This window comes from Paenibacillus sp. cl123 (genome assembly GCF_900101595.1).
GTDB lineage: Bacteria > Bacillota > Bacilli > Paenibacillales > NBRC-103111 > Paenibacillus_G.
Genome location: NZ_FMYY01000022.1, coordinates 1 through 57,671 on the forward strand (window position 1 = coordinate 1; position 57,671 = coordinate 57,671).

The 57,671-nt window shown below is 52.9% G+C and carries 49 protein-coding genes (1 of these 49 running past the window's edge); 35 read left to right on the forward strand and 14 right to left on the reverse strand.

Translation table 11 applies throughout. The features are described from left to right. The coding region (locus BLR08_RS24495) for an RNA-guided endonuclease InsQ/TnpB family protein (protein WP_143014447.1) at positions 1-721 on the forward strand (721 nt) is incomplete at its 5' end. A 186-nt stretch (positions 722-907) separates the two neighbouring features. Beyond that, the gene (locus BLR08_RS24500; RefSeq protein ID WP_072331119.1) at positions 908-1,483 is read left to right on the forward strand and encodes a GbsR/MarR family transcriptional regulator; all 576 of its coding nucleotides are present in this window, start codon (positions 908-910) and stop codon (positions 1,481-1,483) included. A 120-nt stretch (positions 1,484-1,603) separates the two neighbouring features. On the opposite strand, the gene BLR08_RS24505 is transcribed toward BLR08_RS24500, so the two are convergent. Beyond that, the gene (locus tag BLR08_RS24505) at positions 1,604-2,725 is read right to left on the reverse strand and encodes an RluA family pseudouridine synthase (RefSeq protein ID WP_072331117.1); all 1,122 of its coding nucleotides are present in this window, start codon (positions 2,723-2,725) and stop codon (positions 1,604-1,606) included. Between the two features lie 335 nt (positions 2,726-3,060). Between BLR08_RS24505 and BLR08_RS24510 the strand changes: the two genes are divergently transcribed. Both BLR08_RS24510 and BLR08_RS24515 read left to right on the forward strand, forming a co-directional pair. Continuing rightward, complete coding sequence (locus tag BLR08_RS24510; RefSeq protein WP_072331115.1) at positions 3,061-3,288, forward strand: hypothetical protein; 228 nt, start codon at positions 3,061-3,063, stop codon at positions 3,286-3,288. 130 nt (positions 3,289-3,418) lie between these two features. Further along, positions 3,419-5,185, forward strand: a complete 1,767-nt coding sequence (locus BLR08_RS24515; RefSeq protein WP_072331113.1) for a B12-binding domain-containing radical SAM protein — start codon at positions 3,419-3,421, stop codon at positions 5,183-5,185. Between the two features lie 176 nt (positions 5,186-5,361). Here the strand turns inward: BLR08_RS24515 and BLR08_RS24520 are convergent, their stop codons facing one another. The 4 genes from BLR08_RS24520 to BLR08_RS24540 all read right to left on the reverse strand — a co-directional run bounded on the left by BLR08_RS24520 (position 5,362) and on the right by BLR08_RS24540 (position 9,222). Next, positions 5,362-6,330 (reverse strand): type I phosphomannose isomerase catalytic subunit, encoded by a 969-nt coding sequence (locus BLR08_RS24520; protein ID WP_072331111.1) that lies wholly within the window; start codon positions 6,328-6,330, stop codon positions 5,362-5,364. 149 nt (positions 6,331-6,479) lie between these two features. After that, positions 6,480-7,052: a tRNA 5-(aminomethyl)-2-thiouridylate-methyltransferase MnmM gene (locus BLR08_RS24525; protein ID WP_072331109.1), complete on the reverse strand. Its 573-nt coding sequence runs from the start codon at positions 7,050-7,052 to the stop codon at positions 6,480-6,482. Between the two features lie 367 nt (positions 7,053-7,419). After that, positions 7,420-8,073 carry a hypothetical protein gene (locus tag BLR08_RS31290; RefSeq protein ID WP_072331107.1) on the reverse strand — a complete coding sequence of 218 codons (654 nt, stop codon included), beginning with the start codon at positions 8,071-8,073 and terminating at the stop codon, positions 7,420-7,422. A gap of 192 nt (positions 8,074-8,265) precedes the next feature. Then, positions 8,266-9,222 carry a tRNA modification radical SAM protein MnmL/YtqA gene (locus BLR08_RS24540; RefSeq protein ID WP_072331105.1) on the reverse strand — a complete coding sequence of 319 codons (957 nt, stop codon included), beginning with the start codon at positions 9,220-9,222 and terminating at the stop codon, positions 8,266-8,268. Positions 9,223-9,441: 219 nt separating this feature from the next. Here BLR08_RS24540 and BLR08_RS24545 point away from each other — a divergent pair, with 219 nt between their 5' ends. Both BLR08_RS24545 and trmB read left to right on the forward strand, forming a co-directional pair. Continuing rightward, positions 9,442-10,023 (forward strand): WGxxGxxG-CTERM domain-containing protein, encoded by a 582-nt coding sequence (locus BLR08_RS24545; RefSeq protein WP_072331103.1) that lies wholly within the window; start codon positions 9,442-9,444, stop codon positions 10,021-10,023. Between the two features lie 241 nt (positions 10,024-10,264). Beyond that, entirely contained in the window at positions 10,265-11,026 is a 762-nt protein-coding gene (gene trmB, locus BLR08_RS24550; protein WP_072331324.1) for a tRNA (guanosine(46)-N7)-methyltransferase TrmB, read from the forward strand. Positions 11,027-11,065: 39 nt separating this feature from the next. Here trmB and BLR08_RS24555 read toward each other — a convergent pair whose 3' ends face one another. Next, positions 11,066-12,244, reverse strand: coding sequence for an MGDG synthase family glycosyltransferase (locus BLR08_RS24555; protein WP_072331101.1), 1,179 nt, complete (start codon positions 12,242-12,244; stop codon positions 11,066-11,068). 35 nt (positions 12,245-12,279) lie between these two features. Continuing rightward, the gene (locus tag BLR08_RS24560) at positions 12,280-12,807 is read right to left on the reverse strand and encodes a phosphatase PAP2 family protein (RefSeq protein WP_072331099.1); all 528 of its coding nucleotides are present in this window, start codon (positions 12,805-12,807) and stop codon (positions 12,280-12,282) included. Positions 12,808-14,252: 1,445 nt separating this feature from the next. Between BLR08_RS24560 and BLR08_RS24565 the strand changes: the two genes are divergently transcribed. The 4 genes from BLR08_RS24565 to rplT all read left to right on the forward strand — a co-directional run bounded on the left by BLR08_RS24565 (position 14,253) and on the right by rplT (position 17,044). After that, positions 14,253-15,488: a glycosyltransferase family 2 protein gene (locus BLR08_RS24565; protein WP_072331097.1), complete on the forward strand. Its 1,236-nt coding sequence runs from the start codon at positions 14,253-14,255 to the stop codon at positions 15,486-15,488. A gap of 399 nt (positions 15,489-15,887) precedes the next feature. Next, positions 15,888-16,388 (forward strand): translation initiation factor IF-3, encoded by a 501-nt coding sequence (infC, locus tag BLR08_RS24570; RefSeq protein WP_083537153.1) that lies wholly within the window; start codon positions 15,888-15,890, stop codon positions 16,386-16,388. Between the two features lie 26 nt (positions 16,389-16,414). Next, positions 16,415-16,618, forward strand: a complete 204-nt coding sequence (gene rpmI / locus BLR08_RS24575; protein WP_072331093.1) for a 50S ribosomal protein L35 — start codon at positions 16,415-16,417, stop codon at positions 16,616-16,618. Between the two features lie 66 nt (positions 16,619-16,684). Then, positions 16,685-17,044 (forward strand): 50S ribosomal protein L20, encoded by a 360-nt coding sequence (rplT, locus tag BLR08_RS24580; RefSeq protein ID WP_072331091.1) that lies wholly within the window; start codon positions 16,685-16,687, stop codon positions 17,042-17,044. Between the two features lie 93 nt (positions 17,045-17,137). Here the strand turns inward: rplT and BLR08_RS24585 are convergent, their stop codons facing one another. Next, complete coding sequence (locus BLR08_RS24585; RefSeq protein ID WP_072331089.1) at positions 17,138-18,256, reverse strand: metallophosphoesterase family protein; 1,119 nt, start codon at positions 18,254-18,256, stop codon at positions 17,138-17,140. A 649-nt stretch (positions 18,257-18,905) separates the two neighbouring features. Here BLR08_RS24585 and ilvB point away from each other — a divergent pair. From ilvB to BLR08_RS24610, 5 genes are all read left to right on the forward strand, one after another. Then, positions 18,906-20,648 carry a biosynthetic-type acetolactate synthase large subunit gene (gene ilvB, locus BLR08_RS24590; RefSeq protein ID WP_072331087.1) on the forward strand — a complete coding sequence of 581 codons (1,743 nt, stop codon included), beginning with the start codon at positions 18,906-18,908 and terminating at the stop codon, positions 20,646-20,648. Further along, positions 20,645-21,127: an acetolactate synthase small subunit gene (ilvN, locus tag BLR08_RS24595; protein ID WP_072331085.1), complete on the forward strand. Its 483-nt coding sequence runs from the start codon at positions 20,645-20,647 to the stop codon at positions 21,125-21,127. Before ilvB ends, ilvN begins: the two co-directional genes overlap by 4 nt. Positions 21,128-21,398: 271 nt before the next feature. Continuing rightward, positions 21,399-22,391 carry a ketol-acid reductoisomerase gene (gene ilvC / locus BLR08_RS24600; RefSeq protein WP_072331083.1) on the forward strand — a complete coding sequence of 331 codons (993 nt, stop codon included), beginning with the start codon at positions 21,399-21,401 and terminating at the stop codon, positions 22,389-22,391. Positions 22,392-22,559: 168 nt separating this feature from the next. Then, positions 22,560-24,107: a 2-isopropylmalate synthase gene (locus tag BLR08_RS24605; RefSeq protein ID WP_072331081.1), complete on the forward strand. Its 1,548-nt coding sequence runs from the start codon at positions 22,560-22,562 to the stop codon at positions 24,105-24,107. Between the two features lie 432 nt (positions 24,108-24,539). Next, positions 24,540-27,083 (forward strand): alpha-amylase family glycosyl hydrolase, encoded by a 2,544-nt coding sequence (locus tag BLR08_RS24610; protein ID WP_218131600.1) that lies wholly within the window; start codon positions 24,540-24,542, stop codon positions 27,081-27,083. A gap of 93 nt (positions 27,084-27,176) precedes the next feature. On the opposite strand, the gene BLR08_RS24615 is transcribed toward BLR08_RS24610, so the two are convergent. Together BLR08_RS24615 and BLR08_RS24620 are read right to left on the reverse strand one after the other, a co-directional pair. Further along, complete coding sequence (locus BLR08_RS24615) at positions 27,177-28,217, reverse strand: LacI family DNA-binding transcriptional regulator (RefSeq protein ID WP_072331079.1); 1,041 nt, start codon at positions 28,215-28,217, stop codon at positions 27,177-27,179. Between the two features lie 267 nt (positions 28,218-28,484). Next, positions 28,485-29,690 (reverse strand): aminotransferase-like domain-containing protein, encoded by a 1,206-nt coding sequence (locus BLR08_RS24620; protein WP_072331077.1) that lies wholly within the window; start codon positions 29,688-29,690, stop codon positions 28,485-28,487. A gap of 236 nt (positions 29,691-29,926) precedes the next feature. Here BLR08_RS24620 and leuB point away from each other — a divergent pair, with 236 nt between their 5' ends. Then, positions 29,927-31,006 carry a 3-isopropylmalate dehydrogenase gene (gene leuB / locus BLR08_RS24625; protein ID WP_072331075.1) on the forward strand — a complete coding sequence of 360 codons (1,080 nt, stop codon included), beginning with the start codon at positions 29,927-29,929 and terminating at the stop codon, positions 31,004-31,006. A gap of 133 nt (positions 31,007-31,139) precedes the next feature. Continuing rightward, positions 31,140-32,255, forward strand: coding sequence for an SGNH/GDSL hydrolase family protein (locus BLR08_RS24630; protein ID WP_072331073.1), 1,116 nt, complete (start codon positions 31,140-31,142; stop codon positions 32,253-32,255). 47 nt (positions 32,256-32,302) lie between these two features. Here BLR08_RS24630 and BLR08_RS24635 read toward each other — a convergent pair whose 3' ends face one another. Further along, complete coding sequence (locus BLR08_RS24635; RefSeq protein ID WP_072331071.1) at positions 32,303-33,691, reverse strand: aldehyde dehydrogenase; 1,389 nt, start codon at positions 33,689-33,691, stop codon at positions 32,303-32,305. 226 nt (positions 33,692-33,917) lie between these two features. Between BLR08_RS24635 and BLR08_RS24640 the strand changes: the two genes are divergently transcribed. The 13 genes from BLR08_RS24640 (at position 33,918) to BLR08_RS24705 (ending at position 51,458) form a co-directional block, all read left to right on the forward strand. Next, positions 33,918-34,466: a peroxiredoxin gene (locus BLR08_RS24640; protein ID WP_072331069.1), complete on the forward strand. Its 549-nt coding sequence runs from the start codon at positions 33,918-33,920 to the stop codon at positions 34,464-34,466. Positions 34,467-34,579: 113 nt separating this feature from the next. Beyond that, entirely contained in the window at positions 34,580-34,963 is a 384-nt protein-coding gene (gene gcvH, locus BLR08_RS24645) for a glycine cleavage system protein GcvH (RefSeq protein ID WP_072331067.1), read from the forward strand. Positions 34,964-35,131: 168 nt separating this feature from the next. Next, complete coding sequence (locus BLR08_RS24650; protein ID WP_072331065.1) at positions 35,132-37,384, forward strand: AraC family transcriptional regulator; 2,253 nt, start codon at positions 35,132-35,134, stop codon at positions 37,382-37,384. A gap of 141 nt (positions 37,385-37,525) precedes the next feature. Then, a complete protein-coding gene (locus tag BLR08_RS24655) occupies positions 37,526-38,461 on the forward strand; it encodes an ABC transporter permease (RefSeq protein WP_072331063.1) in 936 nt (311 codons plus the stop codon). 10 nt (positions 38,462-38,471) lie between these two features. Next, positions 38,472-39,332 carry a carbohydrate ABC transporter permease gene (locus BLR08_RS24660; RefSeq protein ID WP_072331062.1) on the forward strand — a complete coding sequence of 287 codons (861 nt, stop codon included), beginning with the start codon at positions 38,472-38,474 and terminating at the stop codon, positions 39,330-39,332. Positions 39,333-39,551: 219 nt separating this feature from the next. Then, positions 39,552-40,898, forward strand: a complete 1,347-nt coding sequence (locus tag BLR08_RS24665; protein ID WP_176835599.1) for an extracellular solute-binding protein — start codon at positions 39,552-39,554, stop codon at positions 40,896-40,898. Between the two features lie 24 nt (positions 40,899-40,922). Next, positions 40,923-41,711, forward strand: coding sequence for a sugar phosphate isomerase/epimerase family protein (locus BLR08_RS24670; RefSeq protein WP_176835600.1), 789 nt, complete (start codon positions 40,923-40,925; stop codon positions 41,709-41,711). A 126-nt stretch (positions 41,712-41,837) separates the two neighbouring features. Next, positions 41,838-47,252: a DUF6528 family protein gene (locus BLR08_RS31880; protein ID WP_072331059.1), complete on the forward strand. Its 5,415-nt coding sequence runs from the start codon at positions 41,838-41,840 to the stop codon at positions 47,250-47,252. Positions 47,253-47,446: 194 nt separating this feature from the next. Next, positions 47,447-48,286 carry an alpha/beta fold hydrolase gene (locus tag BLR08_RS24680; RefSeq protein ID WP_072331058.1) on the forward strand — a complete coding sequence of 280 codons (840 nt, stop codon included), beginning with the start codon at positions 47,447-47,449 and terminating at the stop codon, positions 48,284-48,286. A gap of 1 nt (position 48,287) precedes the next feature. Then, a complete protein-coding gene (locus BLR08_RS24685) occupies positions 48,288-48,761 on the forward strand; it encodes a PAS domain S-box protein (RefSeq protein ID WP_072331057.1) in 474 nt (157 codons plus the stop codon). Between the two features lie 156 nt (positions 48,762-48,917). Further along, positions 48,918-49,370: a DUF5946 family protein gene (locus BLR08_RS24690; protein ID WP_072331055.1), complete on the forward strand. Its 453-nt coding sequence runs from the start codon at positions 48,918-48,920 to the stop codon at positions 49,368-49,370. A gap of 587 nt (positions 49,371-49,957) precedes the next feature. After that, on the forward strand, positions 49,958-50,527 hold the full coding sequence (locus BLR08_RS24700) for a cupin domain-containing protein (RefSeq protein WP_371117703.1): 570 nt from the start codon (positions 49,958-49,960) through the stop codon (positions 50,525-50,527). Between the two features lie 88 nt (positions 50,528-50,615). Further along, positions 50,616-51,458 (forward strand): hypothetical protein, encoded by an 843-nt coding sequence (locus BLR08_RS24705; RefSeq protein WP_072331045.1) that lies wholly within the window; start codon positions 50,616-50,618, stop codon positions 51,456-51,458. A 101-nt stretch (positions 51,459-51,559) separates the two neighbouring features. On the opposite strand, the gene BLR08_RS24710 is transcribed toward BLR08_RS24705, so the two are convergent. After that, a complete protein-coding gene (locus BLR08_RS24710; RefSeq protein WP_072331043.1) occupies positions 51,560-52,990 on the reverse strand; it encodes a MocR-like pyridoxine biosynthesis transcription factor PdxR in 1,431 nt (476 codons plus the stop codon). Positions 52,991-53,211: 221 nt separating this feature from the next. Between BLR08_RS24710 and BLR08_RS24715 the strand changes: the two genes are divergently transcribed. From BLR08_RS24715 to BLR08_RS24735, 5 genes are all read left to right on the forward strand, one after another. Beyond that, a complete protein-coding gene (locus tag BLR08_RS24715; RefSeq protein WP_072331041.1) occupies positions 53,212-53,754 on the forward strand; it encodes a pyridoxamine 5'-phosphate oxidase family protein in 543 nt (180 codons plus the stop codon). A gap of 101 nt (positions 53,755-53,855) precedes the next feature. Further along, a complete protein-coding gene (locus tag BLR08_RS24720; RefSeq protein WP_072331039.1) occupies positions 53,856-55,019 on the forward strand; it encodes a DUF4317 domain-containing protein in 1,164 nt (387 codons plus the stop codon). A 374-nt stretch (positions 55,020-55,393) separates the two neighbouring features. Further along, positions 55,394-55,981: a TetR/AcrR family transcriptional regulator gene (locus tag BLR08_RS24725; RefSeq protein WP_072331037.1), complete on the forward strand. Its 588-nt coding sequence runs from the start codon at positions 55,394-55,396 to the stop codon at positions 55,979-55,981. A 60-nt stretch (positions 55,982-56,041) separates the two neighbouring features. After that, complete coding sequence (locus BLR08_RS24730; protein ID WP_072331035.1) at positions 56,042-56,494, forward strand: SRPBCC domain-containing protein; 453 nt, start codon at positions 56,042-56,044, stop codon at positions 56,492-56,494. Next, positions 56,484-56,867 carry a VOC family protein gene (locus BLR08_RS24735; protein WP_072331033.1) on the forward strand — a complete coding sequence of 128 codons (384 nt, stop codon included), beginning with the start codon at positions 56,484-56,486 and terminating at the stop codon, positions 56,865-56,867. The genes BLR08_RS24730 and BLR08_RS24735 overlap by 11 nt, the downstream gene beginning before the upstream one ends. 7 nt (positions 56,868-56,874) lie before the next feature. Here BLR08_RS24735 and BLR08_RS24740 read toward each other — a convergent pair whose 3' ends face one another. Together BLR08_RS24740 and BLR08_RS24745 are read right to left on the reverse strand one after the other, a co-directional pair. Further along, positions 56,875-57,567 carry a YetF domain-containing protein gene (locus BLR08_RS24740; RefSeq protein WP_072331031.1) on the reverse strand — a complete coding sequence of 231 codons (693 nt, stop codon included), beginning with the start codon at positions 57,565-57,567 and terminating at the stop codon, positions 56,875-56,877. Between the two features lie 77 nt (positions 57,568-57,644). Then, a protein-coding gene (locus BLR08_RS24745; protein WP_072331029.1) for a GNAT family N-acetyltransferase crosses the window boundary here: on the reverse strand, positions 57,645-57,671 show its 3' portion. Its footprint extends 420 nt past the window's final position; 27 of the gene's 447 nt are visible here — the last part of the coding sequence; the start codon falls outside the window, past its right edge — the gene reads right to left on this strand; it ends in the stop codon at positions 57,645-57,647.

A 57,671-nucleotide genomic window follows, 5' to 3' on the forward strand; every position in this document is an offset into this window, starting at 1 on the left:
TGAGAGAAATATGCTTGCTAACAGCAAACAAGGACTTCTTCGAGTTGTTCAGAAGTCGAACAAGTGGTTCGTTCAGGTGTCCGTTGAAAAACCGACCGGGCAAGCGACAGGAACGGTAGAAATGGGTATCGATCTTGGCTTGAAAGTTCCCGCAGTTGTCGTGACATCAAACGGAAAGACGAAGTTCTTCGGCAATGGACGCAAAAATAAATTCATTCGCCGTAAGTACAATTCCAGACGGCGTAAACTTGGAAAACTAAAGAAGCTCTCTGCCATCCGAAAACAACGTGACAAGGAGAGCAGGTATATCAAAGACCAAAACCACAAAATCAGTCGCCAGATCGTTACTATGGCGCAGCGAGAGAACGTATCGGTCATAAAACTGGAAAAGCTCTCTGATATTCGCAAAACGACAAGAACAAGTCGTAAAAACGCCAAGAATCTGCAAAGCTGGTCGTTCTATCAATTGCAACAGTTCATTGCCTACAAATCGGCATTAGTTGGGATCAAAGTCATGGAAGTTAATCCAGCGTACACGTCTCAAACATGCCCATCCTGCGGTGATCGTAATAAGGCAAAAGATCGAATGTACCAGTGTTTTTGCGGATATGCAGCGCATCGAGATCGTGTCGGTGCAATCAACATCATGCGTCAACCTGTGGCAGATGGCGTTCGCCCCAGGCTTTCAGCGAAAGCTGTGGGGAATAGTCTGTCAGCCTGAATAGCTATATGCTCTGATTCAGGACGGGCTATTGAACTAGCCCTTAACTTAGCAGCGGAAGCAGCGGAAACGTATGCGACCAGTAAACTAGCTAAGAATCCCGCGCCTTCAGGCGTGAGGAGGTTCAAATTACCGGCATTGTTTCTTACAATAGAGGGTACACATAAAGGCAGGGTGAGAGAAACGATGGAATCCATACAAGGTATAAGCTCCGAACAGGAAGTCATCATTCAGAAAGCACGCAAACGCGTCATCGAATCCATCGGCAAAAACATGGAGCTCTATGGCATCACGCAGTCCATCGGCCATTTGTACGGGCTTTTGTTTTTCCAGAACCACCCTATGACCTTGGATAAGATGGGCGAAGCGATGGAGATGAGCAAAACCAGCATGAGCACAGGGGTGCGGACGCTGGTTGATTTGAAGATGGTGAACAAGGTATGGGAGAAGGGATCGCGGAAGGATCTGTACGAGGTCGAGCTGGACTGGTTCCAAACCTTCGCCGACTATTTTTCGCTGAAATGGCGCAAGGCGCTGGAAATCAATCTGAGCGCTCTGCGCAAGTCAAAGACCGAGCTGTGCAAGCTGTGCGAGCAAAGTCCGGACGATACCGCTCTGCAGGCCGTGCTTAAACCGGATCTTGATAAAATAGATGAAGCGATTCGCTATTACATGTGGCTTGACCGGCTGATCGATGCGTTAGAATCGGGCGAAATATACAACCTTGTGCCTAAGGATGCCTCGCCGCCGCCGGGGCAGTAGGGACCTATAACGGCAAACAGCCTTGTCTGGTGACGGACAAGGCTGTTTCGCAATCTCAGAAAGTCATACAGCGAGCGGAAACTCCGATCGGCCGCAAGCCGCGCGTTGGTCGCCGGACTTCTAGGCTTCCGTCTCCTGGGCCGGGCGGAACTGGGACAAGAACGACTTCGGGATATCCGTGTCGAAGCGCATCAGCTCGCCGGTGACCGGATGCGTGAAGGCCAGCACCCGGGCATGCAGTCCGATCCGGTTGATCGGCTTGACGCGCGAGCCGTATTTTTTGTCGCCGACGATCGGGTGGCCGATGTCCTCCATATGAACGCGAATCTGATTTTTGCGTCCGGTCTCCAGATTCACTTCCAGCAGGGAGTACTGGGAGCTGGACTGCAGCACTTTGTAATGGGTGACCGCATGCTGGCCGTCGCCCGGATACGAGCTGGAGTACATCTTCAGCGTTTTGCTTTCCTTCAGCCAAGAGCTGATCGTGCCTTCGGGCTTCTTGACCTTGCCTTCGACGAGGGCGACATACGTGCGTTCCTGAACCATGTCCTGCCAGGCGTTCTGCAATGTTTGCTGCACCTGCTCGCTTTTGGCGAACATCATCACCCCGGACGTATCCCGGTCCAGCCGATGGACGACGAATATTCTCGCTGCGGGCTGGCTCTTGCGCACATGGGCCGTCAGCTGCCGATACGCGGTCAGCTCGTCCTCCTGAGCCTGGGCGGAGGCGATGGACAGCAGTCCGGCATCTTTGCGGACGACGATCAGATGCTCGTCCTCGTAGAGGATGGACAGTCCGATAAGCGGCTGTTCCTCGACGATCTTCTCTTTGCTTACGGTAACCGTCTGTCCGGGCTGAAGCGGAAAATTGTAAGCGGTGGTCGCCTTGCCGTCCACGGCTACTTGCCCCCGCGCGAGCATGGCCTTCAGCGAGTTGCGGCCGGTCTTGGACATGCGGCTGATGAGGAACGCAAGGAGCTCGCCAGGCTCACGGACGGCGAAGACGCTGGCTTTGGCCGGAGCTTCCTTGGGCTGGGCGTTTGCCGGGATGGCCGCCCGCCCGGAGCGTCGAGCGGCAGCGTCCCGCGGCCCGTCGGCGCGCTTCGAAAGCTGCGGCTTTCCGCCGCCGTGCTGAGAATTCCGCCGTTCGTCTGGACCGCCGCTGCGGCGGGAAGAGCCGGATTGGCCGGAGCGCGCGGCGGAGCCGTTGTTTCCCTTGTTATTGTTCTTGCCTATAGACATAACATATAGCCTCCTGAAACTGCTGCTTGATTAGGTTGAGTATAGCATGAGCCGGATAAGAAGCGAAACAGGAGCCCGCTTGTCGTTGATGGAAGGCGGAGCCGCCGATTGTCGCTTCATGTATAGGTTTGCCGATAAATGGGGACTACTAACGGCATAAGGCGGCATACGATAGATATACGAAACATATTTTAATCTTACGTTGATCTTCCCGTAATCTTGTTTTAATGTTCGCACGGTACAATACAAGTAACAGAGACAGGTTGGACGAGGGAGAGACGGAGCAGAAGCAGAAAAGCGGCAGACTACCGGAAGAGAGAAGAGGTGAAATCAGGATGATTTTATACCAGATGGCAAAGCGGCTTGACGAGCGGAACCGGCTGCAGCGCACCATTCATGCCAGCACAGGGGATGTGAACGCGCTCACGACCCAGAAGGAGCAGGTGGAAGAGCAGCTCTTGACCCAGGCCAGCGCCTGGAGCGAGGACCGGCAGGATGAATTTTTGCTGGAGGCCGTAGCCCCGGATATGACCGGGATGCAGCAGGCGGATTCGTATTATTAGCCCCAAAACATGGACCATTAGGCTCCATGTTTTTTTGTTGCCCGGGCTTCGGACCGTTTTGTGTTCCAATCCGATTGCGTGTAGAATAGGGGTACGCCAAAATGCCACAATAAAGAGGTTTTGATATCAAATGAACACGATCGTGTTATCCACGTTGAACGCCAAATATATTCATACGTCGCTGGCGCTCCGCTACCTGAAGTCATTCAGCGAAAAAGATTTTCCGGATATTCAGATTGCCGAATATACGATCAAAGACCCGGCGATGAATATCGTCTCCGATCTGTACGGCCGCAGCCCGGATGTGATCGGCTTCTCCTGTTATATCTGGAATATAGAGGAGACGATCGTCGTCATCGGGATGCTGAAGAAAATTATGCCTGAGGTTGTCATCGTGCTGGGCGGGCCGGAGGTGTCCTATGACACTGAGTATTGGATGAACCGGCTGCCGGATGTCGATTATATCGTGATGGGCGAAGGCGAGGAAACCCTCCATCATCTGCTGACCGAGCTGGGCGGCGACCGGGCGCTGTACAGTGTATTCGGTCTTGCCTACCGCAAGGAAGACCGGGTCATTCTGAACCCGCCCCGTCCGAAGCTGGCGCTCGACGATATCCCCACGCCGCACCGGTTCCCGGAGGATGTGCCGAGCCTCGCGAATCGCGTCGTATACTTCGAGACGAGCCGGGGGTGTCCGTTCAGCTGCCAGTTTTGTCTGTCGTCTATCGAGGTAGGAGTGAGGTACTTCGACATCGAGCGGACAAAAAGCGATTTGCTGTACTTGATCGCATCAGGGGCGAAGCTGATCAAGTTCGTCGACCGGACTTTCAATATCAAGCGCGAGTATGCGCTGGAGATGTTCGATTTCCTGATCCGCAATCATCAGGGCTGCGTTTTCCAATTCGAGATAACGGCCGATATCATGCGCCCTGAAGTGCTTGATTTTCTGGCTGAGCATGCGCCTGCGGGCATCTTCCGTTTCGAGATCGGCGTGCAGTCCACCAATGATCTGACCAACAGTCTGGTGAAGCGGCGTCAAAACTTCAGCAAGCTGACCCGCACGGTTACGAAGGTGAAGGAAAGCGGGAAGATCGATCAGCATCTCGATCTGATCGCAGGTCTTCCTGAGGAGGACTACAGCTCGTTTCGCAAGACGTTCAATGATGTGTTCGAGCTCGGGCCCGAGGAGCTTCAGCTCGGCTTCCTGAAGATGCTGAGGGGCACGGGCATGCGTCTGGATGCCGATAAATACGGCTACAAGTACATGGACCATGCTCCCTATGAGATACTGGGCAATGACATTTTGCCATTCTCCGATCTGATTCGGATCAAGCGGGTGGAGGATGTGCTGGAGAAGTATTGGAACGCTCACCGGACCGATCATACCGTCACTTATCTGATTAAGCGGGAGTTTGCATCGGCCTTCGATTTTTTCCAGGAGTTCGGCGATTATTGGGAGGAACGGGGCTGGCAGCGAATCGGCCACCAGCTGGAGGATTTATTTACCCGGCTGCATGCTTTCCTGGAGCATCGGGGAACGAAGGACATGCCGGTCATCCTCGGACTGATGAAGCTGGATTATTTCTTGAATCACAAATACAAGCCCCGCAAGATCTGGTGGGAGTTCTCCCTGAGCCGGGGCGAGCAGAACGATCTGCTGCGCCGGCTGGCCGAGCATCCGGAGGCGGTATCAAGCCGCTTCGCAGCGCTTGGCATCGCGGAGAAGGACATCCATAAGCATGTGATGCTGGAGAGGCTGCCGTTCCTGCTGGATCGCTACCTCGAGACCGGCGAGATCGACAGCTCCTCCGATCAGCTGCTGATCGTTTATTTCCCGCCAGACCTGTCGGTGAAGCCGCAGGCTTATATGATGGCGCTGGCCGGGGCGGGGGCTTAAGCAGGCTTGCGTTTGATTTGATGAGGCGCAGCTCAAAAAAAGGTCGAGCTCAGGGCATGGCAGCCTTGGTTCGACCTTTTTTCGTGATGTTTCGTAATGCAAGGGAAGGGATGTTTCTTTTGTGGCAGTGAGGAATCAGCTGGACGATAGCTCTCTTGGTCAAAGAGCCGCGCTGTCTATGGCAAATAGCTGCGCAGCACGGTCATGCCGCCGGTAAGCGTGTAATCGCCGAGATTGGCTGGAAGCAGGAAGCATTCGCCGCTGCGCACCTGCAGCTCGCCGTCGGCCCAGCGTATCGTACCTTCACCGTCGCAGATGATATGGATCACGAAGCTGTCCGGCACGGTTTGCAGCTGCCACTCGCCTTCGACGCGGCCTTTCTCCGTAATGAAGAAGTCGGAGTGAGCCAGGGTCAGCCATGTGCCGGGATTGTCCAGATCCGTCTTCATGTAGGTGGCGCCTGATCCTTCATAGGCGATTACGTTCAGCGAATCCTCAATGTGCAGCTCGCGGGGCTGGCCGTCCAGTCCGAGCCGGCCGTAGTCGTACAGCCGGTAGGTGCTGTCGGAGTTTTGCTGGATCTCGGCGACGAGCACGCCTGCTCCAAGCGCATGCACGGTGCCTGCCGGAATATAGAAGCTGTCTCCGGCCTGCACGGTGATTTCATTCATGCAGTCCATGATGCGGTTCTCCGCGATGGCGGCTGCCAACTGCTCACGGGTTACTCCTTCGGCGAGTCCGTATATGATTTTGGCTCCGGCCTTGGCGTCCAGGATATACCACATCTCGGTTTTGCCGAGCTCCCCTTGCGGCAATCGGTCGTAGTGGTCATTCGGATGAACCTGGACGGACAAATCATCCTGACAATCCAGCAGCTTGATGAGGAGCGGGAAGCGGCCGGTTTTCTTGGAAAAGCCTTTGCTTCCGAACAGTTCGCTGCCGTATTGCTCGCGGACCTGGTCCAGTCCGAGTCCGGCCAGCTCGCCGTTCTCAACGGTTGTGGTGCCGTTAGGATGATCGCCGATCATCCAGCCTTCGCCGATCGTCCCTTCCGGCAGCTCCAGGCCGAATTGCTCCAGGGCGCGTCCTCCCCAGACGCGTTCTTTGAACTCAGGTTTGCATTTTAATGGATAAGGCTTGATCATGGCTATGGTTTCCCCGCTTTCCGAATGTGGCTGCTTGTCTCCTATGTAAATCCCTCAAAATTATACCAAATGGTTGCCAAGCTAGGCTATAGCGCAAAGGACTGGAAAATAAATACCCCGTATCGCTGTAAAAAGCTACGGGGTGAAGTCTAGCGCTTCTCGACGGCGATGACGTAGGGCGGGTGATTGCGCTGGTTGACGAAGCGGTAAGTCATCGCCTGGTAGCCGTCCTGAGGCAAGCCCGCGGCCCAGCGGTCAACGGCCGCCGCTTCTGTCTCGCCCCCGGGATGACCGGAGTAAACGACGATCGTGATAACGCCGCCGCGGCGAAGCAGCTTGGCTGCTGAATCCAGCGCTTGCAGCGTCGAATCCGGCAAGGTGATCGTGCTGTGATCATGCCCCGGCAAATAGCCGAGGTTGAAGGTGACGGCCGCGATCCGGCCGTGCCAATGCTCGGGAATGGCAGCGGCCATCTCGGCGTGACTGCGGTGCAGCAGCTCCACTTGCCGGTCGGGGACCTCCCGGGCACACCGGGCTGCCGTACTGGCGAGCGCGCTCTCTTGGATGTCGAACGCATACACACAGCCTTCCGCCCCGACCTGCCGGGCTAGAAATACGGTATCCACCCCATTGCCAGCCGTCGCATCAATAGCCGCCTCTCCCGGCTTCAGCCGGGCTTCTATGAGTTGATGGGCAAAGCCCAATATGGATACAAAACCCATGGTATGACGTCCTTTCAATTTGTATAAAATAATGAAATTGCTCTGCTTTTCCTCTCGGTTTCCTCGAAAGGGGCATCGGTCATCATACCCAGTAACCGAAAAATCGTTAAAGTGCGTCCGAGTGGCGGCCAAAAGTACAGGGTTTGTACGAAAAACCGAATAAGTGCGTCCGACTGGTGGTCAAAAGTACAGGGTTTGTACGGAAAATCGTATAAATGCGTCCGACTGGAGGTCAAAAGTACAGGTTTTGTACGAAAAACCGAATAAGTGCGTCCGAGGTGGCTAAAAGTATAAGGTTTGTGCGGAAAATCGTATAAATGGGTCCGACTGGAGGTCAAATAGTAACGGCGCCCGCAGCGCTAATGGCCTATTGGTCCGCTTTAGTTTTTGGCGATGACGGCGAGCCGACCGCTCCGTTATCCGCCTGCAGCGGGGCCGAAGGGCCGAGCGGCGCAGCGGGCTTCGCCGGCTCGGCGGCTCCGGCTGAGGGAGCGGCCGGCTCGGCGACCGCTTGCAGCGGGTCGGCGACCTTGCCGGCCGCGGCCCCGGCCGGCGTTTTGACGCCCGGCGCCTGAGGCGCGCTCGCTACCGGCTCCGTCGGCGCCTGCGGCTTGGCCGTCTTCGCGGGCGGAGCCGCCGCCTGGCCCGAGGCCGCCCCCGAAAGCGCGCCGGGCGCCTCGTTTGCCTTGGCTGCGCCGGGCGAAGGCGCGACGCTGCCGCCGGCAGCGTCAGCGCTCCCGCCAAAGCCTGCGCTCCCGCCAGAGCCGATGCTCCCGCTAGCGCCTGCCTCCCCGCTGCCCGACGAAGGCCTGCTGCCAGCGGCGGCGCTTTGGCCTGCGCTGTCGGCGTCCGCCGGGGTCGCGCCGGGCTGCGCAGCCTGGTCAGGCGTCGTCCGTCCGGCGGACGGCCAGGCGCCCGCAGGCTCCATGGGGGGTGCCGGCTTGGCCGCGCAGCCTGCGGCTAACAGTGCCGCCATTAGCAGGGCGGCGGCGGCCTTTCGCGATATATTTCTTCTTATCATAAGATCAGTTTCCTCCTAACCGTTTCACGGCAGAGCTGCTTTACGCTGAATCTGACACGTGAACCGATTGCAGACTGCTTTTCCGATGCCCGCCTGCATGTTTATTCTTATCTTTATTTTGCTCTTGGTCATCATTAGGTTATCCCTAATCTTCATCCTTGCTATATATACGGTTCGTACCGCTTATGCTGCTTATGACTCAGGCGTCCACAGCTTCCCCTGCCACGTATTGCGCTCCTTCAGCTGCTGATCGAAAGCGTTCAGCACTTCCCATTTCTTCAGGCTCCACATCGGTCCGATCAGCAGGTCGCGCGGCGCATCGCCCGTCAATCGGTGCACGATCATGTCGGGCGGGAGAATTTCCAGCGTATCGACCACTAGCTTGACGTATTCGTCCTTCTCCAGAAATTTCAGCAGGCCGGCTTCGTACTGCTTGACCATGGGCGTTTTGCGCATCAGATGGAGCAGGTGAATTTTGATGCCCTGCACATCCATACGAGCTACGGCTCTGCCCGTGTTCAGCATCATCTCATGCGTTTCCTGCGGAAGCCCGTATATAATATGGGCGCATACCCGGATTCCGCGCGCGCGCAGCTTGGCTACGGCGTCGGTGTAGCACTTCGTATCATGGGCGCGATTGATGAGCTCGGAGGTACTTTCATGAACAGTTTGCAGCCCCATCTCGATCCACAGATAGGTCCGTTCGTTCAGCTCCGCCAAATAATCGATCACATCGTCCGGGAGGCAGTCGGGTCTTGTGGCGATAGAAAGTCCGACAACTCCGGGTTGCTGCAGAATCGCTTCATAATATTCACGCAGCTCCTCGACGGGAGCGTAGGTGTTGGTATAAGCCTGGAAATAACCGATATATTGGGCTTCAGGCCATTTTAGATGCTGCAGGTCGCGGATCTTGTTGAATTGGGTGACCAGGTCGTCCCGGCGGCTCCCTGCAAAATCGCCGGACCCTCTCGCGCTGCAGAACGTGCAGCCGCCCTTGGCGATGCTGCCGTCCCGGTTCGGGCAGGTGAAGCCCGCATCGAGCATCACTTTGAACACCTTGTTCCCGAATTGCCGGCGCATCTCATAATTCCATGTATGAAACCGCTTGTCTCCCCAGAGCTGCGGCTCGACTATATTGCTTGCATGCATGCCTTTTTACTCCTTCAGCTTCTCAAAATAAGCTTTCATTAAAGAAGCTCATCGCTTCTTCCTTCATTATTTTACAGAAAAGAAGGGGGAAAAGCGAACGATTTCCATAGGAATAACCTCCTGCCTTCGCCCGGCATAAGATGTCCCCCTTGCGCCCATGATATAAGGGCAAGGCGGTACACTAACCTAACTTGATGGACGAAGGGAGAACTCTTACACATGAACAAGTTCGGTAAAACAGTGCTTGCGCTGGCGCTCACGGCAACGGTAGGCTTTGGTGGTCAGGCTATGGCGGAAAGTGCGACGGGAACCACAACCACTAGCGGCTCCGGCATGTACGGAACGGGCAGTACCGCAGGTACTGCTGCAGGCACTGGCACAACTACGGGGGCGTCGAACAGTTACACCGGCACGGATGTGACGGGTCAAACCACTTATGGCACGTCCACGACCGGGACATCGGCCAATGGCACATCCATGGGCGGCACTACGACAGGTACTTCCGGTTATACCGGTACAACGACAGGCACAACAACCGGTACGACGACTACTGGCACGACAACCGGCACAACAAACCGTACAGGAATGAACGACAACATGCTGGACCGCATGAACACTTACACCAATACAGGACGCAGCGGTTATGGCTATGGCGGCAATTACAACACCAACTCTTACCGCACCAATGCCGCTACAACGAACGACCGCCGCTTTGACTGGGGCTGGCTTGGTCTGCTCGGTCTGCTGGGTCTGGCAGGTATGCGCGGACGCAACCGGGAAGAGGGAGACTTCCGCAAGTAACCGCCAGGGCGCGTGGCATGCAAATTCGGCATCCCCGGTCCTTGACGCTAAAGTAATCGGGCTTGAGCCGGATCACACCCGGCGCTTGCTCTGACTTGAGGCCGACCTGCCGTCCGACTGTCGGATACAGGATCGGCCTTTTCTTTTGCGCGAGTTTCGGAGTATAATCGACAAAGGAAAAACGCCGGTTTCACGGTATATCGCGAAGCTTGGAACGATTAAGCGGCTGGAGGAAGCAAGCATGCGTTTAAGAGGACGTAAAGGAATCAAGGAAGCTTTGGAGGCACAGCCGGAGCTGGTTGTGCTGGAGCCGGAGGCTTACAAGGGCCGTTGGCGCGAGGTTTTCGGCAACGACCGCCCTATTCATGTGGAGCTGGGCATGGGCAAGGGGAAATTTATCAGCGAGCTGAGCGCGCTGAATCCCGATATCAACTACATAGGCATCGACATGTATGATGAGCTGATACGCCGCGGCAGCGAGAAGGCTCGCGATTCCCGCCAGACGTATGGGGGCGATCTGTCCAATCTTCGCCTCGTTCGTTTTAATATCGAGCAACTGGAGCAAATTTTCGCACAGAATGAGCTGGAGCGCATCTATCTGAATTTTAGCGATCCGTGGCCGAAAAAGAAGCATGCTCGCCGGAGGCTGACGCATGCCGCTTTTATCCGCAAATACCAGCTTGTGCTGAACGAGTGGGGAGAAATTCATTTCAAAACGGATTCCCGCAGCCTGTTTGAATTTTCGCTGAACTCTTTCGCCGATCTGGGCGTCAGACTGCGTCATATCTCGCTCGATCTGCATGCGGAAGGGCCTCGCACCGACCTTGTGATGACCGAATACGAGACCAAGTTCTCCCAGCAGGGCATGCCGATTCACCGGCTGGAAGCGGTGATCGGGGAGAAGGCGCTTCAGGCGCATATCCAGCGTCTTGCAGACGAGCAGGAGAAATCGGATGCCGCAAGCCGGTCCGCTCAGGTAGCTCCTGCGCCTGCGTCGGAGTAGCGGTCTGCCGCTGCTCTCCTCTTGCGGGAGAGCAGGGCTCTATGCCCGCAGCGCGGCCTGCCCCGCCACAGGCGGATTGTCTTGATGATGCTCATGCTCGGCCAGCAAGGAGAGAATGGCGCGCGAGCAAGTTGTCGGATCATAGGAGGCTGCCCTAGCGTGGCCGGCACGTCTGGGGCCTGCGGCCGGCCTATCTTGATAATGCTCGACCAGCTCACCGAAGCAGCGGTCCACCGTATCCGGCGACCGGATCTCTTCCCCTAAGCCCTGCTGCTGAAAATAATGAAGATTTTCCTCTTCCTGACCCGGAATCGCCTCGTAGAACAGCATAGGGATGCCTTTGGCAAGCGCTTCTGTGCAGGTCATCCCGCCCGGCTTCGTCACCAGCAGATCGGACACATCCATCCACTTGTCGATCTCTTTGGTAAAGCCCAGCAGACGAACATTCGGATGCCTGAACCTTTCATCCTCGAGCAGAGCATTTTTGACCTTCTCATTATTGCCCAGACAGATGATAAGTTGAAGCTTCTCTCTCCACGCGACCAGCCCCTGCAGGAACGAGCTGTTTTTCAGCAGTCCCCAGCCTCCTCCCATAACCAGAACGGTAGGCATATCCCGAAGCCCGAAGCGGGAACGCAGCTCTTCGCGGTTGTGTGTCTCCCAGAAGTTCGGATGGACAGGAATGCCCGTCACTTTGACGCTGCCTTCTCCGATGCCTCGCTCCAGCAGCTTGGTCCGCACATCCGGCGTAGACACCAGGTAAGTATTCACCTCCCGGCTAACCCATGTTCCATGCGCATCGTAATCGGTAATGACCGTGCATAGCGGGATGCTGAGGCCCATCCGCTTCAGTCTGGACACGACAGCGCTTGGGAAAGGGTGGGTGCAAACGATCAGGTCCGGACGGAGCTGCCGGATGACGAGAGCTGTCTGGGCATAGCAGATCCGATGCAGCGCCAGCTGGGTGACGCGGCTTAACGATTTTTTGTACTGCGCCCGGTAGACCATGCCGTACAGACGCGGCTGGGACGAGACGGTTTTGCGGTATGCCGTAAAGACGAGCGGCGCCAGGGTGGGGTGGAGAAACTTCCCCAGCTCCAGCACGCGGGTCTGGAGGCGGGGCGACAGCTTGCGCAAGCTGTCGGATAATGCGTGCGCCGCTTGGGTATGCCCGGCGCCGAACCCTTCGGAGAGCAGCAGCACTCTTTTTTTGCGCATAAGCGGGCCTCCTCGATCTCTCTTCATCAAATGATTTAACCGATCCAGGCAATGGCCGCCGCGGCAGTCATCGTCCCGATCAGGCAGCCTGCCAAACAGTCCGACGGATAGTGCAGGCCCAAATAAATGCGCGATACGCCGACCGCGATAGCCAGCGGCAGCAGCAGTCCGAAGGCCCAGCCCGATACGGCCATCAGCGGCACCAGAACGGAGAAGATGGCTGTCGTATGCCCGGAGGGGAAGGAGTGGTCGGTCAGCGGATTTTTGTACGTATACGTATCGGGCAGCACCAGATAAGGACGCAGCCTTGGGTATCTCTTCTTAATAATAGCGACAGGAATATGGCTGACGGCAAGCGCGACGCAGGACCGAATGCCGGCTGTTCTCCATTCGCCGCTCGCCAGCAAAGCGATACTGAGCGCCGTAACGATAGTCGCGGTAGCGCCGCCCAGGTGAGTGATCAGCCCGAAGAACCGGTCCAGCACGCCATGCTGGATACGCTGATTGACGAAACAAAACATGCGGTTCTCATGACGCTGCAGCCAAGCTATGACACGGCTCAAGATTAGCGCCTCCTTGCAGGTGGAATAAGCGGCCTGTGTATCTGTAAGCTTCTGTTTTCTTTATTGTACATGACGATTGTTAATGGAGTATAAAACACTCTATATATATTAGACGCTTGCCCCGGGAATGAACCCTTCAAGCAATCCTTCGCTCAACAGCGCTTCCGGCTTCGATGTTCAGAGGGGATCAGCCGGGCTGTTTCATTGCCGCCGCAGGTGGTTATACATGAGAGTAGACGGCAGGAGTCTGCGGCCGGGGTAACGAAGCGGGCTTGATTTCTCTGCTTCGCCTGAGCTTATCCGGTCTGGCCGGGGGTGTCCGGCGTCTTCTTTTATACGAAAAACTTTTGTTCGGGATTCATATCGTCTCATTTATGATGCAGCAACAGATGGCGCCGGCAGGAGAACCTGACAGTTCGACTGCGGGGAGTTCACAGAATTGCCGTATTTTCTTATGTCCGCTAGGGGGAGAGAGGGTGCGGTACGGCAAGCCGGCGGCAGACGCCGCTTGGGCTGAATCCCGCCGTGCTTGTTCCTCCTCAAGTGGGGCCTGTCATCACGGAGAATAGCCGGAATCGGAGGCGGCCTCCCGCAACCTTTCCCGCGGTACGTTCGTCTTGTTATACGATAGGCCGATCTGCGCGGACTTGCCGGCGTGCGCGCTTGCAAGTCGGAGCTGTCCAGCGGCAGACCATAGGATGCCGATTGGGGCTAAGGCCGGCCTTGAATAGACCGCGGTCAGAGCGGCGTGGATGGAGGTGAGGCCGACATCGCATCACCGGCCCGGACATGGAGGCGTTTTCGGCGGATGAATAGCCGGTGTCTTCCTGGCATATGACATCGCTATTGAGAGCTGCGGCACTTGCAGGCCGCTCCTGGATGGCGAAAGCAGTCCCTGGGACGGGAGTCCAAAGGCGCATGGCGTCCGAGCGGGGCGCAGGACCAGGGCGACGCTGCGCCCAGGTAAGCGAAGATGATGTCGAAGGTGTGTCGTCGCATGTATGCAGGCAGCAGCCATGCAGACCGAGGAGGGCTAGCTCGATGTTTCTGGCGCTCTATACCGGGCGGCAAAGACAGCCCGACATTTTCCGGCAGCGGACAGGGAAGAAATCACCGTAGACTAACGCTCGTTTTCCCAACGGAGCGTTTGGAGAAAATATTTTCCATGCGGACCTTATAAAAAGTTTGAAAAACGATGAAAATAAGACGTAAAAAGATGGATAGCGAAGAGCCTGCGGGGAATTGCCGCGCTTTTAACCCGAAATGACAAAGAACTGACTTAAACAAGCGGCATGGAGGTTTTGACAAATCGGGGCAAAGAGAGGAAAATCATATTCGGCGACCCACGCAATCCAATTCACACCATCGAATCCGTTTGGGAACACGCAAGAAAAAAAAGCTGTAAAAGACAAAAGGGGTACATACAAAAAAAAGGGGGATGTTTCATGTTGGACAGTATCCTGCTTGGTCTCCAAATCTTGCTGGCCATAACCGGAGGCTATCAGTTGATCCTGACGTTCTTCGGATGGTATCGACGCAAGAGCAAGGTGAGCCATGCGCCGCAAAAATCATTTGCCGTGCTGATCGCGGCGCATAATGAAGAGCAGGTCGTCGGGGCGCTTATCGAGAATCTCAAAACCCTTGACTATCCGAAAGAACTATACGACGTATTCGTTATTTGCGATAATTGTACCGACCGTACGGCGCAGATCGTTCGCGAGATGGGAGCGACTGCGTGCGAGCGGAGCAATCCGAAGCTTCGGGGAAAAGGCTACGCCATCGAGTGGATGCTGAAGGAGCTGTGGAAGATGCCGCGTCAATACGACGCGATCGTTATGTTCGATGCCGATAACCTGGTCAATCCCGATTATTTGACGCATATGAACAATGATCTGTGCAACGGCTCCCAAGTTATCCAGGCTTACTTGGATACGAAGAACCCGCATGACTCGTGGATTACCGCGGCGTATGCGGTCACCTATTGGTATTGCAACCGTCTGTGGCAGCTGCCCCGCACAAACCTGGGACTGGCCAACTATCTGGGCGGTACAGGCATGTGCTTCGACACGAAGCTGATCAAGGAAATGGGCTGGGGCGCAACAAGCCTCGTCGAGGACCTGGAGTTTACGATGCGCTGCGTAGCGCGCGGGATCAGTCCCACGTTCAACTACGAAGCCAAGGTGTACGACGAGAAGCCGCTTACGTTCAAAGCGTCCGCACGCCAGCGTCTGCGTTGGATGCAAGGACATTTCGACGTGTGCCGCCGTTATTTCTTCCCGCTGCTGTGGGCCGGTATCCGCGACCGCAGCTGGACGAAGATTGATACGGCCGTCTACGCGCTGAACGTCTATAACGTATTCGTATCGTCGATTCTGACCGTCGTGCTCTGGATCAACATGATCATCCCGAACGTGGAGAACTTCCCGTCCCTGTTCCAGATAGCTCCGGCGCTGTTCGCCGCTTACTCCATCCTGTCCTACGGCCAATTCGTCGTTGCGCTCGTGCTGGAGAAGGCGCCGCTCAAGACTTACAAATATCTGATCACGTTCCCGATCTACATGCTGTCCTGGTGGCCGATTACGTTCTACGCCTTCTTCACGCAGAACAACAAGCAATGGAGCCATACCGAGCATACGCGCGTCATCCGTCTGGAGGAAGTTCAGAGCAAGCAGGCGGGATAGCGGGCTTGCAGTCAGCCTTGGGCGGGATGAATGCAAGGTTTCCGGAACGCCTGCCGTTTCAAGTAAATATTGTATTGACTTTACCAATGCGCCTATGCTATAGTGTTTTGGTGCACAAGAAGAAGCGCCCGCTTCTCACCTGCCCGACTGAGGTTGGCTGGTTATGAATGAGAGTGAATGGACACGGACTGATGGTAGACCTCCGGCTTAACGGAGGGGATCCGGATCATTCGTCACTTGAACCTGAACCGACGTGGGCGCCAGCGCCTACGTCTTTTTTTGTGGATCGGGAAGCTTAGGCCTTCAGCGTTCGCTGCCGATCCACCTTGACAATAACGGCTAGTCCCCGTACAGGGGACCACATACCTTTGGAGGTGGCAGGTTATCAGTACAGAGCACATGATTAATGATGAGATTCGGGTGAAGGAAGTTCGTTTGATTGGGGCAGACGGCGAGCAGCTCGGCATTAAGCCGATTCGCGAGGCGCTGCAGATTGCTCAGGATCAGAATATGGACCTGGTGAACGTCGCTCCTACAGCGAAGCCGCCTGTATGCCGTGTAATGGACTATGGTAAATTCCGCTACGAATCGCAGAAGAAAGAGAAAGAAGCACGGAAGAATCAGAAGATCGTCGAGCTTAAGGAAATCCGCCTGAGCGCCACGATCGACGAGCATGACTTCCAGACCAAGCTGCGCAATGTGACGAAGTTCCTGAACGAAGGCGATAAAGTGAAGTTGTCCGTCCGCTTCCGCGGCCGTGAGATTGCACATGCCTCGATCGGTCAACGTCAATTGGAGCGTATGGCAGCCGAAGTGGAAGAGCTGTGCGTGATTGAACGCAGACCGAAGCTGGAGGGCCGGAGCATGATCATGATCCTGGCTCCTAAACAACAGCAATAACTTCATTCTTTAAGGAGGAACACCCCATGCCAAAAATGAAAACACACAGCAGCTTGAAAGACCGCTTCAAAATTACAGGTACCGGTAAAGTGAAACGGTATAAAGCATACAAAAACCATCTGCTGTCCGGCAAGTCCGGCCGTCAGAAGCGTGTGCTTGCTACGAACCCTGTTATGGCTCCCGGCGATGTAAACCGCCTGAAGCAGCAGTTGGCCAACATCAAAGGTTAAGTTTATTAGGACGGAGTGCAGTTCCGTTATCCTTACACAATTCAACATTCTTGGAGGTAGATTGTCATGGCAAGAGTAAAGGGCGGCTTTATCCGCACTCGTCGTCGCAAGAAAATTTTGAAGCTTGCTAAAGGTTACTTTGGCTCGAAGCATAGATTATTTAAAACAGCTAAAGAGCAGGTCATGAAATCCCTGCTTTATGCATACCGTGACCGCCGTCAAAAGAAACGCGACTTCCGCAAGCTGTGGATCGTTCGTATCAATGCGGCTGCCCGTCAAAACGGTCTGTCCTACAGCAAGCTGATGCACGGCCTGAAGCTTGCAGGCGTTGAAGTAAACCGCAAGATGCTGGCTGACCTCGCGGTCAACGACATCAGCGCATTCAACTCCCTGGCTGATGCAGCTAAGCAAAAAGTTAACGCCTAAACCGGCGTTTACGTTCAAAAGCCCGTCCCGACCGCACTTGGTGCGTGATCAGGACGGGCTTTTTTTGGAAATTCAGCGGGCGGCAGCGTCCTCTCAGGGGGCGCCGGCGGCAGAGGATGACGGTACGACAAACTGCGCCTCGTCAATCCAGCGCTTGCCATGGAAGTCGCGCCCCTTTATCTCCAGACGGTCCTCGTATACTTCCACATACAGCCCTTCGCTGGCCTCGTCGCTCACCGGCTTCTCCCCCTCGGGCCCGTGATCGGTCAAAGGCTCGTCCACTGACGAGGAGTTGACCATCGTGAAGCCGTCGCGCACAAGCGTATTAGGCAGCTTCAGTTCCCAATGCGTGTGGCCTGAGAAGTAGACGACCTGCGGATAAGCGGACAAAATCGTCTTCAGCTCTTCATGCTGTATGACAGCCCGGGTGTTCAAATAATACTGGCTGCCCGCAACCGTATAGGGCAGAGGCTGGTGAAGGAAAACGAAGATCGGATGGCCGGGGGTCTGAGCGGCGGCGGCTTGCGCCAGCTCGGCTTTCAGCCAGTCCAGCTGTTCCCGGGACAGGTACGCATCCTCCCCGTTGTCCGGGTTCGACTGCCTATACTGCTCGGAGCCGAGAAAGATGAAGCGGTGATCCTGTATCGTTTTCGCATAGTAGACCTTCTCTCCGCCGGCGAATTGCAGAAAACGTCCGATGGAGGCGGCGTCGGTTTCATTGTTCGGAAAGCCGGCTTTCCGGTAATTTCCTTTATCGTCCAGCCACGCTTTGTAAAATTCATGATTGCCGATCGTATAAAATACGTTGGCCGGGAGCGGCGCCTTCTGAAGCAGCGACTGTAGCTTGCTGTAATCGGCCGGGGTGCCGTTGGTCAGGTCGCCGTTAATAATAAGCGCGGCGGCATCCGGATTCACTTGATGAAGATCGTTCAGCGCAGCCGTCAGCTTGCGCTGCGAGCTGATATCGGAAGCTTCCACATGGATGTCGCTCAACACCGAAAAGGCAAACAGCAGCTTGGCGTCCGGACTCGGCTGTGCGCCGCTCGCCTGAAGGGGATCGGCCGCGGGAGCCGCTGCGGTAGAAACGGTGCCGGGCGCTTTGCCGGGAACCGCTTGTACGGCATCAGTTGCAGGAGAAACATCGGGAAGCGCCGCAGGCGATCCCACGATGAGCAGCGGAACAGCAAATAGAATGAATAACAGCTTTTGCATCTGCAGCACTCCTTTGTTTATCGCCCTCATAAAATACGTTGCGCGAGTTAAAATAAGGGTAAATTTATCCCGAAAAATAGTGTTCCTCTTCCTTCCAGATGTATGTAAGCTTTACCCGGTTCGACGAATACTGACACAGAAACGTTGAAGGAAAGGCGCTTGTCCGAGGTTCGGGACGGGTGCCGAAGCGGCTGAAGCCGGATGGGAAAGCTTAAGGGTTGACCCTTGACGTGCGAACCGATTCGTCATATAATACTTAAAAAGCAAGATCAACTGTTAACGGCTATGAAGAGGACGAAGTGTTAAGGGCCCTTGTGTTCAGAGAGCATTTGGAGTTGCTGAAACCAATGCCACAATCCCTTGTCGACGAGCTCACCTCGGAGCTGTTTTCCTGAAAATTGCGGTGCAGTACGCCGCAGCTAGTAGGGGGAATCGGATTGGCACACGTTAATGTGCCTAAGGTAAGTGCAACGTTTGCTAGCGACGTTCATTACCTCTTAAGGTTATTTGCCGTGAGGCATTTAACAAATTCTGGGTGGTACCACGGAAGATCAACCCCTTTCGTCCCGCAGACGCTTACTATGCGTCTGGGATGAGAGGGGTTTTTTGCATAGGTTAACGTTGGATGATTTGAGAGGAGGACATGAATATGATCGTTCAGACCAAACAAAAGTCCAAAGAGCAGCTTCGTGAAGAATTGTTGAAGCCGGATGTGATCACCGGTTCGGAGATTCTGCTGCGCAGCCTGCTGCTGGAGGATGTCGATTGTGTATTTGGTTACCCCGGCGGAGCGGTTCTATATATTTACGATGCGATGCATGGCAATCCCGACTTCAATCACCTGCTGACACGGCATGAGCAAGGCGCCATTCATGCGGCGGACGGATATGCCCGTTCCACGGGCAAGACGGGGGTTTGTATCGCCACAAGCGGACCGGGAGCCACGAACCTTGTGACCGGTATCGCTACGGCTTATATGGATTCGGTGCCGCTCGTCGTCATTACGGGCAACGTAGCGACCTCGGTGATCGGAACGGACGCTTTCCAGGAAGCGGATATTACCGGCATTACGATGCCGATCACGAAGCACAGCTATCTGGTGCGCGACGTGAAGGACCTGCCTCGTACGATCAAGGAAGCATTCCATATCGCCTCGACCGGCCGCAAGGGTCCGGTGCTGATCGATATTCCGAAGGATGTTTCCAATGCGCTGGCCGAGTTCCATTATCCGGACAAGGTGGAGATTCGCGGCTACAATCCGACCGTCAGCCCGAACAGGCTGCAGGTGGACCGGATGCTGGAGGCGATCGCGGAAAGCGAGCGGCCGATGATCATCGCCGGCGGCGGCGTCGTTTACGCGGGAGCGTCGGAAGAGCTGATCGAGTTCGTCGAGAAGACGCGCATTCCGGTCGCGACTACGCTGCTCGGCTTGGGCGGCTTCCCGAGCGCCAATGAGCTGTGGCTCGGTATGCCGGGCATGCACGGCACGTACGCTTCGAACATGGCGCTGCAAAATTGCGATCTGCTGATCGGCATCGGCGCGCGATTCGATGACCGGGTGACGATGAAGGTCGACGGCTTTGCGCCAAAGGCGAAGAAGATCGTTCATATCGACGTCGATCCGGCGGAGATCGGCAAGATCGTCGCTACGGCTATCCCGGTCGTCGGCGATATCAAGACCGTGCTCGCGCTGGCCAACCAGAAGGCGAAGCCGGCGAAGTCCGAGAGCTGGATCGCCGAAGTGCAGGAGCTGAAGCGCAATAACCCGCTGCGCTATGTCGACTCCGATACGGAGCTGAAGCCGCAGTACGTTATCGAGATGATTCATGAGACGACCAATGGCGATGCGATCGTGACGACGGACGTCGGCCAGCATCAGATGTGGGCGGCGCAGTTCTACAAGTTCAATAAGCCGCGTTCGTGGATCACTTCCGGCGGTCTCGGCACGATGGGCTTCGGCTTCCCGTCCGCGATCGGCGCGCAGGTGGCCAACCCGGATCGGCTGGTCGTCTCGATCAACGGCGACGGCGGCATGCAGATGTGCTCCCAGGAGCTGGCGATCTGTGCGATCAACAAGATTCCGGTGAAGATTGTCGTCATCAACAACCAGGTGCTCGGGATGGTCCGCCAGTGGCAGGAGATCATCTACGACAACCGCTACAGCCATATCGATCTGGCCGGCAGTCCGGACTTCGTCAAGCTGGCTGAAGCTTACGGCGTGAAGGGTCTTCGCGCCACGAACAAGGAAGAAGCCAGCCGCGCCTGGCAGGAAGCGCTCGATACCCCGGGTCCGGTTCTCGTCGAATTCGTCGTTCGGAAGCACGAGAACGTGTTCCCGATGGTTACGCAGGGCTCGACGATAGACCAAATGTTACTGGGGGAATCGGAATGAACGACAAACACACCATCTCCGTTTTGGTAAACAACCAGCCCGGTGTGCTGCAGCGTGTATCCGGCCTGTTCGGCCGCCGGGGCTTCAATATTGAGAGCATTACGGTAGGAGAGTCCGAGGAAAAAGGACTTTCGCGCATGGTCATCGTGACGAGCGGGGACGATAAGACGCTGGAGCAGGTATCCAAGCAGCTGTACAAGCTGATTGACGTCATCAAGGTCGTGGATCTCAGCTCCAACCCGATGGTGGCCCGCGAGCTGGCCTTGATCAAGGTCAGCGCCGAGCCGAACATGCGCCCGGAAATTTTGGGCGTCGTCGAAACATTCCGTGCCGCCGTTGTCGATATCGGGCCAAGCTCGCTGATCGTGCAGGTCGTCGGCGACTCCGAGAAGATCGACGCGATGACGGAGCTGCTGAAGCCTTACGGCATCAAGGAGCTGTCCCGTACAGGCGTGACGGCAATGATCCGCGGCAAGTAAGCAAAGCGAGGAAGGAGCGGATGGCGGCAGGACGCGCTGTCCGCAGCTCCTGCCGCCGGAAGGCTCCGGCGGCAAGGGTACGAGCGCTGCGTATGTTGAACGACGCAGCCGGCCCGGCATGAGGAAGGGAAGCATCCATGTGAGCGGGTTCTCAAGCGTATGACCTTGTAGCCTTGTCAGTGCAAGGCCCGACGAGAGAAAGCGGTTTATCCGGGTGGTGCGTTTGAGCACCCGCTCACAGGGTTTTAATTTAAAGGAGGAGCTATTATCCATGGCAGTTACAACTTATTATGAAAAAGATGCAGACCAGAACGTTCTGAAAGGCAAAACAATCGCAATTATCGGTTACGGCAGCCAAGGCCACGCGCAAGCGCAAAACCTGCGTGACAGCGGTCTGAAGGTTGTAATCGGTCTTCGCGAAGGCAAGTCCTTCCAACAAGCGAAAAACGACGGCTTCGACGTGTACTCTGTAGCGGAAGCTACGAAGCTGGCCGACATCGTGCAAATCCTGATGCCGGACGAAACGCAAGCCCGCGTATATAAAAGCGAAATCGAACCGAACCTGAAGCATGGCGCAGCGATCATGTTCTCCCACGGCTTCAACGTGCATTTCGGCCAAATCAACCCGTCCGCGGACAAAGACGTGTTCCTGGTTGCTCCTAAGTCCCCGGGTCACATGGTTCGCCGCGTATATGTGGAAGGCTTTGGCGTGCCTGGTCTGATCGCGATCCATCAGGATGCAAGCGGCCAAGCGAAAGAGCTCGGTCTTGCTTATGCCAAGGGTATCGGCTGCACACGCGCAGGGGTTATCGAGACTTCCTTCCGCGAAGAAACCGAAACCGACCTGTTCGGCGAGCAAGCTGTACTGTGCGGCGGCGCTTCTGCGCTGGTCAAAGCAGGCTTCGAAACGCTGGTTGAAGCCGGCTACGCGCCAGAGATGGCTTACTTCGAGTGTCTGCATGAGCTGAAGCTGATCGTTGACCTGATGTACGAAGGCGGCTTGGCTACGATGAGACATTCGATCTCCAACACGGCTGAGTACGGAGACTATGTGACAGGTCCTCGCATCATCACGGAAGAAACGAAAAAAGAAATGAAGCGCGTGCTGTCCGATATCCAACAAGGCAAATTTGCCCGCGACTTCATCCTGGAGAACCAATCCGGCAATGCCTTCATGACGGCTACTCGCCGCCTGGAATCCGAGCATCCGCTGGAGCAAGTCGGTTCCCAGCTGCGTGAAATGATGCACTGGATCAAGAAGTAAGCGAACCGCTCCCGCGGATTCGTGAGGGTATACATGCATGAAGGTCGGCTTGACGACGTAAGCCAGGACAGACCGGGTTAACCGGGCTGTGCCTGACCGTTATCGAGCCGTACCTTTTTGTGCTTTAAAGCATGAGTAAAATTTATGGCAAAGCGGAGGTGGACCGCCATGAGAAAAATTTATGTATTCGATACATCGCTGCGGGACGGCGAGCAGTCTCCCGGCGTCAACCTGAATATCCAGGAGAAGGTGGAGATCGGGCTGCAGCTGGAGAAGCTGGGCGTGGACCGCATCGAGGCAGGCTTCCCTGCCGCCTCTCCGGGCGACCTGGCCGCTGTCAACGCAGTGGCCAAAGCCGTCAAGAACGCCTCCATCATCGGTCTGTCCCGCGCGCGCGAGCAGGATATCGAGGCGGTGCGCGAGGCGCTGAAGGGCGCTGAGGACCCTTGTATCCATTTGTTCCTGGCGACCAGTCCGATTCACCGCAAGCACAAGCTGCGGATGGAAAAGCATCAGGTGCTGGAAGCCGCTGCAGCCGCTATCACGCATGCGAAGAAATATTTCAGCAAGATTGAATTTTCTGCGGAGGATGCGGCCCGTACCGAGCTGGACTTCCTCTGCGAGGTGACGGAGCTGGCGATCCGCTCGGGCGCTACGGTTGTCAATATTCCGGATACGGTCGGCTATATGACGCCGTATGAATACGGCAATATTTTCAAGACGCTCAAGGACACGGTTCCCGGCATCGAGAAAATCCAGCTCAGCGCGCATTGTCACGACGATCTGGGGATGGCAACGGTGAATGCGCTCGCGGCGATTCTGAACGGCGCCGACCAGATCGAAGGGACGATCAACGGCATCGGCGAGCGCGCCGGCAATACGGCGATCGAGGAAGTGGCGATGGCGCTGGAGACGCGTCAGGACTTCTACCAGGCGAAAACGTCGCTGAACCTGTCCGAGATTGCGCGCACGAGCCGTCTGGTCAGCAAGCTGACGGGGATGCCTGTGCCGGGGAACAAAGCGATCGTCGGCGCCAATGCCTTCGCCCATGAGTCCGGCATTCACCAGGACGGCGTGCTGAAGGAGAAGACGACGTACGAGATCATGTCGCCGGAAACGATCGGCCTTAAGGGCGGCAAGCTGCCGCTGGGCAAGCTGTCCGGGCGCCACGCGTTCCGCGAGAAGCTGGTCGAGCTGGGCTACACGCTGCCCGATGAGCAGGTGAATGTCGCGTTCGCCAAGTTCAAGGATTTGGCTGACAAGAAGAAGCAGGTATCCGACGAGGATATTCTGGCGCTGATCGAGGAGAAGCTGATCGAGACGCCGGAGGTATTCGCGCTGGAGACGATCCAGGTATCGTACGGCAACCAATCGACGCCGACCGCAAGCGTGCGTCTGCGTACGCTTGAAGGACAGCTGCTCGACGAAGCGGCTGTCGGCAACGGCTCGGTCGATGCCATCTACAATGCCATCGACAAGGCGACCCGCGAGGAAGTCGAGCTGGAGGACTACTCGATCCAATCCGTCACGCAGGGCAAGGACGCCCTGGGCGAGGTTCACGTCGTGCTGAAGCAAGGCGACTATGAGGTTCAAGGCCGCGGCGTCAGCACGGACATTCTCGAGGCGAGCGCCCGCGCTTATGTGGACGCGGTCAACCGGCTCATCGACAAGCGCAAGTCGCCGGCCCGCGGCCGGAGCAATGTGCCGTCCATTTAAACTAGGCATGCCATGCGAGAAGCCCCGAAACTCCCTCTGGGAGGGTCGGGGTTTTTAAGCGTTCCCAGCGGCGGCCAGGCGAGCTTCCTGCTTGAACCCATCATTCGAGCGGATTCAGCAAGTTTCGAACCGGGGTTTCGTACCGAAGCCCTATTTATACGGTGAGCGATTGACAAGTGGGTAGGGGCATGTTACTTTTGTGAGGGAAACCGGTTTCCTTGCTTGGGCACCGTCAGGATCAGGCGCTGCCTTTCCCCATGAATCAGCATGCATCATCATTTGCCCGTTGCGCTCTCTACGGATCCCAGCCGCGGATTGGAGCAACGGCGCACGCTGGGTGGCTTGCCCGTCCTTATCCCTCACGCTTAACAACAACGAACGGCAGTCCGCTTAAGCAGGCATTCCCATTTTCCAAAATTGAGGAGGAAGATTGTGCGTCCTACCAAGCATATTACATGGCTGCTGCTTGCTGCGCTCTTTTTATCTGTTTGTGCAAACGTTTTACTCCTTCCCCCTAAACCCGCTCAGGCGGCCAGCATAGGGACGATAGATGAGAATGACACCATCTATCAGATTATGGTCGACCGCTTCAACGACGGCGACCCGACGAACAATGCGACAGGAGCAGCTATTCGCTATGGCGAAAACTCCGAGGAGGATTTCCGCTACATGAAGGGCGGGGATTGGCAGGGTGTGATCGATAAGCTGTCTTATATCAAAAATATGGGTTACACCGCCATCTGGATCTCGCCGGTGGCGGAGCCGCAGCTCACAAGCCGCGATAATAACGGCTCGGGCAAAAATACGGCGTACCATGGGTACAATGTGAAGGACCCGAATAAGGCCAATCCCTATTTTGGAACGAAGGAGAAGCTGAAAGAGCTGGTCGACTCGGCGCATGCGCTTGGCATCAAAGTCATCATCGACGTCGTTCCCAATCATGTCGGCGACTACATGCTGGGCACACAAGCCTACTATGACATTCCGTCGCTCCAGCCGGCCGCTCCGTTCAATAATCCGTCGTGGTATCACCATAACGGGGATATCAACTGGTCGCTCGTGGACGGCGTTTACACCCAGGCTGCCCAGGATTATATGGAGAACCATGATTTGGCGGGTCTCGACGACATAGACTTCGATGTGCCGGCGGCAAAGCAGGCGATATTCGACTCCATCAAGAACTGGTTCACGTATACAGGGGCGGATGGGGCGCGCGTGGATGCGGCCAAGCTGATGAAGCCGACAGATATCGGCGCTCTGCAAAGCTACCTGGGGGTTAATACGTTCGGCGAGAATTTCGACGGCAATGCCGAGTTCGTATCCCGCTGGGTAGGACCTAACAAGGAATGGGGGATGTTGGATTTCCCGCTTTTCTTCTCGGTTCTAAACAGCTTTGCTTACGGACAGTCTTTCGACAGCCATCTGAAAAACACCTTCGCCCAGGATTCCTATTATGGCGGCAATGAGAACCATATGGTCACCTTCATCGACAATCATGACCGCAACCGCTTCCTGACAGAGGCGGGGGGCAGTGTTCAGAAGCTCCAGAATGCCCTGACCTTCATCTTCGCCGCGCGTGGTCTTCCGGTCGTCTTCCAGGGAACGGAGCAGAATAAGGGCAACGGCAACGGTCAGATCATCACGGGAGGCATCGCGGATACATGGAACCGCTGGTCGATGGTCAAGCGCGATGCAAGCGGCAATGTGATCCAAAACTACTTCAATGAGAACACCGATACCTATCAATACGTAGCCAAGCTGAATCAAATCCGTAAAAACTATGAGGCTCTTCGCAAAGGAAAGCAGCGGGAAATGTGGTCGGCGCAAAATCTGTACGCCTTCTCCCGCCGCCTCGACAGCGGAAGCCAAGCCGGCCAAGAGGTCATCGCCGTCTTCAGCAATGCGTCCGGCAGCACGCAGACCGTGACGATGCCTCTGCGGGCGGAGAGCAGCCTTACGGCAGGAACGGTACTGACCAACCAGTTGAATCCTTCCGATACGATAACGGTGCAGGCTGGCGGGATAACCGGCAAACAGATTACGGTAAGTGTCGGGGCGAACTCAGCCAAGCTGTATGCGAAGGCTTTGTCGAATCCGGACGATAATGTAGCTCCGACAGTGCCTGCGGGGGTATCTGCCACTGTTGCAGGCGCGACCTCGATTCAGGTGAGCTGGAATCCCTCGACGGATAATGTAGGGGTGGCCGGTTATGAGGTTTACCGCAACGGGGTGAAGGTGGGTCAGACGGCTTCAACCTCCTATACGGATACGGGATTGTCCCCGGCTACGGAGTATGCCTATACGGTGAAGGCGTATGATGCGGCCGGCAACCTCTCCGGCTTCAGTGCGCCTCCCGTCCTTGCAACGACGCCGGCGGGCGGCAGTGTCACCATTTATTACAAAAACACGGCCTATGCAAACGCCTATATCCACTACAAGCTGGACGGCTCGACAACCTGGACGACACTCCCCGGGACAGCTCTTCAGGAATCTTCTTATGCGGGTTACAAAACCGCCACGATCCCGCTCGGCAATGCTTCTGGCCTGACGGCCGCCTTTAATAATGGAAGCGGCGCTTGGGATAACAACGGAGGGGCTGATTATCATTTCGACAGCGGGGTGTGGAGCCTGGTAAACGGCAGCAAAACGGCAGGTGTTCCGCAGCCGGACAGCGTTACGTTTAAGGTAAGCGTACCCGCGTCTACTCCGGCTAACGGCCCGGTTTATGTATCCGGTACGTTCAACGGCTGGAACCCGGCCGACCCGGCCTATCAGCTGACCAAGGGTACCGACGGCGTGTATACGATTACCCTCAGCCTTCCGGCTGGCACTGCTGCTTCATACAAACTGACACGGGGCAGTTGGACGACGGTGGAGGTGAATGCGAACGGGACGGATCTGGCGAACCGGACGCTGACTCCTTCAGGGGGAGCCCAGAACGTCCCCATAACGGTACAGCGCTGGAAGGATCAGTAAGGTAAGAAAGGGCAGAGACTTGGCATACCTTTGGAGGGAGCCCCCGATCGGGAGGCTCTCTCTTTGCGGTTGATGCCTCTCTTCCGAGGCCGGCTATCCCATGCCGCCAGGCGAGCCGGAACGATTAGTCGATTCACGGACGATCAGCTCGGGACTTAGCAGCAGGCTTCGCTGGGAGCTGTCCGGTGTTCGAATCCGCTCCATTAGCATCTTTCCGGCGGTCACGCCCAATTGGAGCGTATCGATATGCAGACTCGTCAGCGGCGGGCTGGTGTGAGGGGAGAAGGGATAATCGTCAAAGGTAGCTATGCCGAGCTGCACCGGCACCGGAATACCGGCTTCCCTGGCTGTTTTCAGAGCCCCGAATGCCACATAATTGTTCATGCAGAGCAGCGCATCCGGGCGCGAGGCGCAATCCAGCGGGAGAAGGGCGGAGACGGCACGGCAGCCATGAGTTTCATCGGAAGGCCCGTTTAGGGTATAGGCTTCGTTCGGCTGCAGTCCAGCTTGGCGAAGCGTGTTCGCATACCCCTGGAACCGCTTCTCAAACAGACGCTCTCCGCGTTCTCCTCCGATGAAGGCAATCTTGCGATATCCTTGTGTAAGCAGATGCTTGGTCAGCAAGCAGCCGCCTTCCATATTGTCATAATCGACCCAGGTGGAGGGAGCGCTCGGATATTCGCCCATCACGACAAACGGAAACCGGAGCTCATTCAGCTTATGGGCGATATCGTCGGTCATGATCGCATTGTTGGCGATGAGCCCGTCGATCCGGCGACTGAGCACAAGTCTCTTAAGGAAATGGGATTCAGGGCCGCCGTCATGGATGCTGGACAAGGTGAGCTCGTATTTGAGCGGACCGGTGACACTTTTGATGCCGACCATGATGTTGTAGAAAAACGGGTTCATATATTCGTTTTCTTTGGACATATCGATCAGAAGACCGATGTTGAAGCTGCTTTGTTTGGCAAGCGTAGTGGCTAAGCTGCTGGGGGTATAGTTCATTTCTTTCATGATTGCCCGCACGCGCTGCTTGGTTTCCTCTGATATGCGAGGGGAATCGTTAATCACCTTGGATACGGTAGATTTCGCTACTTGCGCTGCATGGGCAATATCCTGTATTGTGATTTTCATCGTTCGGTTCCTTTCGCAGGAGAGATTAAGAAAACCGGTTTCCTAAGCCTTATCATAGCTTACTCGGCATGCAGGGTAAACCGTTAAATTTATTTTTATTCGCTAACTTGGAAGCCGCCGCCGCAGTTTGTGGCCTGGACCGGCTTCAGGACGAGGGAGGGGCGAGCTCCCGGAAACAGCGGCCTAACAAAAAGCCCGCGCTTTTCGGATGGCACATCCGGTAAGCGCAGGCTTGGCGTGGAGCGGTTGACGTTTTGGGCGAGAAGACTAAGACCGGATGGCAGCGGATTGGAACCGCTTGATCGCCCGGTCCAGCCGTTCGAAGGCGAGCTTCATCTCTTCGCTGTCCGTATGCGTGAAATTGAGGCGCATCGTGTTGGTTTGCGGCTCGTCGGCGTAGAAGCTGGCGCCCGGCACGAAAGCTACGCCTTCTTCTACGGCGTATTTCATCAGCTCGGTCGTATCGATATGCTCCGGCATCTCTACCCAGACGAACATGCCGCCCTTGGGCTCGAGCCAGCGGACATCTTCCCAGTTTTGCGCTTGAAGAAGATCAATCATCTGGCGCATCCGCAGCTCATACTGCGTCCGGATCAGATCGATATGGCCGTAGATGTCGAAGTGCTCGAAAATCTCGTGAATCGCCTGCTGGTCCATCGTGCTGGAATGAAGATCGGCCGCCTGCTTGGCGCGTCCGATATGACGGATCACTTCCTGATCGCCGACTACCCAGCCCGTCCGCAGCGCAGGGGCTACGATCTTGGAGAAGGTGCTCGTGTAAACGACCGGGTTGCCGTTCGCTTCGCCGCCCAGCGAGAAGATGGAAGGCAGCGGATCGCCTCCGCCGAACCGGAGCTCGCCATAAGGATCGTCCTCCAGAATCAGCACGTTATTGCGTTTGCAAATATCAAGCGTGCTCTGGCGGCGCTCCAGGCTCCAAGCTTTCCCGGTCGGATTGGCGAAGGTTGGGATAACGTAGACGAACTTCGGCTGGTACTGCTTGATCTTGCGCTCCAGATCCTCCGGATTCATCCCGTCGGCATCGCCGTCTACGGACACCAGCTTCGCCTTATGCGACTGGAATACCTGGATTGCGGCGAGATATGTCGGCTTCTCCACGAGAATAACGTCGCCCGGATCGACATAGATCTTGGTCAGCAGGTCGATCGCCTGCTGGGACCCGGTCGTCAGCAGCATGTTGTCGATGCCGGCTTGGATGCCTTTGCGCGCCAGATGCTTGGAGATGCTCTCTCTCAGGGGCGTATAGCCTTCGGTCAGGCCGTATTGCAGCACGCCGTTGCCGCGCTCGAAGACGCGGGCGAAGGCGTCGCGTACGGCGTCCACCGGGAAATATTGCTCATTGGGCAGCCCGCCTGCGAGCGAAATAATGGAACGCCCTTGCGTAAGCTTGAGAATCTCACGAACGGCGGATGATTTGAAGCTGTCGATCGTCTCGGAGAAGCGATATTTCATCTGTAATGACTCCTTTGGAGGGGAATTGAGATTATAAAGCAACCGTTTAACGGGATAGAAGGGTATTAGTATTATTTTAATCCTTTACCGCGCCGATGACAACCGGGAAAGTGGAAGCGGGTGCTTTCGCTTATAGGCATCGACTATGAAGACCATAGCTTTTATATCTTTGTAAACAAAGGACAAGTATGGTATTAATGAGAGATGGAATCGATTACGAGTGGGAGTGAACTGAGATGACTGACGTGAAAAAAATCGCCGTGATCGGCGGAGACGGCATCGGCCCCGAGGTTGTGGCGGAAGCGATCAAAGTAATGAAGAAAACGGAAGAGCTGTTCGGCTACCAATTTGAATTCGAGCATGGCCTGTTCGGCGGTATCGCCATCGATGAGAAGGGCACGCCGCTGCCGCAGGAAACGCTTGATCTTTGTAAAGGCGCTGATGCCGTCCTGCTGGGAGCAGTCGGCGGTCCGAAGTGGGACAACAATCCGAAGGAGCTTCGTCCGGAAACGGGCCTGCTCGGCATCCGCAAAGCGCTGGGCTTGTTCTCCAACATCCGTCCGGCCAACGTGTTCGACTGTCTGAAGGATGCTTCGACTCTGAAGCCTGAAGTGCTGGAAGGCACAGACCTGATCGTCGTGCGCGAGCTGACGGGCGGCATTTACTTCGGCGAGAAGTTCCGCCGCGAGGGCGCTCAGGGCGAAGAAGCGGTCGATACATGCGTATACAATGTGACGGAAGTGGAGCGCATCGTCCGCCAGGCGTTCGATATCGCCCGTACCCGCCGCAAGAAGCTCGCTTCGGTCGATAAGGCGAACGTGCTGGAGACGTCCCGTCTGTGGCGCGAAGTCGTGAACCGGATCGCTCCGGAATATCCGGATGTCGAGCTGGAGCACGTGCTGGTCGACAACTGCGCGATGCAATTGCTGCGCCGTCCGGCGAGCTTCGACGTGATCGTCACCGAGAACATGTTCGGCGACATCTTGAGCGATGAGGCAGCTATGCTGACCGGCTCGATCGGCATGCTGTCGTCCGCCTCGCTGGGCGAAGGCGCGTTCGGCTTGTACGAGCCGGTACACGGCTCGGCGCCTGACATCGCAGGCCAAGGCATCTCGAACCCGATCGCGACGATCCTGTCCGTGGCGCTGATGTATCGTCTGACATTCGGTTATCACGAGGCGGCCGACGCTATCGAGCGCGCCGTTAAGGAAGTGCTGGATGCAGGCCACCGCACAGGCGATATCGCCGTCGATAAGAGCAAGGCTATCGGCACAGTCGCTATGGGCGATCTGATCGTGAACGCAATCCGCAAATAAAGCAGCTAAAGATATGCAACGAGAGAAGCTCTTGACGGCATGAGGATGCCGAAGAGCTTCTTCGCGTTATGAGGGACCTGGATTTAAGCGAAGCAGGCTGAAAACTTGAGGAAGAAGGAGCTGTACATACACGATGAGCCGAGAGGATAAGCAGGTAAAAGGGGGCGTCCAGGCTACCCAGCTGGACGAACATATGAAGCTTCAGGGGATCGCCGCAGAGGGGCTTGTCTGGCATAGTCCGGATAATGCGCCGTTCCGGTTGGCCGGCTTTCCCTGGTTCGGGCAGGACGGCCGTTACGCCCGTCTACCTGAACGCACGGAGGAAACGCTGCCGCCTGCAGTCGTTCAACTGGCCGCTTGTACAGCCGGGGGGCAGATCCATATGCGCACGGATTCGACCAGATTGGCCTTGAGGGTCAAGCTTGCGGGCGTGGCTGGGATGTACCATATGCCGGCCACGGGACAATGCGGCTTCGATTGTTACCTGGGACCGAGCGGGGAGAAGCATTACCTCTCTACGACCCGATACGATCACAAGCTGGACGCATTCGAAGCCGATCTGTGGAAGGGGCTGCCCAAGGAGCTGCGTCATGTCACGATCAACTTTCCTCTCTATCAGGGCGTGGAGGAGGTAAGCATCGGACTGGATGAAGACGCCGTGCTGCTGCCGCCTGAGCCTTATGTACGGCCAGACAAGGTCGTCTTGTACGGAACTTCGATTACCCAGGGAGGATGCGCTTCAAGACCAGGGATGGCTTATACGAATATCGTCAGCCGCAACCTGAATCTGGAGTTCGTCAATCTGGGCTTCTCCGGCAGCGGCAAGGGGGAACCCGAGGTAGCCCGCACGATTGCGGGGATTCCGGACCCTGCGCTGTACGTGCTTGACTATGAGGCCAACTGCGGCGATTACGACAGGCTGGCGGAAACGATGCCCGCCTTTATCCGGATTCTTCGCGATGCCCATCCCGAAGTGCCGATCCTGGTCGTATCCCGGATCGTATACCCGAATGAACGCTTCTATCCGGAGGCGGCAGCGGCCCGGCTGCGCCGTCGCGAGCTGCAGTCCGGGATCGTCGCAAGCCTGCGCGAGCAGGGGGACAGGAACGTCCATTTCCTGGACGGAGAAAGCCTGATGGGCATCGAGGGACATGAAGGAACGGTGGACGCCTGTCATCCGACCGACCTGGGCTTCAGCCAAATGGCGCAAGGCATTGAGCCTAAGCTCAGAGAGCTGCTGGGGCTGTAGTCGCCGCCCCGGCCATTCGTAGGCCGGGCCCCGGGCCGCGCCGCCGCTTACTTCAGCAGCTTCTTGACCCACTTCAGCTTGTCTTTATAGGGAGGAAACACAAGCCCGGGCTCGAACCTCGTGCTTTTGTGCACGATGCTCTTGCGATGGGAGAAGACGTCGAAGCTGTGCTTTCCGTGATAGGCTCCGACGCCCGAGCTGCCCACGCCGCCGAACGGGAGATGGGGATTGGCTACATGCATTAGCGTATCGTTGACGCAGCCCCCGCCAAAGGAAACCCGGCTGATGACCTGCTTCTCCACCTCCTTGCTTTCCGTGAAGACATAGAGGGCCAGCGGCTTGGGTCTGGCCCGGATTGCCGCGATGGCCTCATCCAGTTGGTCGTAGGTCAGGATGGGCAAGATCGGCCCGAAGATTTCATCGGCCATCGCGGCGTCGTCCCAGGCTGCGAGCAGCAGCGTAGGCTCGATGTACAGAGCTTCGCGGTCGATGCGCCCCCCATAGGCGATCCGCTCCCGGTCCTGCTCCAGGATGGCTGCCAGCCGATCAAAGTGGCGCAGATTGACGATTCTGCCGTAATCGTCGCTTGCCGACGCATCGGGACCGTAGAAGCCGGCGATCGTTTCTTTCATCTTCGCAAGCAGCTCGTCTCTGACCTCCCTCTGAACAAGCACATAGTCGGGCGCGATGCATGTTTGCCCCGCATTGGTCAGCTTGCCCCAGAGAATGCGTTTCGCGGCCAGCTCGAGCTTGGCGGTGGTATCGACGATAACGGGGCTTTTGCCGCCGAGCTCCAGAGTGACCGGAACCAGATGGCGCGCAGCAGCCTCCATCACGAGCTTCCCCACCGGCACGCTGCCGGTGAAGAAGATATAATCGAACGGAGCGTGAATCAATAGGGAGGTCGTTTCCTTCTCTCCCTCGATCACCCGGATGTACGCCTCCTCGAAGGTGTCACCGATTAGTCTGCGGATGACCGCCGACACGCTCGGGGTATGCTCCGACGGCTTGAGCGCCGCGCAGTTGCCGGCGGCTATCGCGCCGATCAGCGGTTCCATGACCAATTGGAACGGATAATTAAACGGGCCGATGATCAGGACCGTGCCGTAAGGCTCGCTGACGATCCGGCTGGATGACGGGAATAAAGCGAGCGGTGTGGGCACTTTTTGCGGCTTCATCCATTTGCCCAGATGCTTCTTCATGTCCCGGATGCTTTGCTGAACAAAGCTGATTTCCGTCGTGAACGCTTCGAACTCGCTCTTGCGCAGATCTTGCCGGAGGGCGGCGAGCAGCTGCGGCTCCGCGCGCCGGATCGCTTCCAGCAGCTTGTTCAGCTGCTCCAGGCGGAAGCTGAGATCGCGAGTTCGTCCGCTGTGGAAAAATTGACGATGCTCCTGCAGCATAAGCTGCAGACGGGATTCGGTAAGCTGATCCATCGTGTGAGGCTCCCTTCGCGTGTCGATACGGGCCGAACAGTTTATTATATTGTAGACGGGAAGCCCTCTTTGTACAAATCGGCGCACCGGGGATGAGGCCGGCTGTGATCCGGATTCCAGATTATAATGATTATAATCAAATAATTACTTCAATCTTGACTTCATTTTCAGTGAATGATACGATTTGTCTTGTGATAATAGTTATCAACAGGGAGGAATCAAGGACATGGCAGAACGTTTGGTAGGTAAACCGGCTCCTGATTTTACATTGGAAACCGCACTGGGCGACGGCACGGACTTTGGCAAAGTCTCCCTTTCGGATTACAAAGGCAAATGGCTCGTATTGTTTTTCTACCCGCTCGACTTCACCTTTGTTTGCCCGACGGAAATTACTGCGCTCAGCGATGCCGCCGGGCAATTCAAGGCCGTCAATGCCGAAATTCTCGGTGTATCCGTAGACAGCAAGCATTCCCATCGCGCGTGGATCAACACGCCGGTCGACTCCAACGGCTTGGGCAAGCTGAACTTCCCGCTCGGAGCGGATCTGACGAAGTCCGTCGCCCGCGATTACGGTGTATTGATCGAAGATGAAGGCGTTGCGCTACGCGGCTTGTTCATTATCAATCCTGAGGGCGAGCTGCAGTATCAGGTCGTTCACCACAACAACGTCGGCCGCAGCGTCGAAGAAACTTACCGTGTGCTCGAGGCTCTTCAATCCGGCGGCTTGTGCCCGATCGGCTGGAAGAAAGGCGATAAGCACCTGGTGGCGAAGTAAGCCGCCGCAAGAGCTGGATCGATTTAACCCCTCTGTTCGCCATCAGGGCGAGCTTGGGGGTTTTTGCACGCTAAGAGCGCCAAGGCGCCAGGAGAGAAAGGGGCCATCACCGGATGGAAATTGTTCAGGAGTACAAGTACAGCGAAGGCCATATTTGGGTTCGCATAGACGGCAATCGGGCGACGATCGGACTAACCGATTTTGCGCAGGAGGAATTCGGCATCATCGTGTTCATCGAGCTTCCGGAAGTCGGAGAGAAGCTGACAGCCGGCGAGCCGCTTGGCAGCATGGAGTCCGTGAAGACGGTGACCGAGCTGTATGCGCCGCTGTCGGGCCAAGTGCTGGATATTAACCGGGAGCTCGGCAGCAACCCGGGGCTGATCAACATGTCTCCTTACCACAAGGGCTGGATTTTGACTATGGCCCTCGAGGATCCCTCGGAATTGGACGGCCTGTGGGATGCGGCCCGGTATGAGCAGACGTATGCCCACGAATAGGGCGGCAGCCTGGCAATGACACAGCTCAAGCTGAAGACAAGCTTGAGCTGTTTTTGCAGCAGTTTTCGCATCACACTGGATATGTGATTGTGATTATGTGTTATTATTATTAACAGTTTGAATAATTCATATCATATTCGACGTATCCGACGCGTTAGGAGTGAGATATTGAAGTTTCGAAATCTTGTCGATACTAAAATAGCATTTCGCAAATACTTGTTATTGTTTTTTTTAACGATACTAATTCCTACTATTGCCCTCTTAAGTCTTCAAATCTATAACAAATATCAGGACAGCATCCTGCGAACAGATGAGATTTCTGAAGCTGTTCTTAAGTCTGTTGCCCGTAATCTTGAGCTCATGTTGGAGCAAATCGAACAAATGACGCTGCAGACTTCAATGTCTCCGAATGTTCTCGAGCTGTTAACAAGGCCTCACGATCTTCCAGCATATCGCTATGCCGAGGTTAAGGACCAGCTGGGAACGTGGATAAATTCTAATTCTTTGTTTGAGTCCATCTATTTGGATATCAGACAGAATGCGAAGGTGTTGACGGTTCAAGAGGGTCTGTATGATAGAGAAAGGTTTTACGACAAGACCTTCCTCATGGAGGTTGCCGAGCTGCCTTCCGAATTTCCGCGTTCTTGGGCAGGCGTACGTCAGCAGCCTGGGGGCTCTGGCAAGGAGGTGCTGTCATTTGTCAGACCCGTGCCGATTACGGAGAGAATCGCTCTAGGCTACCTGATTGTCAATATAGACAAAACCAGGTTTATGAACATGCTGATGAATATGAACTCCCAAATGTCAGGTCAGCTGATTGTTGGAGATCCCGGGAATCATCTGGTTTCTTCGAGTGTGGACGGTATAGATATACAGAAAGTATTTTCCAAGATAAAGCCTGGAATCGAATATACCGATGTCGTGGAACTGGACGGAGTCCGATACAAGCTCAATGGATTTAAAAGTGTCACAAACCACTGGACATTGCTGGAAGTCATGCCGGTCAATCCTTATATGCAAGCGCTATCAGGAGCTATTCAGCAAGCTATAATCATTCTAGCCATCGTGATCTTGCTGGGCGTAGGATTGTCTTATTTGTTCGCGTCGATTCTGTACAATCCATGGAAACACTTGGCTACGAAGCTGCAAGGCTATGTCAAGCAAAATACGGAGGATAACGGAGACGCCTATGAGGTTGTGAATCGAGCGATTCATAACTTAATTGCAAAGATCCGTCAGAACGAACCGATCGTCCGTGACCACGTTGTCTATGATTGGCTCCATCACCAGTATCCTGATGATCTTTATACGCCAGCGCAGGCCTTTGCTGATGCCGGCATTCACTTCGTATCTCCCCATCATGCCGTACTTGTCGTCGTTGATGAGAATAGGCAGGATCGGGAAAAGGCAAACGGCGATACCCTCTTTCTATTCAGCTTGGCTGAGGATGAGCTGTTTACCAGGTTTAAGGCGGCAGGCACCATGATTGATAACGGCAAATTTGCGTTTATTCTCAATTTCGACCGCAACGCATTCGACGACGAACTCATGGCCGACCTGGAGGATGCCTGCCGTTCCATTCAGCAGAAGGCTCATACTCGCTTGAAGGCTGATCTGGGCTTTTTTGTCAGCGGCATTCAGCCGCTATCCCATCTTTCCGAAGCCTTTGAACAAGTGAAGCGGGCAATCGCGTATAAGGCTTTTCTGCCGCAATCCGCGGTCTATTTTGTTGAGGAGTCTAATGAATCCGGTCAATTCCAGTACCCGGCGGGCTATCAGAAGAAAATGATTAATTTGATTCTTGCCGGAGACAGGGACAAGGTTGAACAGTATATGACCGAGCTGTTTGCGCAATATTTGCAGAGCAGGGACGCGCCGTATCCTAAATTACTGCAAATGATCATGATATTAATGAGCCAAATACTTGGAGCGCTCGCGCAGGAAGGGTATGATATAGAGCCTTTAATAGATCAGGTCGATCTGTTTCAATTGCAGCAGTGTCAGAACCAGCAGGAATTAAAACGGATGCTCCTGCTTCAGATCGGTCAAATTATGGACTACTTGTTCATGGTAGGAAAGCAAACGGAAGACAGCAACCCTCTGGTAAGTCAAGCTCTGGCCTATATGGAAGAGCATTATGCCAGCAACCTTTCGATTTCTGAGATTGCCGCGCATATCGGGGTCAGTCCTTCTCACTTGAGTCGCATATTTAAGGTGCAGGTAGGCAAGTCGCCGATCGAATATTTAACGGAGCTTCGCGTATCTGCAAGCAAAACGCTGTTGAAAGATAAAGGCAAGTCGCTGCAGCAAATTAGCGAATTGATTGGTTATAACGATGCACAAACCTTTATCCGCACGTTTAAGAAAACGGAAGGGATGACGCCGGGCGAATATCGCAAAAAAGTAATAAACCATTCTTGATGGGAGTGGTTTATTTTTGATTTTCGGCTATTTTTATCGAAATACGTCCATGAGAATCAAATTGTCGTTATATACGACCCAATCGGGAATGTTTTATGGTGTAAAGGCAAGCCACACAATCATAGGAAAGGAGGATTTAGATTGGCGTTACCTTCTACGGCCCGAACATCCAGATCATCATCTTTATCATTGAATTGGGGGAAAGCGTTTGCAAGTCACAAATATTATTTTGTACTGCTGCTTCCTGGCATCCTTTACTTCCTGCTGATCCATTATTGGCCTATGGCTGGTATAGCCATCGCATTCAAAGATTTCCGGTTAGTGGATGGCGTAATGGGAAGCCCATGGGCCGGGCTCAAATGGTTTAAGTTATTGTTTAATTCACCTGATTTCTGGGTGGCGCTGAGGAATACGATCATTCTCAGCCTCTATAAACTGGCCATTAACTTCCCGGCACCGATAATATTGGCGCTTCTGCTCAATGAAGTGTATCATGCCGGCTTTAAGCGGGTCATTCAGACGGTTGTTTACTTTCCGCATTTCTTGTCTTGGGTTATTCTTGGAGGGGTGTTATATTCGTTGTTTTCCTCCAAGAGCGGATTGCTCGATCTGTTTGGACTGGAAATCTCGCCATTAATGGACCCGGGTAGCTTCCGGGGATTGCTCGTGCTGTCTGAGCTGTGGAAGGAGGTCGGATGGGGGACCATTATTTATATGGCAGCGATCTCCGGCATTAACATGGAGCTCTACGATGCTGCCAAAATTGATGGAGCCACCCGCTTTCAATTAGTCCGCCATATTACATTACCTTCGATTGCGGGCACGATCGTCATTTTGCTTATTTTGAAAACGGGTCATATTTTGAACGTAGGCTTCGATCAAATTTACAACTTGTACAATCCACTCGTTTATGAGGTCGCGGATGTTCTGGACACTTATGTATACAGAGTGGGGATTACGATGGGAAGATATCCTTTTGCCACAGCCGCTGGGCTGTTCCAGTCTGTGGTTGGATTGATCTTGATTGTATTGACCAACCGGTTAGCCAAGAAGTTCGGCGAACAAGGAATATGGTGAGGAGATCCTGATGCATTCTTCATTCGGAAATCGCTTGTTTAACGCAGTCAATGCCGTTTTGCTTTCGTTATTAGGTCTTGCCACGGTCTATCCGCTATGGCGAGAGATTTCCCGGTCGTTAAGCTCGGGGGAGGCGGTCATGCGAGGGGGCATATTCTTATGGCCCGTTGACTTCAGACTGGATGCGTACCACATCATCACAAAGAGCGATTATTTGTGGACGGCGTATGGCAATTCCCTCTTTATTACCATTGTAGGAACAGGGCTGTCGCTTCTATTAACGTCAAGCACTGCCTATCCGTTGGCCAAACGGACGCTTCCGCTCAAGAAGTTTTTTATGCTCCTTGTATTGTTCACTATGATCTTCAGCGGAGGCCTGATCCCGACTTACCTGGTGATGAAAGATCTGCACCTCATTAATTCTTTGTGGGCTGTCATCGTCCTGAATCTCATAAGCGCTTTCAATGTCATCGTCATGCTCAGCTTCATTCGAACGATTCCCGAGGAACTGGAAGAATCGGCCATGATCGATGGCGCCAATCCGATTCGTATCTTTTTTACGATTATATTGCCGCTATGCAAGCCGGTACTGGCAACATTAGCCCTGTGGATGGCGGTTGGCTTATGGAATAATTTCTTCCAATCCTTTATTTATTTGAACGATAAAGCGCACATGACGTTACCGGTCTTGCTTCGTCAAATTATAGCCGGTCAAGTTGATGCGGAAGCGATGGGCGAGCTCAATGCAGCTTCTTCGGATTCTGTTATTGCAGCCACAATTGTTGTCTCTTTGCTCCCTATATTGATAGTGTATCCGTTCTTGCAGCGTTTCTTCGTGAAAGGCGCGATGATTGGATCGGTCAAAGGGTAAAAATTAAACTTAGGAGGGCATTCCATGTTTCAGGCTCCAAAAAGCAAGATGATGTTGGCAGGCGTGCTCGCGGCATCGATTGTTTCCGCTGGCTGCAGTGCAGATGAGAAGGATGCAGCCGGGACTGCTGCCGAGACTCCGGCCGTTGAAGAAGCGAAGACGACAACGTATCAAATATTCCGCAAATTTGCCGCTCCGGAATATCCGGAGGATGGCGGCGTGGGCAAGAAAACGCTCCTTGAGGCATTTGAAAAAACGAAGGCGAAGGGATTCGATTTCAAGGTTACCCTCGCAAGCGGAGACGATTACTTTACCAAGCTTAACCTGCTTGCAACCTCAGGCCAGCTTCCTGACTATTTCGACACCGATGCGAAAACGCTCTCGCGGTTCTCCGAAGAGGGACTGCTTCTGCCACTCGATGAGTATCTGAAGGATGCTCCAAACCTAATGAAGATCATTCCGCAGGAATTCTGGAAGGAAGTCACGTTTAACGGCAAAATTTACGGCATTCCAAAGGGAAGAAACGATAAGCCGTTTAACTTGCCCAGTACACTTGGGCTTACCATTCGGCAAGACTGGCTGGATAATCTTAATCTGAGTCGGCCCACCACCCTAGATGAGTTGTATGCCGTAATGAAAGCCTTTGTTACACAAGATCCTGATAAGAACGGCAAAAACGATACATACGGTCTAGGAGTTTCCAAAGAGACGAATTTCAATGCGATTTTTGGCGCGTATGGCATTATCCCCAAATATTGGACTAAGGTAGACGGAGGAATTAAGAAAGGATTCGTGCTTCCCGAAATGAAAGAGGGCCTTGCTCTGCTTCAGAAATGGTATATGGAAGGTCTCATTGCTCATGACTTCCCGATTATGGAATCCAAACAAAGAGATGAGCTGGTCATAAACTCTCTGGTCGGATTGTTCGAGGGAGATGTGTATTATACGGAAAAGTCGTCCAGTCCGCTTGCAACTTCACTGAATGAAGCTACGCCAACCGCCGATCTCGTTATGCTGGAAGCGCCGAAAGGTCCGAACGGTAAGCAAGGTTATCAAGAAAAGCTCTATAATTCGGAGTTCTCAGCATTGTCGGCCAAAATGAAGGAGCCCAAGAAGTTATTCCAATATTTGGACTGGATTGCCGATCAGAGCGATGAAGGCGGATTCAATCACATGATGTACGGCATCGAGAATGAGGATTTCACTTACGACCGCGCTACGGATACAATCGAATTGATAACGCCGTATGCCGAGCTGTACAAGAAAGGGTATTCCAACCCGGTTCGCTTCGTTGTTGTTACCGATCGTCGTTCAGCGAAGCCGGAAGTTCGTGAGGCCATTGAAATTGTGAACAAACATGTGATCAGCAATGCCTTGTGGAAATCGGTTCCGGCAGAGATGGATTATCCGGATCTCGAGACTAAGTTGTGGATGGAATATTTGGTCAAGATCGTTACGGGCGTGTGGCCTGTGGAGAAGTACGACGAGTTTATCAAAAAATACTATGCTCAAGGCGGTAAAATCATCGAAGAGCAAGCCAACGAGCTGTGGAAATCATTACAATAACATGCAGATAAGGAGCGTGTGAAGTTGAGACAGCCTGCAGAGTGGAAAGTCGGTACATCGTATCGATTCAGCGATAGCTCCGGTTTGGAGCAAATTAAGAGCGCCGGTTTGAACTGTATTGAACTCGTGCTGCACGGACAGGACTGGCTGAACAATTTTGAAGCGCTTGCCAAGCAGTTTACGGATATTGTGAATGAAGCAGCTCGATTGGATATAGAGGTGTGGTCCGTACATCTGCCATTCACCGATCCATGGGACGTATCTTGTCTGGATGCGGAACTTCGGAAGACGATCATAGACAATCAATACCGTATGCTGCAGTTAGCGGAGAGCTGGGGCGTAGGCATTGCCGTACTCCATCCGAGCTTTGAGCCGATCTCTGAAGAGGAGCGACCAGCACGAATGGCTGTTTGCCAAGAAGCGCTGCGCACGCTCGCCCAGCTGACTAGGAACCTGAACATTCGTGTGGCCGTGGAATGCTTGCCTAGAACCTGTCTCGGCAATACAAGCGATGAGATTCTGCAATTGATCGAATCAACGAGCGGCTTGCTTGTTTGCTGCGATGTGAATCATCTGCTGCATGAGAGCGCAGAGAATTTTATTAACAAGGTCGGCTCCCGTATCGGCACGGTGCATATGTCTGATTACGACGGCATCGATGAACGGCATTGGCTGCCGGGCAAAGGGATTACCCAGTGGGATAAGGTGCTGAATGCGTTGACGAAGCAAGGATATCAAGGCCCATTCATGTTCGAGGTGCGTAATGGCGTGCCAGAAGAACTGAAGTCATGTTGGGAAGGGATGATTCACTAGAGGGTTTAACGCCCCATATTGCTAATTAGTTTGACTTACTCGAACAACTCCTGCAGCTAAGGCAGATGATCTAACGACATCTGACTTGGCTGCTGATTATGGAATCCCGAGGGAGGAACATTATGTATGACTAGGTTGAGAAAAGGAATTACGCAATTAAGTATTTCGGTTATGCTGCTTAGCTTGTTCTTACAGATGTTTGCCAGCTCTGCGAATGCTCAAGGGATGACTCAAGTCACAGGCAACGAAATCGTCAGCAATGGCTATTATGTTTTTGCAGTCCCAGGGATCAACAGCTATCTGCAGGGGCGTGGGCAATATGCGCTCTCCTCGAATCCTAACACGAACACGTCGCCGCTGCTGCGCAGCCATATCAAATTTGATGAGACAATTCCTCAGGTAAACGAGGCAATCGTATGGCAGGCAATACCATTCGGTTCAGGCTACAGTCTGAAAGCCTATTCCGCGGATGGAACCGATGCCTACTTGAATTTGTCGGAAGCTGACTTGACGCTTGGCGAACAGCAGGAGTTAGTCCTGACCGTCAATGATAACGGCACTATTCTCATCAATCGTGAGGTAAACGGGACGTATTATTATGTGCGGTTCACCAATGCAAACGGCGTAGGCTGGCAATCCAGCCCGGATAATTCCTACCTGCCAAGCATGTCATTCCGGGTATTCCCCGTTACAGAAAATATGATTATTTCCAATGATAGAATTCTGGAGATTAACGCGCATGAGATCGTCAGCGGCGGGTTCTATTCACTCTCTATTCCCGGAATTAACAGCAATATGCTTGGGCGGGACGAATATGCTCTGGCAAGCGAGAGCAACGGCAATGCCGCCCCATTATTACTTCGTCATATTCCATTTGATGTCAGTCTTAAGAGCTTGCCGGCTGTTCTCGTATGGCAAATTGAAAGCTTTGGAGAGGGCTATAGCCTGAAAGCTTATTCTAAAAACGGAAGCGCTTCCTATTTGAATCTTAATGGAAGTGATTTGACGCTGGGTGAACGGCAGGAACTAAGCCTGGTTATCAATGAAGATGGAACCGTACAGATTTCCCGCCATGCAAACGGTTCGATCTATTATGTGCGGTTCACTAATTTAAACGGCGCAGGCTGGCAATCCAGCACAGATGATTCTTATAAGCCAAGCATGTCATTTCGCGTGAGCGCTGTCCCGCTTTCCTTGCTTGAGAACCATCCGATCAAGCCTGTTTCCTCCAGCAGTATGCAGAGCGGCGGGTATTATATTTTTGCCCACCCCGGCATCGGCAGCACCGACCAGGGCCACGGTCAGTTTGCTTTGTCGGGTATTGAAAATATCAATTCTAATAAATCTATACTCAGACATGTGAAGTACTCTGAATCGCAATATGGTCTGGATGAAACCATCGTATGGAAATATGAAGCTTACGGATCTGGCTTCAGTCTGAAGCTGCTCGGTGCTGACGGGACGGACAGCTATTTGAACCTTGTTATGAATGGTTCAACCGCTAGCGCAACACTCGGGCCCAGGCAAGAATTAAAGCTTACTAGAAACGCCAATGGCACGGCCAAAATTTCGCGCAGCCTGAACGGGACCGCTTATTATGTTCGATTCACCACGTTAGGCGGCGTAGGCTGGCAGGCAGGCGCAAATGATAGCAGCAATGCCTTCCAGGTGTTTGAGGTTCCTAGCGCCCGTATTATGCCCATGCCAAGCATCGTCAAAGGCCAGCAATTAACGGAAGGCACGAAATATATATTGGCCATTCCGAATATTTCCAGTAACGACCAGGGCAGAGGACTGTTTGCGCTATCCAGTACGCCAACGGCATACACGGATCAGAAGCTGTTCCAGCATGTGAAGTTCAACGATACGGCCCAGCCTCCGGTCAATTCAAGTCTGGTGTGGGTTTTTGAGAAATTTGGCGGTGGTTATAGCTTGAGGGCCGAAGGTGCTCAGGGGGATAACAATTATTTGAATATCAGCATGGCAAACAGCAAGGCTAACGCTTATCTGGGTTCAAGGCAAGAGCTGAATGTGATTGTCAACGAGGACGGGACAGTCATGCTGTCTAAAGCCTTGGAAGGAATCCCTTATTATATCCGGTTTACGAATTTAAGAGGAATCGGATGGGAAGCAGCTGCTGCATCAAGCTCTGCATCGTTTCTGCTATACCAAGTATCCGATGTTCCGACGCCTAGACCGACTTACTACAAGGTCGGGGCAGCAGACCTGACGAGCGGCAACGACTATGTACTTGCGATTCCGGGCATTACGCCAACTGGCGGCACCAAGGATCAGTATGCCGTTTCCAGTGAGAATACAATGAGCTCTGACCCGTTGCTATTGAAGTATGCCAGCTTCGATGCCTCCAAAGACACCGTGGATTACCGACTAGTATGGAATTTTGAACAAGTTGAAGGTGGATGGGCGATCAGGTCTCGTAATAAAGCAGGTGAAAACAGTTATTTAAACATTCATCTAAGCAGCAGCAATCAACCGTCACTTGCGCTTGGGCCTAAACAAGCATGGACCGTTAACGCGGATGCTGCGGGACTAGCGAGCGTGTCCCGGGTCATTGACGGCAAGACGTATTACGTTTGTTTTACGACAGGGAATGGTCAAGGGTGGCAGGCGAGCACGACGAACAGCAACAATCTCTTCCATGTGTACGAAGTGAATCTCGACAAGGCAAAGCTGGATTTAGAAGAGCCTCGTGAGCAGCCTTTGTTTACGATTGCGGCTCTGTCTGATTTGCATGTTGACTACGGTTTGCAGAATAATCCGGATGTGATAAGACCGCAAACTCGCTCTGCACTTGAAACTATTAAGACGAATGAAAATCCGGATTTAGTCGTTGTGACCGGGGACAGTTTGAGTACAACGGACAGCGGCCCATGGGGTCAAGAGACTTATAATAAATTTGTTTCGCAGGTGACAAGCGCCTTCGCAGAGACGAGTAAAAACGGAAAAGTGCTGTATGTGAATGGAGAACATGATTATGAAGCGGGTTCGACTGCGTACAATTCCGGCGCCTATATCGATTCCACGATGTTAAGCAGCCTCGGGCCATATGAAGATGTGTTATATGAAGGTGGAGATCGGAGATCCAATCTGTTGGCTTATCGCTACAGGATTAACGGAATTCACTTTATCGGGATTAATACTCCGTATAATGGGGACAAAACCATCGATTCCAATGTATACACGCCCGAAGCCATCGATTTCGTAGAGAACACATTGTCGGCCATCGGCAATACCGAACGGGTTATCGTGCTTGGTCATTATCCTCTTCAAGGCTCGAAAGCATTAACTGCGCCTGCGCAGGGCCTCTCTGATGAGAACGGCATGAACACTCGCTTACATCGCATTTTATTGAACTATCCGAACTTGATCTATCTCTATGGCCACGACCATGGCGGTCCTATCATCGAACAGGACACGTTCGAGCGTGTGACAGCCTATAATGCTGACGGCAGCATCGAACAGAATCGTAACGTTCGCTCTACGGGTTATGTCTCCAGCTTTGCAGGTTCACTAAGCTATTATAACAATCGCTATAATCCAGGGCCGCTTTCAGCCGAGCAGCCGGCAGTAGTCCAGTCGATCATGGTCTATTTTTATGAGGATTATGTAGAATTGCAGATGAAAAACTACGGGGAGCGGAACGGAGTTAAGAAAAATCTTGCGCCGTATACGATTCCTTTCAGGGAATGGATAACCTCTCGGACATACACGATCGATCATTCGGCGGGAACGGTTACGGGCATTCCGCACCAAACGACCATTGGAGCCTTTTTGGCCGGGTTTGATCAATCGGAAGAGCTTTCCGTATTTGGTTTGGACGGAAATGCAATCACGGATCCCAGCAGAATTATCCGTTCAGGGATGGAATTGAAACGAATGAGCGGTAGAGCGGTGCTGGATTCCCTGCAGGTGCTTGTTAATCAGGCTGCCGTCAAAATGCTGCCGATCGAGGGTAACTCGAAGGTTCCTAGCTCGGCAGAAACCGAGATGGTTGCGCTGACGGATCAGCAATTCAATAAAATCGTTGTCTACAAGCAGGATGCCCCGGATTGGAATGATTCGGATGCAATCGTGTGGAAGTGGCAGCCGACTGCCGCATTAGGATTTACGGGGATTGGCACCTTTGACCTTGTGACGGATGCGAAGCTTCGCTACAGTGAGTTTTATGGCGGATATGTTGTGGTCACGACCGCTTCTCGTGGGTTCGTGGGCATTATTGATTACGAAACGGGGGAGCGGCTGTATAGCCGTGCTAAGAAGAATGAGGAGAATCCTCATTCCATTGAATTGCTGCCTGACGGAAACATCGTTGTGGCAGATAGTGTCGGCCACACAGTGACCATATATGCGTCCAGTCAAGGGGATGCCAATGGTTATTATTACCGGGTAGAGTTTCCTGGAGCTCATGGCCTAGTTTGGGATAATCAGCGCAAGCTGGTTTGGGCAGTTGGAGATTATGAGGTGGTTGCATATGAAATCACCGGCACGACAGAGCGGCCGACTTTATCATTGAAGGAAGGTTTGGGGGTTGATCTCCCGGTAATGGAAGGCAAAGAAGGGGCGTGGGGCCATGATTTATTCCCTGTAACGGAAGGCGGGGACCTGCTCTGGGTGACAGCCCAATATGACGTGTATCAGTTTAATATGGTTACTGGAGAGCTGTCTAACACATTTGACTCGCATGATGATATTTTTAGCACTCATATAAAGTCCATTGGAACACAGCCGTATACAGGGCATATTATCCGTTCTGTACCTAATGGAACGATGGCGTCCTGGGCCACGAATACGGTGGATATATTCCGTCTCGAGGGACAAGGCAGCTACACGCACGATCTGAGAATTCATAACAGCGAGGCGTACTACAAGGCGCGTACCTGGTATCCCAGCATTCAGAGGATCCATGATATGGTCGAGGAGGAACCTTCAAATCCACTGGCGACAGACAAACCCGGAAAGCCGGTATTGTCGAGTGACAATGGGCACGACACGGGCCTAAGAGACGGCAACTACACGATTGCCATGAATCAATGGTGGGGTAACAATGGGACGACCTACAAGTTGTATGAGAACGGGGTGTTGATCGATACGCAGTCATTCCTTGATAAATCTCCTGAAGCCCAGATGGCTGCTACCGTCCTGACAGGCAGAATTAACGGCACTTATGTATACACATGCGAATTGATTAATTCCTACGGAACGACAAGTTGCGATGCGATAACCGTTGTTGTTGCCGATGCCTCACCGGGTAATGCTGTGCTCTCCAGCGATAACTGGGATGGAGACGGCAACTACAACGTGATGATGAATATGTGGTGGGGGACCAATGCAGCTGCCTTCGAGCTCTATGAGAATGGGGAATTGGTACAATCCGTTCCTCTGCTCGAAGCGACGCCCGGAGCTCAATTCGCAGCGGTAACCATGATGGGCAAGCCGGCAGGAACGTATGAATATTACGGTAAGCTAATCAACGCAGCTGGTGAAACGATAACGGAAAAAATTGTCGTACATGTATCTTAAACACTCCATTTTCGCAGTCAAACCTACTTCGACGGAGCTCATCGTAAGATGAGTTCTTTTTTTTCTGCGAACAGATGAAGCATGCAAACGGAGGGAAATTTAGCATTCAATTGAATATCTTGATGCAGTGGTGTAATGTAAGAGATTAAAGTCGGTAAGCTAGAGATCATCATCGCAGATGGGAGAAAAAGATAATGGATAACGAGAAGATTTTGCTCCGAAACAACGTTAAGGTAACCGGTTGTGGCTCCAAAGCTCTATTATTTGCCCATGGCTTTGGCTGTGATCAAAATATGTGGCGCTTTATCGTGCCTGCTTTTGAAGAGAAATACAATGTGATATTGTTTGATTTCGTAGGTTCGGGAAGATCCGACATCCAAGCTTACGATCCTTCCCGTTATCGTGATCTGAACGGTTATGCCCAGGATATCTTGGACGTTTGTTCAGCGCTGGAATTAGAGGATGTTATTCTAGTAGGCCACTCAGTCGGTGCAACTATCGGCATGCTGGCATCTATTCAAAGACCGGATTACTTTGAGCGGCTTGTTATGATTGGTCCCTCTGCACGCTATATGAACGATCTGCCGGATTACATCGGTGGATTTGAGCGGGAAGATTTGGTGGCTTTATTGGATATGATGGATCAGAACTTTCAAGGTTGGGCCAATTATCTGGCACCCGTAATTATGGGCAACAAAGACCGGCCTGAACTATCCGAAGAGCTGGAAATGAGTTTTTGTGCAACCGACCCCCAGATAGCCCGTTATTTTGCGGAAGCTACATTTCTCTCCGATTACCGTAAGGAACTTGGACAGGTAGCGGTGCCTTCGTTGATCCTGCAATGCTCTGACGATATGATCGCTCCGCTGGAAGCCGGAGCTTATGTCCATCAGCAGATCAAGGGGAGCGAGTTCCGGCTGATGGAGGCAACCGGGCACTGTCCGCACTTGAGCCATCCGGAAGAAACTATTCGACTCATCCGTGAATATTTGGCCGCGGTTGAATTGAGCCAGGAAAGTGAGCTGCATATGTAACATGGACGAACGGTTGGATCATGCTCCTTGCGGTTACATATCGATGGATCAAAATCGGATGATACGCGTCGTCAACGCTACCTTTTGTCACTTGTTACAATATGAAAAGCAAGGGGTAATCGGCACCAGCTTTGAATCCCTATTAACCCGGTCCAGCCAGATTTTTTTTCGGATTTACTTTTTGCCGATGATTAATCTTAATCGTCACGTGAATGAAATGTATGTAATCATGAAAACAGGCAGCGGCACAACACTTCCCGTTCTTTTAAACGCCGTGATTCGAGAGCGGGAAGGTGAATCGTTTCACGATTGTGTCGTAATTCCCATATTGCGCAGGAAGGAGTACGAACTGCAGCTGGAGCAAGCCGAAGCTGCTTATCGGAAGGCGCAATTGGAGCTGCAGCAGATTGAACAGGAGCTTATCAATAAGAAGGAAGAACTTGCATCGTTAGCTAACCTCGAGGTCAAGCCTTGAAAATAGCGGCAGCAGCAACCGGCTATTGTTATCAGTATTCTGCGCAGTATGCGTTGTTTACGATTGTCGGAAGCAGCTTTCGGAATAAGGTACTAAACAATAAAATTGAGGTTTCTATTGTTCGCTACTTGACCCCCAAAAGGAGGTTTCCGAACTTTGATTGATGCAATAATGAAGGATGGCTTCTGTATAGAATGTGGAGCGAAAGAAGTGGATGGTTTATCTTGTTGGGAACAGCTGGGGTATATTCTGGCTTGGGAACAAAACAATCCGGACCTTTATGCTCTTCATTTCTGGACGGTTTCGAGTTACATGCTGCAACATCCGTCCAATTTCACAAAAGAAGGATATGCTCTAACAAAAAAATTATTCTGTGATGCTTACGACTACAATTGGGAAACCCCTTATATTTTGCAAAAGAATAGAGAAGTTACTACTAACAAAACGTTTAAAATTGTTAATCCTGTCGCTGTTGCGGAAAGAGTTAGAGTATTAACAAAATGGGACCTGACAGTGGACGATGTGTATGTGGCAGGTGAAAAGAATGCAATTGAAAATGTAATGAAATGGAAGGAATCTATAAGGAATCAGTTTTCTTCCTGCGGATAGTCTTCCGAATAGCGTTCAACAAGCGATCCCGATCCGCGCCATTTGGCCGGACGGGATTTTTTTCATTCAACTTCCCTCCCTTTCATGTTTAGAGTGCCAGAGCGGCCGCAGCGGCAGCTGGATCTCCACCCACGTCTCTCAAGCTCGTCGATTGCGATTTATCATTCGGGTATCTGACGATGCTGCTGAATCGCCGGGAACGTGGCGGATGGGCGGCACCTATGGCCATTCCTGGTTTGTTGATCCGAGTGAGGAGCTTAGTGTTGTAGCGTTCACCAATAAGGCGCTCGAAGGAATGTCAGGCAGGTTTACAACGGAAGCTGTGCGAATCTGTCCACAAGGGTATTCGGGGAGTTAAGTAAAGAGAAAGCACGTTATCTTGAGCAAAATAGCGCCAACTTTCTGTTTACACGCTGGAAACGCGTCCGAAAGTATGGCGCTTTTTGTACGGGCATTACGCAAACGTTGAGGACTTGCTGCAACACGAAGCTGTATCGCTTGATGGCGACGAAGCATTATATGCCGATTCCGGAATATACTTTGATGTGGCTTCAACCTGGTTGAAAGGCGTGATTAGGCGAATGACGATGAACAGCCTTCCCATAGACTATAGCTCATCTTCATGGAATTTGTTTTTTGACTTAAGAACTTCCCCCTACTTTGTGAAGAACGAGCGAAATTTCATTTATTATCAAACAGCGAAACAGCTGCCGGTTATGCGGGGCTTAAGCTTGGTTGATATAAGTTTGAGCAAAGGACACAGCATAGAACCGCATTGGCACCCCAACGCGAATGAACTCCTCTACGTGTTCCAGGGTGAGATCATCGAATCCGTTCTGGATCCCTTTACCCTTCAACTGCTAAATTACCGTGTCGGGCCGCAGCAATCGGTGTACATCCCGATGGGATGGTGGCATTGGACAACCGCAATCACGGATCACTGCCGTCTTGTGGCTTCTTTCGATCAAAATAACTTTGAGTCCGTGTATGGGTCCGACATCCTAAGAAAGACGCCCCCAGAGGTATTCCGGATCGTATATGGTTTAAATGCCGCTCAATGGGCTGAAGCCATCGAGCCGATCGATCAAACCGTAATTATCGGCCCGCCTGATGCAAGGGGGATTCGCTGGCCAATAGGAACGAATGGGTCATGGTAAAGATAGCCTTTTTTTTTCGTTCGCGTATGAACGTACCCTTCCGCTGGAAATAATAGCCGAGATGGCGTTTGCGGAAGGAAGATAACATATGATCTGGTACTACGGATTGATTGTCATTGGAGCGATCATTGCAGGCTGCACGGTGTATCGAAAAGGGAATGCGGGGGATTGGTTGACTTATTTTTTGCTCACGACGGCTTGGACGTGGGTAGGCGAAGCCATCGTACTCTTCGTATTCGATGCGTACGCCTATAAACCGGGATTTTATCAGGATCCTTTTGCTGAAAATATTATTGGTCATATCATAGCCAATTCGGCATTATGGGCTTCGATTGCCGTTTGGGTGATGTATTTTCAATCGTCTTATCTGGTAATCGGATTGATTGCCATCGGGTTCATGGGAGTCGAGGAGCTATTCCTTAAAGCCGGCGTCTACAATCAGCATTGGTGGCAGACTTATATGACTGGCATCATTTCCTTTGGTTTTCTGATTGCTGTTAAGAAGTGGTTCACCCTATTGCATGAAACCAAACGCAAATCCCCTCGAATCATCGTATTCTGGACGATCGCATGGGTCATTTTACAGACTCCGACCAGCGTGCTGATGCTTTTTGACAAGCAGTTTTTTCGCGTGCACTGGGTCGAAAATATTTACAGGGACAGCACTTTATTCAGCGGTTTTTTATATCACATACTCATGGCTTCCATCATCATCGTCTTTATGTACGTGCCCAAGAACAAGTACTGGATGGCGGCTCCCTTTCTTATGCTGGTAGCAGCCGATGCTATTCTCTTGAGCGCGGGAGTCCTAATATTCTACCACAGTTGGAACCTGACTTACTTGATCTGTATACGCGCTGCATCCCTGCTAATCATCTGCATGCTTGAGAGGTTTACGTTAAATGGAGTACGGGTTGAAAATAAGACTTAGACCTGCCGATAAGGCAGTGAGGAGAACCGTAACCTGCGTTACAAGTGAAATTTTGGGCGGAAAAACGCAGGGGCCCGGCAAACCGGCTTGTAAAGCTGACCCTATAGGATCAGCTCCGCAAGCCGACGAATCCCCTGCGCAATCGCTGCTTCGTCTACCTTTGCAAACCCCAGTACCCAGCCCTTTCGGTTGCTTTCCAAACAATAAGGTCCGAGAGGGTAGACGCGCACTCCCTTTTGAAGGGCGAGCGTTGTCAAGGCTTCCTCATCGTAAGACTCTTCAGCTTCAAGCAGCATATGCAGCCCCGTTTCTGCTCCGCTTAGCGTGAATCGCTCCCCCAAACCGCTGGCTATAATGGCCTTGGTCATGGCTTCGTGCCTTCGCCGGTATACATTTCTGACTCTTCTCATATGACGCATAAAATGCCCGTTCTCGATGAAGTGAGTTAGCGTGAGCTGATCCATAATCGGAAGATGACGGTAGGTCAGTTCCTGCACCCTGGCTAGTTGAGCAATGACCTCGGCAGGCCCAACGATAGCTGAAATACGAATGCCTGGAGCAATCATTTTGGAAAAGCTCATGAGATATAAAGTATGGCTTGGCGCCTGAGAAAATAGCGTTGGAAGCGGTTCTCCGCGATATCGAAATTCGCTGTCATAATCGTCTTCGACGATCCAGAATTGTTCTTGAGCGGCCTTGTGCAGCAATTGCTGCCTGCGCGGCTCCGACATAACGACCCCGGCCGCGCACTGATGCGAAGGAGTCGTAAAGATCAGCTTGGATTGCGGATGGATATGCTGGGTCACTAGACCATACGCATCGACGGGAACAGGCGCTACCTGCATACGCCGATATTTCATCGCCATCCAGGCAGCGGGAAAACCGGGATCTTCTACAGAAACGGTGTCCCCGTCAACTAAAAGCGATTGGGCGATTAAGTCAATGCTATGCTGAGCTCCCGAGGTCAGCAAAATCTGATTGGTTTGGATATGGATGCCTCGTTCAAGCGATAAATAACGCTGAATTTGCTCGCGCAATGGTGTGAACCCATATGGATTGCCGTAGCCCCAGTCGGATAAATCCATTGCAGCAGAAGCGTGGAGAAGCGATTGCCGCCAGTTCTTTTGAAATTGTCCATCCATATAGGGTTCATGGGGACTAAAATCAATGTCCACTTCCCGTTGTTCTTTGCCTCTGAACCAGTCATGCAAGTGATCGACAGCCGAATTCAACAAGGGAAGCGAGGGAGGAACAGGGCCGTCCGTCGCTGTTTCCTTGGCCTGCTCCGTGATTTGCTTCCAATGACTAACCCGCGTTCCTCTGCGGCCAGAGGTAACCGTGTAGCCTCGACTTAGCAATTCCTCATAGACGATCTGTATCGTGGAGCGAGAGACGCCTAGCATATGAGCAAGCTCGCGGGAAGGAATCAGCAATTCACCCGGCGCCCAGACTCCGCTCGTAATATTATGAATGGCTTGATCAAGCAATTGCTGCCAGACGGGTTTCTTATCCTTGCGATTGACCTTCATCATCGCACACACCTCCCAGTTAGAAGTCCAGATCATAAAGCATTCATCATTTATGGATTGCTCAAATCGTAATGTTTGGATGTTTTAACACCATCCATTCGCTGCTATACTACCGTAATAACGCTGGTATTTGCAACTTGATCGCTGCCGCGTGCTGGAAAGCGCCGGGGCAAAGACAAGGTGAAGCGGGATGAATATCTGATGAGCGAAGGGGAGATTTTGAAATGGAATCGGTTCGTTACAAGATCAGGGAATGCCGGGATCAGGAGAAAATTGAAAGCTTTCTTCGCCAAGCAAGAATCGGACATCTAGGGCTGGTTGACGGAAAGCTGCCTTATGTTGTGCCGCTTAATTATGTGTGGACCGAAGGGAAGCTCTATTTCCACGGGGCCGGAGATGGCAGACGCAATCATATCATGAGTGAAAATCCGGAGGTATGTTTTACGGTATGTGAGGAATACGGAACGATCACGGACCCGGTTCCTGCCAAGACGGATACGGCGTATATGAGCGTCATGATATTTGGCCAGGCGGAGCCAATCACAGATTTGGACGAAGCGACCCATGTCCTTCAGGAAATGATCAATAAATACGTCCCCGGCTATTATAACCGCCCCTTGTCGAAGCAGCATGTGGACAAGTACAGGTCGGCTGTATTCGGCGGACCTGTGCAAGTTTGCCGGGTGATTCCGCAGTATGTGACGGCGAAGGAAAGTCCTATTGAAGTGGAAAAGATGTATAGAACGGACATGAATGCCGGACAATGAAATAGATAACAAGGTCTCGTTAGAGGTTTCCATGTGAATTTCTATGGCTTTCGTTTATACTAATAAAGCCATTTCACTTAATAGGAGTTGTCGGACGGACCATGTTAAAGAAAGAAATCGCGCATATTCGCAAGCAGTTTAAGCTGGATCACGAGATGCTTACCATTTTTGACATTCTGAATGTGTATATCATGAAGGATAGCAGCGAGATTTACCATTACGAGCGTCAGCCGTTCGCTCTGCTGGACCGGGAGAAGCAGGAGCTTTATATGGGCAATTTCAAAAAGCTGCTGACCGGCGAATTGGATCAGAAGATGTTCGAACTAACGTTTCAGGAAGAGGCGGAGGAACCTACGCGGGTGCTTCTCCATCAAGGTTTGGTGACCGGAGATGCGGATGAGTGGCTTCAGCTTATGCTTCTGCTGGTGGAGAAGATGTTGAAGGATACCAAATATGAAAAGGATATGGTCGTTACTTTCGTCCGCGGGCAATATTTCAGTCCGACCAAGGTTCGCAATGAGGAAGCCGAGGAGAGCGAGAAGGACGAGATGTTCTCGAATCCGTTCATTTTGTGCAGCGTGAATTCCACGGAGCAGCAGCGGAAAACCCTCATGTTCGATTATGTCGAAAGAGAATTTAAGTATAACGTCTTCGTGGATCCGATCATCAGGTTGAACTCGCCGGAGCAAGGCTTTTTCTACCCGAGCGTGACCGACAACCACTCCAACGTGAATCGCGTTTTGTATTGCGCCGGGAAAGCTAATGATCCGAATCTGCATTTCATCGAGCAGGTGCTGAATGCCGAGAAGACGGTGACGGCGCTGGAAGAAAGAGCTATATTCGAGGAAATCGTCAAAGAAGTGGCGGGAGATCAGCTCGACAGCGCAACGATCGCTCACGTGTATGAGGAAGTTCATCGGGTCATCGAAAACCACGAGGAGGAGGAGCCTCCGAAGCTGGATTATACCGATGTGGAACGCATGCTGACGGCGGGCGGCGTGGAGAACGTGACGAAGGAAAAGGTGGAACGGGCGTTCCAAAACGTCGTCGACGACAAAAACTATGAAATCAAGGCGAGCAGTGTCGTGCCCAAGTTCACCTCCAAATCGATCAAGATCGAGACGAAGGTCGCCACGATATCGATCAGTCCGCAGGATTTGAAATATGTAAGACAGGTGAATCATCAGGGAAAACGATGCATCTTGATCGAGGTTGATGAAGATGCGGTGATTGAAGGGTTTACGCTGACTACCGAGACGCTGTAGAGTCTGCGGCAGCTCGGTCGGGACGATAGCAGTGGATAAGATCATATTTTTGATGGCATGGGGGCTAGCCTGGATGGGCTATGCCCCCTGTTTTGTAAGTTTCGGAGCATTGAAGAAACACTTCCTAGCCGCCCAGGACAGTTTTCCGCGGCGCAGATTGCGGAGCAGGAATGAATGATAAGAACGCAGTAGAGTTAGTTAGGATGAAGAAGTTTTAGCAGCTCTCGCTTCGTTACAGGATGAATGAAATTAATCCTATTTAACCTGAAATCTAATTTTGACCATATTGACATCGTGGCATTTTAAATTTATTATATAGACAAATGTTAGTGAGTACTAACTTCAAAGCCTTGCGCTGAATTGGGAAGGTGATTATGGAGAATAAGCTGATCTTGGACAATAAAGCCAAACTGATGCTCGCGGCTATAGACCTGATGGCTGAGAAAGGTTATAAAGGCGTATCTACGAAGGAAATTGCAGCAGCGGCCGGTGTCAGTGAGATGACATTGTTCCGTAATTTCGGCAGCAAGCATAACCTGCTGGACAAAGCCGTTGACCATTACCATTATGCGATTGAAATGACTCACATTTTTAACGAAAACGTCATATGGGACTTGAGAGCCGACTTGCTCATGATCAGCCAGATGTATCATGAAATTATGGAACGTAACCGGAAGCTGTTCCTCATTGTATTGGGCGATAAGGAATTAACGGAAATCCGCGAAAAAGCACAGAAGCATCCGCGGAAGCTGTTGGAGTTATTGACGAATTATTTCATAGAGATGCAGAAAAAGAACAAACTGATTCCAACCGACGCGGAGATGCAGGCGATCACGTTCATGTGGATGAATTACGGGGCGTTCATGTCGCAGTTGTTTGTTAAAACTGAGCTTACAACAAAATCCAAGGAACAATTTATGAGATCAAGTATCGATTTATTCGTCAGGGCGTTAAGCCCTTAATTTTTCGAAGGTTGGATAGTGAGTGCTAACAAACTATACGGCGGAGGTGTTACAAAAAATATGGAATCACGCAAGCTTGTTGGACAAACGGCATCTACAGGTTTCCAAGTCGGTGTTAGGAGAACGCTGCCAATCTCGCCCGAGCGGGCATGGACGTTTCTGACCTCTCCCGAAGGGATCGAGTTGTGGCTTGGCCACGTATCGCCGCTTGCCTTTACCGAGGGAGAGATGTTTACTTCCGATGAGGGGATTTTCGGTCAGTTCCGGGTAGTAAAGCCCTTCAAGCAGCTTCGCTTAAAGTGGGGCAAGAAGGATTGGGAGAAGCCGTCTACGCTGCAAATCCGGCTTCTATCCAACCATCCCGATCGAACGGCGATCAGCTTCCATCAAGAGAATCTCGATCATCCGAACACGCGGGAACAAATGAAGCTTCAGTGGGAAAACGTTCTGGACGCCATCAGGCGGAAAACAAACAATGTAACCGATGAAGAGGAGATGAATCATGATGAATAGATTCAGTCATATCGATCTTAGAGTAAATGATCTGGACAGCATTCTGCCTTTTTATGAAGCGCTTCTTCCCGAGTTGGGATTTACTCGGACTTTTCACAGTGCGAATTGGAAGGTATACGCGGCCGAAGGAGAACTGCCGAGCGCCGCTTATTTTGCGATCACCGAAGACCGGGAGCATAAGCCCAATCCCAATCTCATCGGATTCTGGGCGAATGATCGGGCTGAAGTTGATCATATTGCCAAGCTGGTCAAGGAAAATGGGGGCGCCATAAACGACGGCCCCCGGTTATTCCCGATCAGCCCGACTTATTACGCCGTCTATTTTGAAGATCCTTGCGGAAATAAATATGAGCTGGTGCATCGATTGAATTAGGCTGTCTTCAAAGGACAGAGTCCTTATATTTGTCGATATACAGTGTCCCGTCCAATTGGAGCTCGGCGTAAAAAACTTCTTCCAGGGAATGAACGCCATTCTTCTTTAACTGCTGGTTGAGCCAGTTGACGGAGACGTCCATTTTCTTCATATTTTTTTCTACGATTTTTCCGTCTACGATAAGCTCTAGCGGGATTCTGTGAACGGTGGAGACAGTGGCTTTCATATCTTTTTTCGTCGCGGCTTGCAGTTCTTCTTTTAACAGCACGCTTAGTTGACCGTCTGGTTCCAGAATCGCGAATTCAACGGTTTCGGGCGAAAAGACGTCCTTATTCCGCAGCAGCATGCTTAAGTCGTCGATGTTGAGACGCTGCTTTGCCAATGCTTTTTCCAAAATCTTGCCCTGTTTGATGAGGATCGTAGGCTGGCCGTCGAGAATCTCCCGCGCTTTGACAGATTGCAATCCGATCAAAGCGACCAGGATCGTCATAAGCGTCCATAAGACCAGGCTTGAGATTCCTTGCAGCAGCGTAATCTGTTGATTGACGATGATCTCGGCAGTGGTCGAGCCGAAGGTGATTCCCGTAACGTAGTTGAAAAACGTTAGATGCCCGACCTGATTTTTACCGAGCAGACGGGTTAAGATGAGCAGTGCAACGAAGGATGCTGCCGTGCGAAGAAGAATGTCTCCATACGTCATTTATTGAGGCCCCTTGCAGTACGGTTTGTATTAGGGTGGCCTTTATTTCCAGTATATATGCTTGAGAGGTCAAGCGTTTAGACAATCGTGTAGTTAATCCAATC

Bases quoted from the DNA above. Each gene is read 5' to 3' on its own strand.
- ilvN (WP_072331085.1), top strand. From the start codon at position 20,645: ATGAACGACAAACACACCATCTCCGTTTTGGTAAACAACCAGCCCGGT.
- BLR08_RS24730 (WP_072331035.1), top strand. From the start codon at position 56,042: ATGGAATCACGCAAGCTTGTTGGACAAACGGCATCTACAGGTTTCCAA.
- BLR08_RS24740 (WP_072331031.1), bottom strand. From the start codon at position 57,567: ATGACGTATGGAGACATTCTTCTTCGCACGGCAGCATCCTTCGTTGCA.
- BLR08_RS31290 (WP_072331107.1), bottom strand. From the start codon at position 8,073: ATGATAAGAAGAAATATATCGCGAAAGGCCGCCGCCGCCCTGCTAATG.
- BLR08_RS24700 (WP_371117703.1), top strand. From the start codon at position 49,958: ATGAACAGCCTTCCCATAGACTATAGCTCATCTTCATGGAATTTGTTT.
- BLR08_RS24660 (WP_072331062.1), top strand. From the start codon at position 38,472: ATGCATTCTTCATTCGGAAATCGCTTGTTTAACGCAGTCAATGCCGTT.
- BLR08_RS24540 (WP_072331105.1), bottom strand. From the start codon at position 9,222: ATGCATGCAAGCAATATAGTCGAGCCGCAGCTCTGGGGAGACAAGCGG.
- BLR08_RS24720 (WP_072331039.1), top strand. From the start codon at position 53,856: ATGTTAAAGAAAGAAATCGCGCATATTCGCAAGCAGTTTAAGCTGGAT.
- leuB (WP_072331075.1), top strand. From the start codon at position 29,927: ATGACTGACGTGAAAAAAATCGCCGTGATCGGCGGAGACGGCATCGGC.
- BLR08_RS24705 (WP_072331045.1), top strand. From the start codon at position 50,616: ATGATCTGGTACTACGGATTGATTGTCATTGGAGCGATCATTGCAGGC.
- BLR08_RS24510 (WP_072331115.1), top strand. From the start codon at position 3,061: ATGATTTTATACCAGATGGCAAAGCGGCTTGACGAGCGGAACCGGCTG.
- ilvC (WP_072331083.1), top strand. From the start codon at position 21,399: ATGGCAGTTACAACTTATTATGAAAAAGATGCAGACCAGAACGTTCTG.
- BLR08_RS24525 (WP_072331109.1), bottom strand. From the start codon at position 7,052: ATGGGTTTTGTATCCATATTGGGCTTTGCCCATCAACTCATAGAAGCC.
- BLR08_RS24565 (WP_072331097.1), top strand. From the start codon at position 14,253: ATGTTGGACAGTATCCTGCTTGGTCTCCAAATCTTGCTGGCCATAACC.
- gcvH (WP_072331067.1), top strand. From the start codon at position 34,580: ATGGAAATTGTTCAGGAGTACAAGTACAGCGAAGGCCATATTTGGGTT.
- BLR08_RS24680 (WP_072331058.1), top strand. From the start codon at position 47,447: ATGGATAACGAGAAGATTTTGCTCCGAAACAACGTTAAGGTAACCGGT.
- infC (WP_083537153.1), top strand. From the start codon at position 15,888: ATGATTAATGATGAGATTCGGGTGAAGGAAGTTCGTTTGATTGGGGCA.
- BLR08_RS24710 (WP_072331043.1), bottom strand. From the start codon at position 52,990: ATGATGAAGGTCAATCGCAAGGATAAGAAACCCGTCTGGCAGCAATTG.
- BLR08_RS24615 (WP_072331079.1), bottom strand. From the start codon at position 28,217: ATGAAAATCACAATACAGGATATTGCCCATGCAGCGCAAGTAGCGAAA.
- BLR08_RS24515 (WP_072331113.1), top strand. From the start codon at position 3,419: ATGAACACGATCGTGTTATCCACGTTGAACGCCAAATATATTCATACG.
- BLR08_RS24635 (WP_072331071.1), bottom strand. From the start codon at position 33,691: ATGGATCAGCTTACCGAATCCCGTCTGCAGCTTATGCTGCAGGAGCAT.
- BLR08_RS24505 (WP_072331117.1), bottom strand. From the start codon at position 2,725: ATGTCTATAGGCAAGAACAATAACAAGGGAAACAACGGCTCCGCCGCG.
- BLR08_RS24630 (WP_072331073.1), top strand. From the start codon at position 31,140: ATGAGCCGAGAGGATAAGCAGGTAAAAGGGGGCGTCCAGGCTACCCAG.
- BLR08_RS24500 (WP_072331119.1), top strand. From the start codon at position 908: ATGGAATCCATACAAGGTATAAGCTCCGAACAGGAAGTCATCATTCAG.
- BLR08_RS24555 (WP_072331101.1), bottom strand. From the start codon at position 12,244: ATGCGCAAAAAAAGAGTGCTGCTGCTCTCCGAAGGGTTCGGCGCCGGG.
- BLR08_RS24620 (WP_072331077.1), bottom strand. From the start codon at position 29,690: ATGAAATATCGCTTCTCCGAGACGATCGACAGCTTCAAATCATCCGCC.
- ilvB (WP_072331087.1), top strand. From the start codon at position 18,906: ATGATCGTTCAGACCAAACAAAAGTCCAAAGAGCAGCTTCGTGAAGAA.
- BLR08_RS24735 (WP_072331033.1), top strand. From the start codon at position 56,484: ATGATGAATAGATTCAGTCATATCGATCTTAGAGTAAATGATCTGGAC.
- BLR08_RS24585 (WP_072331089.1), bottom strand. From the start codon at position 18,256: ATGCAAAAGCTGTTATTCATTCTATTTGCTGTTCCGCTGCTCATCGTG.
- rplT (WP_072331091.1), top strand. From the start codon at position 16,685: ATGGCAAGAGTAAAGGGCGGCTTTATCCGCACTCGTCGTCGCAAGAAA.
- BLR08_RS24605 (WP_072331081.1), top strand. From the start codon at position 22,560: ATGAGAAAAATTTATGTATTCGATACATCGCTGCGGGACGGCGAGCAG.
- rpmI (WP_072331093.1), top strand. From the start codon at position 16,415: ATGCCAAAAATGAAAACACACAGCAGCTTGAAAGACCGCTTCAAAATT.
- BLR08_RS24520 (WP_072331111.1), bottom strand. From the start codon at position 6,330: ATGATCAAGCCTTATCCATTAAAATGCAAACCTGAGTTCAAAGAACGC.
- BLR08_RS31880 (WP_072331059.1), top strand. From the start codon at position 41,838: ATGACTAGGTTGAGAAAAGGAATTACGCAATTAAGTATTTCGGTTATG.
- BLR08_RS24725 (WP_072331037.1), top strand. From the start codon at position 55,394: ATGGAGAATAAGCTGATCTTGGACAATAAAGCCAAACTGATGCTCGCG.
- BLR08_RS24545 (WP_072331103.1), top strand. From the start codon at position 9,442: ATGAACAAGTTCGGTAAAACAGTGCTTGCGCTGGCGCTCACGGCAACG.
- BLR08_RS24640 (WP_072331069.1), top strand. From the start codon at position 33,918: ATGGCAGAACGTTTGGTAGGTAAACCGGCTCCTGATTTTACATTGGAA.
- BLR08_RS24685 (WP_072331057.1), top strand. From the start codon at position 48,288: ATGGACGAACGGTTGGATCATGCTCCTTGCGGTTACATATCGATGGAT.
- BLR08_RS24715 (WP_072331041.1), top strand. From the start codon at position 53,212: ATGGAATCGGTTCGTTACAAGATCAGGGAATGCCGGGATCAGGAGAAA.
- trmB (WP_072331324.1), top strand. From the start codon at position 10,265: ATGCGTTTAAGAGGACGTAAAGGAATCAAGGAAGCTTTGGAGGCACAG.